At 57.8% G+C, this 55560-nt stretch carries 43 protein-coding genes, 1 tRNA gene, 3 pseudogenes and 2 riboswitches; of the genes and pseudogenes, 27 read left to right on the forward strand and 20 right to left on the reverse strand.

The features are described 5' to 3' along the window. A pseudogene (locus Q363_RS17035) lies at positions 1–144 on the reverse strand (transposase); the annotation flags it as partial. Positions 145–743: 599 nt separating this feature from the next. Here Q363_RS17035 and Q363_RS17040 point away from each other — a divergent pair. The 14 genes and pseudogenes from Q363_RS17040 (at position 744) to Q363_RS36220 (ending at position 23690) form a co-directional block, all read left to right on the forward strand. Then, entirely contained in the window at positions 744–1988 is a 1245-nt protein-coding gene (locus Q363_RS17040) for a hydantoinase/carbamoylase family amidase (RefSeq protein ID WP_035352417.1), read from the forward strand. Between the two features lie 214 nt (positions 1989–2202). Further along, a complete protein-coding gene (locus tag Q363_RS17045; RefSeq protein ID WP_035352419.1) occupies positions 2203–3558 on the forward strand; it encodes an NAD(P)-dependent oxidoreductase in 1356 nt (451 codons plus the stop codon). Further along, entirely contained in the window at positions 3545–4972 is a 1428-nt protein-coding gene (preA, locus tag Q363_RS17050; protein ID WP_035352421.1) for an NAD-dependent dihydropyrimidine dehydrogenase subunit PreA, read from the forward strand. The genes Q363_RS17045 and preA overlap by 14 nt, the downstream gene beginning before the upstream one ends. Before the next feature lie 37 nt (positions 4973–5009). Continuing rightward, complete coding sequence (hydA, locus tag Q363_RS17055) at positions 5010–6413, forward strand: dihydropyrimidinase (RefSeq protein ID WP_035352423.1); 1404 nt, start codon at positions 5010–5012, stop codon at positions 6411–6413. Beyond that, positions 6410–7834 (forward strand): NCS1 family nucleobase:cation symporter-1, encoded by a 1425-nt coding sequence (locus Q363_RS17060; protein WP_035352426.1) that lies wholly within the window; start codon positions 6410–6412, stop codon positions 7832–7834. Before hydA ends, Q363_RS17060 begins: the two co-directional genes overlap by 4 nt. A 155-nt stretch (positions 7835–7989) precedes the next feature. After that, positions 7990–9534, forward strand: coding sequence for a CoA-acylating methylmalonate-semialdehyde dehydrogenase (locus tag Q363_RS17065; RefSeq protein ID WP_051978898.1), 1545 nt, complete (start codon positions 7990–7992; stop codon positions 9532–9534). Positions 9535–9948: 414 nt separating this feature from the next. Next, positions 9949–10227: pseudogene (locus Q363_RS47480) on the forward strand (carboxypeptidase-like regulatory domain-containing protein); the annotation flags it as partial. A gap of 41 nt (positions 10228–10268) precedes the next feature. Then, positions 10269–11732 (forward strand): outer membrane beta-barrel protein, encoded by a 1464-nt coding sequence (locus Q363_RS17070; RefSeq protein ID WP_483782896.1) that lies wholly within the window; start codon positions 10269–10271, stop codon positions 11730–11732. Positions 11733–12371: 639 nt separating this feature from the next. Further along, on the forward strand, positions 12372–13547 hold the full coding sequence (locus Q363_RS17075; protein WP_211256217.1) for a hypothetical protein: 1176 nt from the start codon (positions 12372–12374) through the stop codon (positions 13545–13547). Between the two features lie 313 nt (positions 13548–13860). Further along, complete coding sequence (locus Q363_RS17080; RefSeq protein WP_035352430.1) at positions 13861–15177, forward strand: hypothetical protein; 1317 nt, start codon at positions 13861–13863, stop codon at positions 15175–15177. 346 nt (positions 15178–15523) lie between these two features. Further along, positions 15524–18856, forward strand: a complete 3333-nt coding sequence (locus Q363_RS17085; protein ID WP_035352433.1) for an outer membrane beta-barrel protein — start codon at positions 15524–15526, stop codon at positions 18854–18856. A gap of 127 nt (positions 18857–18983) precedes the next feature. After that, positions 18984–20558 carry a hypothetical protein gene (locus Q363_RS17090; RefSeq protein WP_035352434.1) on the forward strand — a complete coding sequence of 525 codons (1575 nt, stop codon included), beginning with the start codon at positions 18984–18986 and terminating at the stop codon, positions 20556–20558. A 452-nt stretch (positions 20559–21010) separates the two neighbouring features. Then, complete coding sequence (locus Q363_RS45505; protein WP_051978899.1) at positions 21011–21583, forward strand: serine/threonine-protein kinase; 573 nt, start codon at positions 21011–21013, stop codon at positions 21581–21583. Between the two features lie 13 nt (positions 21584–21596). Beyond that, positions 21597–23690 carry a protein kinase domain-containing protein gene (locus Q363_RS36220; protein WP_281176013.1) on the forward strand — a complete coding sequence of 698 codons (2094 nt, stop codon included), beginning with the start codon at positions 21597–21599 and terminating at the stop codon, positions 23688–23690. A 93-nt stretch (positions 23691–23783) separates the two neighbouring features. Here the strand turns inward: Q363_RS36220 and Q363_RS17100 are convergent, their stop codons facing one another. The 18 genes from Q363_RS17100 to Q363_RS38320 form a co-directional block, all read right to left on the reverse strand. Beyond that, the gene (locus Q363_RS17100) at positions 23784–24581 is read right to left on the reverse strand and encodes a HugZ family pyridoxamine 5'-phosphate oxidase (RefSeq protein WP_035352436.1); all 798 of its coding nucleotides are present in this window, start codon (positions 24579–24581) and stop codon (positions 23784–23786) included. Positions 24582–25182: 601 nt separating this feature from the next. After that, on the reverse strand, positions 25183–25845 hold the full coding sequence (locus Q363_RS17105; RefSeq protein ID WP_084080458.1) for a tyrosine-type recombinase/integrase: 663 nt from the start codon (positions 25843–25845) through the stop codon (positions 25183–25185). Positions 25846–25978: 133 nt separating this feature from the next. Next, positions 25979–26068, reverse strand: a tRNA-Ser gene (locus Q363_RS17110). A gap of 361 nt (positions 26069–26429) precedes the next feature. Next, the gene (locus Q363_RS17115) at positions 26430–27533 is read right to left on the reverse strand and encodes a pyridoxal phosphate-dependent aminotransferase (RefSeq protein WP_035352438.1); all 1104 of its coding nucleotides are present in this window, start codon (positions 27531–27533) and stop codon (positions 26430–26432) included. After that, positions 27530–28513, reverse strand: coding sequence for an adenosylcobinamide-phosphate synthase CbiB (cbiB, locus tag Q363_RS17120; protein ID WP_035352439.1), 984 nt, complete (start codon positions 28511–28513; stop codon positions 27530–27532). Before cbiB ends, Q363_RS17115 begins: the two co-directional genes overlap by 4 nt. Next, entirely contained in the window at positions 28510–30078 is a 1569-nt protein-coding gene (locus tag Q363_RS17125) for a cobyric acid synthase (protein ID WP_035352440.1), read from the reverse strand. The genes cbiB and Q363_RS17125 overlap by 4 nt, the downstream gene beginning before the upstream one ends. After that, entirely contained in the window at positions 30075–30752 is a 678-nt protein-coding gene (gene bluB / locus Q363_RS17130) for a 5,6-dimethylbenzimidazole synthase (RefSeq protein WP_035352441.1), read from the reverse strand. Before bluB ends, Q363_RS17125 begins: the two co-directional genes overlap by 4 nt. Next, the gene (locus tag Q363_RS17135) at positions 30752–31327 is read right to left on the reverse strand and encodes a cob(I)yrinic acid a,c-diamide adenosyltransferase (RefSeq protein WP_035352443.1); all 576 of its coding nucleotides are present in this window, start codon (positions 31325–31327) and stop codon (positions 30752–30754) included. The genes bluB and Q363_RS17135 overlap by 1 nt, the downstream gene beginning before the upstream one ends. After that, the gene (locus Q363_RS17140; RefSeq protein ID WP_035352445.1) at positions 31324–32163 is read right to left on the reverse strand and encodes a hypothetical protein; all 840 of its coding nucleotides are present in this window, start codon (positions 32161–32163) and stop codon (positions 31324–31326) included. Before Q363_RS17140 ends, Q363_RS17135 begins: the two co-directional genes overlap by 4 nt. Continuing rightward, on the reverse strand, positions 32160–32747 hold the full coding sequence (locus tag Q363_RS17145; RefSeq protein WP_051978901.1) for a histidine phosphatase family protein: 588 nt from the start codon (positions 32745–32747) through the stop codon (positions 32160–32162). The genes Q363_RS17140 and Q363_RS17145 overlap by 4 nt, the downstream gene beginning before the upstream one ends. Then, positions 32744–33523, reverse strand: a complete 780-nt coding sequence (gene cobS, locus Q363_RS17150; RefSeq protein ID WP_035352447.1) for an adenosylcobinamide-GDP ribazoletransferase — start codon at positions 33521–33523, stop codon at positions 32744–32746. Before cobS ends, Q363_RS17145 begins: the two co-directional genes overlap by 4 nt. Continuing rightward, positions 33520–34599 carry a nicotinate-nucleotide--dimethylbenzimidazole phosphoribosyltransferase gene (cobT, locus tag Q363_RS17155; protein WP_051978902.1) on the reverse strand — a complete coding sequence of 360 codons (1080 nt, stop codon included), beginning with the start codon at positions 34597–34599 and terminating at the stop codon, positions 33520–33522. The genes cobS and cobT overlap by 4 nt, the downstream gene beginning before the upstream one ends. After that, complete coding sequence (locus Q363_RS17160) at positions 34596–35987, reverse strand: cobyrinic acid a,c-diamide synthase CobB (RefSeq protein ID WP_035352449.1); 1392 nt, start codon at positions 35985–35987, stop codon at positions 34596–34598. Before Q363_RS17160 ends, cobT begins: the two co-directional genes overlap by 4 nt. Next, positions 35984–36544 carry a bifunctional adenosylcobinamide kinase/adenosylcobinamide-phosphate guanylyltransferase gene (gene cobU / locus Q363_RS17165; RefSeq protein ID WP_035352450.1) on the reverse strand — a complete coding sequence of 187 codons (561 nt, stop codon included), beginning with the start codon at positions 36542–36544 and terminating at the stop codon, positions 35984–35986. Before cobU ends, Q363_RS17160 begins: the two co-directional genes overlap by 4 nt. A gap of 1 nt (position 36545) precedes the next feature. Further along, entirely contained in the window at positions 36546–38285 is a 1740-nt protein-coding gene (locus Q363_RS17170; RefSeq protein WP_035352453.1) for an AAA family ATPase, read from the reverse strand. After that, positions 38282–42667, reverse strand: coding sequence for a cobaltochelatase subunit CobN (locus tag Q363_RS17175; RefSeq protein WP_035352454.1), 4386 nt, complete (start codon positions 42665–42667; stop codon positions 38282–38284). Before Q363_RS17175 ends, Q363_RS17170 begins: the two co-directional genes overlap by 4 nt. Before the next feature lie 100 nt (positions 42668–42767). Then, positions 42768–42964: riboswitch (cobalamin riboswitch) on the reverse strand. 36 nt (positions 42965–43000) lie between these two features. Continuing rightward, complete coding sequence (locus tag Q363_RS17180) at positions 43001–43783, reverse strand: CbtA family protein (RefSeq protein WP_084080459.1); 783 nt, start codon at positions 43781–43783, stop codon at positions 43001–43003. Continuing rightward, entirely contained in the window at positions 43734–43952 is a 219-nt protein-coding gene (locus Q363_RS38320) for a CbtB domain-containing protein (RefSeq protein WP_084080460.1), read from the reverse strand. The genes Q363_RS17180 and Q363_RS38320 overlap by 50 nt, the downstream gene beginning before the upstream one ends. 101 nt (positions 43953–44053) lie before the next feature. On the opposite strand from Q363_RS38320, the gene Q363_RS38325 reads away from it, so the two are divergent. The 13 genes and pseudogenes from Q363_RS38325 to Q363_RS17240 all read left to right on the forward strand — a co-directional run bounded on the left by Q363_RS38325 (position 44054) and on the right by Q363_RS17240 (position 54205). Further along, entirely contained in the window at positions 44054–44647 is a 594-nt protein-coding gene (locus Q363_RS38325) for a histidine phosphatase family protein (RefSeq protein ID WP_245632280.1), read from the forward strand. Between the two features lie 25 nt (positions 44648–44672). Continuing rightward, positions 44673–44869: riboswitch (cobalamin riboswitch) on the forward strand. Positions 44870–45005: 136 nt separating this feature from the next. Continuing rightward, a complete protein-coding gene (gene cobG, locus Q363_RS17195; protein WP_084080462.1) occupies positions 45006–46289 on the forward strand; it encodes a precorrin-3B synthase in 1284 nt (427 codons plus the stop codon). Next, complete coding sequence (locus tag Q363_RS17200; protein WP_035352466.1) at positions 46286–46921, forward strand: precorrin-8X methylmutase; 636 nt, start codon at positions 46286–46288, stop codon at positions 46919–46921. The genes cobG and Q363_RS17200 overlap by 4 nt, the downstream gene beginning before the upstream one ends. Then, the gene (locus tag Q363_RS17205; RefSeq protein WP_035352468.1) at positions 46918–48444 is read left to right on the forward strand and encodes a precorrin-2 C(20)-methyltransferase; all 1527 of its coding nucleotides are present in this window, start codon (positions 46918–46920) and stop codon (positions 48442–48444) included. The genes Q363_RS17200 and Q363_RS17205 overlap by 4 nt, the downstream gene beginning before the upstream one ends. Continuing rightward, positions 48441–49667 (forward strand): bifunctional cobalt-precorrin-7 (C(5))-methyltransferase/cobalt-precorrin-6B (C(15))-methyltransferase, encoded by a 1227-nt coding sequence (locus Q363_RS17210; protein WP_035352470.1) that lies wholly within the window; start codon positions 48441–48443, stop codon positions 49665–49667. The genes Q363_RS17205 and Q363_RS17210 overlap by 4 nt, the downstream gene beginning before the upstream one ends. After that, on the forward strand, positions 49619–50059 hold the full coding sequence (locus Q363_RS17215) for a cobalamin biosynthesis protein (RefSeq protein WP_084080463.1): 441 nt from the start codon (positions 49619–49621) through the stop codon (positions 50057–50059). Before Q363_RS17210 ends, Q363_RS17215 begins: the two co-directional genes overlap by 49 nt. After that, positions 50056–50814, forward strand: a complete 759-nt coding sequence (cobM, locus tag Q363_RS17220; RefSeq protein WP_035352473.1) for a precorrin-4 C(11)-methyltransferase — start codon at positions 50056–50058, stop codon at positions 50812–50814. Before Q363_RS17215 ends, cobM begins: the two co-directional genes overlap by 4 nt. 29 nt (positions 50815–50843) lie before the next feature. Then, complete coding sequence (locus Q363_RS17225; protein ID WP_051978905.1) at positions 50844–51662, forward strand: cobalt-precorrin-6A reductase; 819 nt, start codon at positions 50844–50846, stop codon at positions 51660–51662. Beyond that, a complete protein-coding gene (gene cobF, locus Q363_RS17230) occupies positions 51659–52471 on the forward strand; it encodes a precorrin-6A synthase (deacetylating) (RefSeq protein ID WP_051978904.1) in 813 nt (270 codons plus the stop codon). Before Q363_RS17225 ends, cobF begins: the two co-directional genes overlap by 4 nt. Positions 52472–52923: 452 nt before the next feature. Continuing rightward, positions 52924–53505, forward strand: coding sequence for a WD40 repeat domain-containing protein (locus tag Q363_RS17235; RefSeq protein WP_035352476.1), 582 nt, complete (start codon positions 52924–52926; stop codon positions 53503–53505). Continuing rightward, a complete protein-coding gene (locus tag Q363_RS46340; protein WP_425387698.1) occupies positions 53502–53579 on the forward strand; it encodes a hypothetical protein in 78 nt (25 codons plus the stop codon). Before Q363_RS17235 ends, Q363_RS46340 begins: the two co-directional genes overlap by 4 nt. A 53-nt stretch (positions 53580–53632) precedes the next feature. After that, a pseudogene (locus tag Q363_RS46345) lies at positions 53633–53716 on the forward strand (hypothetical protein); the annotation flags it as partial. A 27-nt stretch (positions 53717–53743) separates the two neighbouring features. Then, a complete protein-coding gene (locus Q363_RS17240) occupies positions 53744–54205 on the forward strand; it encodes a hypothetical protein (protein ID WP_245632282.1) in 462 nt (153 codons plus the stop codon). Between the two features lie 187 nt (positions 54206–54392). On the opposite strand, the gene Q363_RS38330 is transcribed toward Q363_RS17240, so the two are convergent. Next, entirely contained in the window at positions 54393–54560 is a 168-nt protein-coding gene (locus Q363_RS38330) for a phosphoribosylamine--glycine ligase N-terminal domain-containing protein (RefSeq protein WP_084080465.1), read from the reverse strand. Positions 54561–55560: the final 1000 nt, after the last annotated feature.

The raw sequence follows: 55560 nt of genomic DNA on the forward strand, positions 1-55560 counted from the left end.
AATGATGTGATGCAAAGACTGATGCATTTGACGTACGTTGCCGGGAGCCAGACGTGCTGCCATCGGCTCCACGCTCTTGCGCTCAATCGGCAGCATGAGCCCCTTGATGTAGTTCTCGATGGGAATCATGCGATCGGCATGTCCCGCAGATTCTGTCAGGCCGTCCAGATAAATCTGGAGCCGTTCCCCTTGACGCGAGAGATCCAGTTGGCGAACGCTCATTCCTTCAACGTACTGCCCAACAGTTTACGGTGCTTGAATAATAAAATCGAGGAATCTACTTTATAACACAGTAGTACTAGCTAGAGCAAGGAAATGGCGGTGGATGCAGTCTAGAGTGAACCGCTCTCTGTGATTGATTCCCCCACAGCCGGGAAATATACAGGGGTTTTGTTGATTTTGGCTTAGACCCGCCATTGGAGAATCCTTCTAACGCCATGAATTTATGCAGTTATCACGCTTGAACTCAATCAGGGGCTTGCATGAAACAGGGAATTATCACTCAGAGAACAGGGAATTCCCGCCCTGCAGCTTATCGATAGAGGGGGCAGGGCGGAGGTACTCCGCTGTGCCGGAATGCTCCGTCACCTAGGATTCGCCATTCTCGACCACAATTGCCGCGGGTCTGATTCCCTCCGGCGTCATCACGCGGCTTGAGCGAAAAAACTGTACCATGCCTGATATTCCGAACTTGCATGTTAGAAAGGTCAAGTAGGAGGAAACTCCTGAGCGAAGATGCACGCATGACGGTCAACCCACAGCAGGTCATCTCGAATCTGGAAGAGCTTCGCGCACTTACCGGTGACGCGAATGGAGCACAGCGTTTGGCCTGGAGTCCTAGCTGGCTCAAAGCACAGAGATGGTTTGAGACGAAAACGGATGATCTTCCCGTTGAGCGTCATTACGATTCCGCCGGAAACCTGTGGACGACGCTGCATGGCGAATCTCCTCGCGCGCTGTTGCTGGGGAGCCATCTGGACTCGGTGCCTAATGGCGGTTGGCTTGACGGTTGTCTTGGTACGCTGGCGGCGCTCGAAGTGCTGCGTGGAATTTCTGCGGAGTACAAGAACAAGCCGCCCGTCACGGTACGGCTCGTCGACTGGGCTGACGAGGAGGGAGCGCGGTTTGGGCGGAGTCTCTTCGGCTCTTCCGCCTTCGCTGGAACCTACACGATCGCTGCCGACCGCGGACGTATCGACCGTGATGGCACATGCCTTGAAGACGCCCTCAAACAGTGTGGTTTCGATATCGACCGCATTGGTGATGCCCAGAAGGAGCGGGCCAACGCCGCCGCCTATCTGGAACTGCATATCGAGCAGGGGCCCGTTCTCGAGAAGATGGGCCTGCCGCTTGGTGTCGTCCTCGGGACGAAGGGTGTCGAGCGCCACGCCATCACGTTTCTGGGGCAGGAGGCGCACTCGGGCTCAACCCCGATGGCCGTGCGCCGCGATGCGCTGGCAGCGGCCGCGAAGCTCGCGCTCGAAATACGCCCAATCGCCCGCAAGCATGCGGACTCTGTCGCCACGATGGGCAGCGTGAAGACTTTTCCGGGCATCGTCACTGCTGTGGTCGGTCGCTGCGAGGCGACGCTCGATATGCGTGATCTTGATGCGGTTGTGCTCGTGCAGATGTTCGAGGAGGCTGCCGCTGCCAGTGAGCGTTTTGCCGCCGAAGAAAACTGTTCCGTTGAGTGGTCGCGCATCTGGTCGATCGAGCCTATCCCCTTTCACCCGGAATTGATCGAGCTGTGCGACACGGCGATCCGTGAGACTGCCGGAGCCTCGCATCGTCTGCCCTCCGGCCCGCTGCACGACGCGGCCGAGGTGTCGCGTGCCGGTATCCCCACGGTGATGATGTTCACCCAGTCACTCAACGGCCTGAGCCACAACAAGGCCGAGGACACGAAGAAGGAACATCTTGCGCTCGCAGTCGAGGCCTTCGCTCGGCTTGCCGCCAAGACCATGCGTTGGATAGAAGACAGGCTATAGCAGGTGGTGATTCGAGGCGATGAAATCGCTTCACTTTCTACGCCAATGATGCATAATGATCTCTCCTGTAATCGCACAGAGCACTCTCAGGAGGGTTCATAGCGGCAATGTTCCTGGGTCGTACATTCGAGCCATCGCTTTCGCCCACCGCACGCTTATCTGTTGTAACGGTCGCTGTTCCGCCTTGTCGTAGGAGGAGGTTCTTTAGCTTCTGATGAGTGACTCAGCCGTATTTTCGAAACATCGTCCAACCCATCCCGAGATTGCTGCGCGTTTCCCGGACCTGCATCCTCCCTTCGACAAGCAATCTGCGACGGTCGAGTCTAACCGCTGCCTCTACTGCTTCGATGCGCCCTGCACGACCGCCTGTCCTACGCACATCGACGTTCCGGGCTTTATCAAGAAGATCGCGAGCGGCAACCTCGCTGGCTCGGCGAGAACCATTCTCGATGCGAATATTCTTGGCGCCAGCTGCTCGCGCGCCTGTCCCGTGCAGGTGCTTTGCGAGGGTGCTTGCGTGATGCATCGTTACAACAAGCAGCCCATTCAAATAGCGCGCCTGCAGCGCTTCGCGATGGATGCGCTCCACCAGAGCGGAGCAGCGTTGCCCTTCGCCCCAGGACCTGACACCGGGCGCAGCGTGGCGCTCATAGGCGCCGGTCCCGCATCGTTAGCCTGCGCTGCCGAGCTCCGCCGCCGCGGTATCCGCGCCATCATTTACGAAACTCGCCCTCTCCCCGGAGGGCTCAACACCTACGGGGTTGCCGAGTACAAACTGCCGCTCGTCGAGAGCCTCCGCGAGATTGAGATGCTCTCCGGGCTCGGCATCGACTTTCACTTCAACGAGCGCGTGGATCGAGAAATGCTTGTCCATCTTGAGCGCGAGCATGACGCGGTCTTTCTCGGCGTGGGGCTGGGTGCGATTCATCAGCTCGGCATCGCCGGCGACCAGCTCGCCGGAGTCACCAACGCTCTGGACTTTATCGCCGGCTATAAGTCCGGCGCAATCCTCACGGTTCCCCAACGCGTCGCGGTCATCGGAGCAGGGAACACCGCCATCGACGCCGCCAACGCCGCCAGGCGCCTGGGCGCGACAAGCGTCCACATGGTCTATCGCCGCGGCCCGGAGAAGATGTCCGCATTTGCTTTCGAGTACGAACACTCGAAGCAGGAGGGGGTGCAGTTCCTCTGGCATGTGCAACCAATCGGCATCCGCGGTTCGAAGACCGTCGAGGCGCTCAACCTCATCCAGCTCGCTGCCGCAGTCGACGACTCGCTCATCCCGCTGCCTGGCTCCGAGCTCGAGCTCCCCGTCGATCTCGTCATCCTCGCCATCGGGCAGGCGACGCACAGCGCGTTCCTCGCCGAGGCCGGTAGTGCCGCGAAGATCGCGTTCGACGGTGGCCGCATCGTCATCGACCGCGCTACCGGGCAGACGTCGCATCCGAAGTTCTTCGCAGGCGGCGACTGCACTAACGGCGGCCGCGAGGTCGTCGACGCCGTCGCCGACGGCAAGCGTGCGGGCATTGGAATTGCCGCCTGGCTGGAGGTGCAGCATGGCCGCCAATAATTCTGTCGCTAAGCCTAATCTCGAAACAACGTTCTGCGGCATCAAGTGTGCGAACCCCTTCTGGCTCGCCTCCGCGCCGCCGTCCAACTGCGGCGAGCAGGTGATGCGCGCCTTCGACGCAGGTTGGGGAGGAGCGGTCTGGAAGACCATCGGCGAGCCCATCACCAATGTCAGCTCGCGTTACTCCTCTATCGACTGGGATGGCCGCCGCATGATGGGGCTCAACAACATCGAGCTCATCTCCGATCGCCCCATCGAGGTCAACCTCGCCGAGATAGCCGAGGTCAAGCGCCGCTACCCGAACCACGTCGTCATCGCATCACTGATGGTCGAGAGCCGCCGCGAGGCCTGGCACGAGATCGTGCAACGCGCCGAAGACGCGGGCTCCGACGGCCTGGAGTTGAACTTCGGCTGCCCTCATGGCATGAGCGAACGCGGCATGGGCTCGGCCGTCGGCCAGGTGCCCGAATACACCGAGCGCATCACCGGCTGGGCGAAGGAGAAAGCCCGCACGCCCGTCATCGTCAAGCTCACGCCCAATATCACCGACATCCGCGCTGCAGCCCGTGCAGCAAAGCGTGGCGGCGCCGACGCGCTCTCGGCGATCAACACCATCAACTCCATTACAGGCATCGACCTCGACACGCTCCAGCCTCGCCCCAACGTCGACGGTCTTAGCTCGCACGGCGGCTACTGCGGTCCGGCAGTCAAGCCTATCGCGCTCAACATGGTCCACCAGGTCATGTCCGATCCGGGATCGGCGCTTCCACTCTCGGGCATCGGAGGCATCGGCTCCTGGCGTGATGCAGTTGAGTTCCTCCTCCTCGGTTGCGGCACTGTGCAGGTCTGCACCGCGGTGATGCACTACGGCTACCGCGTCGTCGAAGACATGGCCGACGGCATGCTGCAGTGGATGACAGAAAAGGGCTATCGCACCATCGAGGACTTCCGCGGCCTGTCGATCCCGAAGGTCCGGGATTGGAAGGACCTCAATCTCAATTTCAAGATCGTCGCGCGCATTCACGAGAATCTCTGCATCGGCTGCCAACTCTGCTACACCGCCTGCTGGGACGGCGCGCACCAGTGCATCCACCTCGACCGCACCTCGGAGGTGCCGGACACGACGCGTACGCCTGCGATGGTCGCGGCCGAGTCCGCGGGCCGCATCTCCATGACGCCCATCCCCAAGCTTGACCTCAGCGCCGGCGGAAGCAACGCGGTCACGCCGCTCGAGCGTATCCCGCGTGTCGATGAAGAGCACTGCGTCGGCTGCAACCTCTGCTCGCTGGTCTGCCCGGTCGATAACTGCATCACGATGGAGCGCGTCAACACCGGCCTTGCGCCAGAGACTTGGGCCGAGCGTACTGCCGCGGGACGCGCTCCGGCCGTAGAGGTGATGAACACCAACGGCTGACGCGCAACCTTCATCCACCGCAAACTCCGGGAGTCTTATGGGAACACTGATTCAGAACGGAACCGTCGTCAACGCCGATGACCGCAAAAGGGCCGATCTTCTCATCGAAGACGGCAAGATCAGCGAGGTTCGCGCCGGTATTGATCCAGCGAGCCACACTATCGTGGACGCGACTGGTCTGCTCCTGCTCCCCGGTGGTGTCGATGCACATACGCACATGGACATGCCCTTCGGTGGCACCATCTCCGCCGATGACTTCCTCACAGGTACCCGAGCCGCGGCCATTGGAGGTACGACGACCATCGTCGACTTCGCTATTCAGGCACGTGGCACGCGCATGCGTGATGCGTTTGACATCTGGCGCGGCAAGGCCGAGGGCAAGGCATGCATCGACTACGGCCTCCACATGATCGTCACCGACCTCGGCTCCGATGCAGGTAAGCAAGGGCTGCATGACATGGACGACATGGTTCGCGAGGGCGTTGCCAGCTTCAAGCTCTTCATGGCCTACCCCAACGTGCTGATGGTTGACGACGGCACGATCTTCAAGGCACTGCAGCAGACTGCAAAAAACGGGGCGCTGATCTGTATGCACGCCGAGAACGGCTCTGTGATCGACACCATCGTGCAGCAGACGCTAGCCGAAGGGAAGACCGCTCCGATCTACCACGCGCTCACCCGTCCCACGATCGCTGAAGCCGAGGCGGTCAATCGCTGCATTGCTATGGCGGAGATTGCAGGAACGCCGGTCTACATCGTGCATCTTTCAAGCGAAGATGCGCTCAACCAGGTGCGAGAGGCGCGCGACCGCGGCTTACCTGCCTTCGCGGAGACTTGTCCGCAGTACCTTCTGCTCTCGCTGGAGGACCACATGCCCGGCAAGAGTTTTGAGGAGGCCAAGTACGTCTTCACCCCTCCACTGCGCGAGAAGAAGAACCAGCCGAAGCTCTGGGACGGCCTCGTTCACGATCACCTGCAGGTCGTCTCTACCGACCACTGCCCCTTCTGCTTCGCGGATCAAAAGGTGCTCGGCAAAGACGACTTCACCAAGATCCCCAACGGCGGCCCCGGCGTCGAGAACCGCATGCAGGTCATCTATCACCACGGTGTCAACGCCGGAAAGATCACGCTCGAGCGCTTCGTCGAGATCACCTCTACTGCACCGGCGCGCATCTTCGGGATGTATCCGAAGAAGGGCCTGCTAGCGAAGGGATCCGATGCGGACGTCATTCTGTGGGACCCAAACGCCGAACACGTCATCTCCGCCGCGACGCACAATATGCGTGTTGACTACTCCATGTTTGAGGGGTGGAGGGTGAATGGCAACGCGCGCATGGTCTTTTCGCGCGGCGAGCTCATCGTCGACGGCGGCAGGTACATTGGCGTCGAAGGGCGGGGCCAGTATCTGCGCCGGGAGGCCAGAGGAGGAGCATGGCAATGAGCGGCATTGTCCGCGACGTTCCGCGCGATCCTCGCCTCTACAACGAAGATCTCGCTCCCACGCCTCCGGAGCGACGCACTTGGTCTACCTATAACTACATCGCGCTTTGGTTTTCGATGTCGATGGAGGTCACCACCTACATGCTCGCCTCCTCGCTGATCGCCGGCGGCATGAACTGGAAGCAGGCGGTCGGCACCATCCTACTCGGCAACCTCATCGTGCTGCTGCCTATGATTCTCAACGCGCATGCCGGCGCCAAGTACGGTATCCCGTTCCCGGTCTTCGTGCGCGCCTCGTTCGGCACGCGTGGGGCCAACATCCCTGCGATTCTTCGCGCGCTGGTCGCCTGCGGATGGTTCGGCATCCAATCCTGGCTCGGAGGCCAGGCCATCTTCGCGATGCTAAACGTTCTCTGGCCGCAGACGGCAAATCAGCCAGGCGTGCTGTGGGCGTGCTTTCTCGGTTTCTGGCTGCTGAACATGGTCATCGTCTGGCGGGGCGTCGAATCCATCCGCTTCCTGCAGAGTTTTTCGGCGCCTTTCATGCTGATCATGTCGCTCACATTGCTCTTCTGGATGCTGCACAAAGCGGGCGGCTTCGGCCCCATGCTCTCGACATCAAGCCAGTTCCACTCGACCGGAGCCTTCCTGAAGTTCTTCTTTCCGTCATTGACGGCGATGGTCGGGTACTGGGCCACGCTCTCACTTAACATCCCGGACTTCACCCGCTACGCTAAAAATCAGGATGCGCAGATCGTTGGCCAGGCGTTTGGCCTACCGGTGGCGATGACGCTTTACTCGTTCATCGGCATCGCCTGCACGTCGGCCTCGGTGACCATCTTCGGCGAGCCCATCTGGTCGCCCATCACGCTGCTCGGCCGCTTTCATCAGCCCTTCGTCGCGTTCCATGCCTTGATCGCGCTGCTGGTTGCGACGCTGAACGTCAATATCGGCGCCAACGTCGTCTCGCCCTCGAACGATTTCGCCAATCTTGCTCCGCGCTACATCAGCTTCCGGACAGGTGGCCTCATCACCGGCTTTCTCGGATTCGCCATGATGCCATGGAAGCTAATGAGCACCTTTGGCAGCTATATCTTCGGCTGGCTTATCGGCTACTCCGGTCTGCTCGGTCCGGTGGCCGGCATCATGATCGCCGACTACTTCATGCTGCGCCGCACTCGACTTGATACTGACTCGCTCTACCGCCCCGATGGCGTATACAAATACTCAAGTGGCATCAACTTTCGCGCGATCGTTGCCCTTATTGTAGGCGTATTCGTCGCCCTCGTCGGTCTGGCTGTGCCTTCCGTGCGCTTCCTGTATGACTACGCCTGGTTTGTTGGTTTCTTCATCGCGGGGGCCGTCTACCTGGCCCTGATGAAGGTTGCGGCTCCTGTTGTCCTGGCTGAACCGGTCGAATAGCCTCTTCGGCTGACCTTCGGCCAGCGGCAAGTTCGCCGAACAAGGCAGCGCGTGGATATAATCCGCAGTTGCCTGAGAAGCATATCGTCCTCCGCTTTGGGCATAGCGCACGATGCGCTGCGGAGAGTGTGAGGATCAAAGAATTGAGGTTCCCTATGTCATCTACAGCTCTTGCTCCTGAGGTGAAGGTCGCGGACCAGCCGAAGCTTCGTGAGATTACGCACTGGATCGCTGGTGAGAAAGTTTCTGGCACATCCGGCCGGTTTGGCGATGTGTATGATCCGGCGACGGGGAAAGTGCAGGCTCGGGTTCCGCTGGCGAACCGCGAGGAGCTGGAGCGAGCTGTAGCTGCGGCGCAGGCTGCGTTTCCTGGCTGGGCGGCGCAGCCTCCGCTACGGCGGGCGCGGGTCCTGTTCCGGTTCCGCGAGCTGTTTGAGCAGAACATTGAGAGAGTTGCGCAGATACTTACGTCAGAGCACGGCAAGGTCTTCTCGGACGCCAAGGGCGAGGCGATGCGCGGGCTTGAGGTGATCGAGTTCGCCACTGGAATCCCGCAGCTGCTGAAGGGCGAGTTCTCCGAGCAGGTTGGCTCCGATATCGATAGCTGGTCGATGCGGCAGCCGCTGGGAGTGGTGGCGGGCATCACGCCGTTCAACTTTCCGGCGATGGTTCCGACGTGGATGTTCCCAATTGCGCTGGCCTGCGGGAATACATTTGTGCTGAAGCCGAGCGAGCGGGACCCGAGCGCTTCGATTCTGCTGGCTGAGTTGTTGAAGGAGGCCGGGCTTCCAGACGGCGTCTTCAACGTGGTGCACGGCGACAAAGAAGCAGTAGATGGAATTCTCGAGCATCCCGTGATCCAGGCCGTCAGCTTTGTGGGCTCGACGCCGATTGCAGAGTATGTGTACAGCAAGGGCACCTCGCACGGAAAGCGAGTGCAGGCGCTGGGCGGCGCGAAGAATCACATGATCGTGATGCCGGACGCCGATCTGGATCAGGCGGCGGACGCGCTGGTGGGGGCGGCGTATGGCTCGGCGGGCGAGCGCTGCATGGCGATCTCGGTTGCGGTGGCGGTGACGAATGCCACGGCGGACGCCCTGCGCGCGAAGGTGGTTGAGCGCATCGGCAAGCTGTCGGTGGCGCCGGGGATGGAAGAGGGCTCGGAGATGGGGCCGCTGGTAACGAAGGCGCATCTGGAGCGGGTGAGCGGGTATCTCGCGACTGGGACGAGCGAGGGCGCGGAGCTGGTGGTCGATGGCCGTAAGAGCGTGCTGCCAAAGGGAGAGGGGTTCTTCCTGGGGGCCTCGCTGTTCGACCATGTGAAGCCGGAGATGCGTATCTATCAGGAAGAGATCTTCGGGCCGGTGCTGGGACTGGTGCGGGCGCGCGACTTCGAGACGGCGCTGGAGCTGGTGAATGTGCACGAGTACGGTAACGGCACGGCGATCTTTACGCGCGACGGCGATACGGCGCGGGAGTTTGCCCATTCGGTGCAGGCTGGCATGGTTGGCGTGAACGTCCCGATCCCTGTGCCGATGGCCTTCCACAGCTTCGGCGGGTGGAAACGGTCGCTGTTCGGCGATCATGCGATATATGGGCCGGAGGGCGTGCGGTTCTATACACGAGTCAAGACGATCACTGCGCGCTGGCCTACAGGGATTCGGGCTGGGGTTGATATCACGATGCCTACGCTCGGATAGGTGGACTTGATTTTGAACGGAAAGCCCAAAATCTCCAGGGTTTTATTCCTGTGGATCAGCTAGACGTCTTACGTTTTGCGGCCGAATGAGGACGACGAGGTGGACCGCGTCGAGGACTCGTTGAGCCACGATGCTTCTCTGAAGAAGGCCGGGTTTTCCCGATACTCTTCATTTTTTTCTCGTTTTTTATAACAGACGTGATAATGTCTTCGCACAGTAAAGCAACTACATCAGATTTCCCGATTTTTTAGCAGCCGCTCTCTTTCTGTTCCAGTTCTGAAAGCGTCGCCGCTTATCTCGGTAGCCGTCATTAGGTTGGCAAGCATCTTGCTGCCTGGGCCGCGACGTGATCTTATCCGTATCCGCTTTCCCCGCTGCATTTGTTTTGCCTCCGAGATTCGCTAGAGGAGCAACATGACAGCTTTCACCAGAAAACTCTCTTTCCTTGTGATCCTCATTCTTGGGATCGATTTTGCCACCGTCCATGGGCAAGTCCAGGCTACCAATGGAAGTATTCGGGGCGATGTGGTGGACGCGAGTGGAGCAGTCGTTCCCGACACTTCCGTCGAGGCGACGGAGATCGATATCGGTATCGTTCATTTAGCGGTCACTGATGGCTACGGTCACTTCGACTTCCCCTCTCTCCCTCCCGGACGGTACGTAGTGAAGATCTCGAAAACTGGCTTTACGACAACCGTCCAGGAGAACCTCAACCTGACGGTAGGTCGTACGATATCTCTCAAGCTGATCCTGCAGGTGGAACGACGGGGAGCAGTCCCCTCGCACTCTATCTTCAGGATGCACCCACCCAGTCAGGCCAGACGGTTCAACAGGCTGGCTACTCCAATATCAGTAATCATGAACCTGCCGTCTACGCGCAGGATACATGGCAGGTCCTCTCTCGGCTCACTCTGAACTACGGTCTTCGTTGGGAGGCGCAGTTCTTCCCCAACCCTGTTATCCCGCCGGCGAAGACTCTCTACGGCCCCTATCTCTCCAACCCAGCCTTCCCGTCGACCGGCTATCTTCCCAACCAGACCACGCAGTTCCAACCTCGCTTCGGCTTTGCCTATGATGTCTTCGGCAACGGCAAGTCGCTTCTGCGCGGAAGCGCCGGCATCTTTAACGCGAGGCAGAATATGCTGACGCAGGTGGGCCCTATCACGACGAACGGAGTGCAGCAACAGACCATCACGCAGTTCTCGGGATTAGGCAACCCGACCTACCCCAATATTCTTCCTGCCTCCAACTGCCCAACCACAGGCTGCCCCGGTGCGGGTGTCACAGTTTTTGACAAGAACTACCACAACCCCCGCATCTACGGGTTTGACATCGCCTATGAGCAGCAGCTCGCTCAGGACTATGTTGCGTTCGTGGATTTTGCAGATTCGAAGGGCGTGTACCTGACCCGCTTTCTTGACCCAAACATCGGCCCTGCCGTTCTTCCAGGCCAGGTCGTTCCTGAAACCGGCAAAGTTTACTCACCTAACGCCGATACCGTTTGCTACCGCGGCGGTAGTACCAATTCATGTCCCAACGTCTTTGCGCCTGGGCCATTTGCGAACCTTGGCGCCATCACCAATACCAACAGTGGTGCGAAGTCGCTCTACCGCGGCATTACGTTTGGTGTTCGCAAGCGCTTCTCTCATCATTTCCAGTTCGAGGCGCAGTACACCTACTCGCAGGATCGCGACAACGATTCCAACGAGCGCGATCCCTTCACCTTCCGCTACGGCAACTTGTACAACCTCGCAGCGGAGTATTCGCTTTCGGATCGCGATGAGGCCCACAAGTTCAACGCATTCGGACTCGGCGATCTGCCCTTCGGCTTCAAGGGCAACTTCCGCATACAGCAGCACTCTGCACAGCCCCAGACCGACAACGTTCTAGGCACCGGCATCGGGGCGCCCTGCAGCTTCAACAACTCGCGCACACGCTTTGTCAACGGTGTCGATTGCGGCCGCAACCATCTTCGCAAAAACAACGCCTTCTTCGTTCTGGACTTCGGTATTGCCCGGCCCTTCCAGTTCCACGACAGGTACGAGCTCATCCCACGCGTCGAAGTCTTCAACACCTTCAACAACACCAACCGTATCAACCCACTCAGCTCGCCGCCCCTCTTTGACTTCAGCGGCTTTCTCCGTGTTGGAGTCGGCGATCCTCTGCAAGCTCAACTCTCACTTCGTTTCGTTTTCTAGGTTGCACCCAGAATTACTAATACCTGTCGCGAAGTCGCCGAGTCACTCAGTAAAAATCGCAATCCATCCCAGTGTCTCCGCTGCATCCGCTGTTGTAAGTAGCGTTAGGATCTCCGAGCAGTGAGGCATAGATTGGCGGAAGTAGGGTTGTTTGCCAGTATTGCCAGAGACGCTTGGTTACGAAGTAGGCTCGCTGTTCAACGGAGATGTGTGGTCGAGACTTGAAGTGATCATTGCCGATTGGGCTGTTCCAAGAGCAGCCGGGCCAATAAATGAACCGTTCCAGTACACCGCGATGCTACATTAGACTCCGCAGCGTTGTTCTGCCAGGGCGCAGATAAAGTGTCGAAACTCTTAAAAAGATTACTGTTTACTGCGACACTGTTTGCCGGTGCTATGGCAGAAGCACAGCCGGCATCTCACCCAAGGCAGCTCGAATTTCATTCATCCAACTCTTCCCTTGATGAGATATTTCGATGGGCCCGCGGCCAGGCACTTGCTTACGTGGCTCCGTCGTCGAGTTCCATCGGTCCGTGGTACGAGGCTGCTCTGCCAAGCCGCAATGCATTCTGCATGCGAGATGTCTCTCACCAGACAGAGGGCGCTGCTGTGCTAGGGCTCGCGGCGGCAAACCGCAATATGCTTGGACGCTTCGCGGCATCCGTCGATGAAAAACGGGACTGGGCCAGTTATTGGGAGATCGACGGCGAAGGGCACCCCTCCTCTGCGGACTACGTCTCTGATGCCGATTTCTGGTTCAATCTGCCGGCAAACTTCGATGTGTTGGACGCTATTGTCCGTATGTGGCGCTGGACTGGCGATGATATCTATCGCGACGATCCCCGGTTTCGCGAGTTCTTCCGCAGAACGGTCACCGATTATGTCACCGGCTGGCAGCTTCAGCCTGAGAAGATTCTTCATCGTCCACGTATCGCCAACCAGCGCCTGGAGACTGGGCGATTTGTCGATTCGCGGGGCATACCAGGCTATACAGAAGGTCCGAAGGACTTCATATTTGGTGCCGATCTTCTAGCGGCCGAGTACCGTGCCCTTCGTTCATTTCAGGAGATTGCAGTTACACCCCAAGACAAAGCTCTCGCAGCTTCCGCACAGTCGGTGGCGAACAAGATACAGCAGTTGCTTGAGCGCGTCGCGTGGTCGCAAAGCCAACAGCATTATCTTGGCGTTATTCGACAGGATGAGAGCGGCTTTGAGTCCGGAGACGTCATGACACTGTATTTTGGCGCCGCAAAAGATCCCGATCACCTGCGTGGCGCGCTTGACTATATCTCTTCACCGAAGTACTGGCAGAAGATCAATATCGAAGAAGAGAGTTATGCCCCGCTCTTGCTCTTCCGTTATGGGCGGACCGAACCTGCCTACCATATCCTGTTTGATCTTAGCAGACCGGAAAAACCGCGCCGCGAATACCCCGAGGTCTCTTACGCGGTAATCGCGGCTCTTGTTGGCGGAACGATGGGGGTTGCGCCGTCGCGATCTGGCGAGCCCTTTGACGTTCAAACGTTGGCTCAGCTTCCCAGTGCTGGTGATGATGCGTCACTCCAATCGCTTCCTTTCCGCAACAACCTGCTCGACATCAAGCACACGGGATCCTTGAGCAGCAGTCTCAGCAACCTTTCAGGACCGGCATTACGCTGGCAAGCAGTGTTCCGGGGAACAGTGCGCCAGCTCAAGGTGGATGGGAAGGCAGCGCTTGCCAAGCAGGACACCTTGCCGGGCGGAATGGCAGTGAGCCGGGTTACGGCCACTGTACCCCCTGGCGCTACTGTCATCGTCAGCAGGATGGAGGAGTAGGAGAGATGCACCGGTACGCTCGCGCAAACGGATATTGGCGGCGCCTTATGATCCAGCTGTTCGCTTGTTCGGCGACTCTTCAGACTGCTATGATGGCCCCTCGGTGAAAGACAGGACCATCTTGGAACGTACTGATTCTTCAACGAGTATCCAGGGAAACGCTCCCGGTGTCGAGCAATGTGAGGACCAGGTACGCCGGGTGCTCCGGTCCACTACTTTCCGTAATGCTACGACTCTGCAACAGCTCTTAAGTTTTCTTGCCTCCCGTTCGATTGCGGGAACCGCGGAAAACCTTAAGGAATACACGATTGGAGTGGAAGCGCTCGGCCGTAAGAGCGATTTCGATCCCAAGATCGATCCTATCGTCAGGGTGCAAAGCCATCGCTTGAGAGTAAAGCTCAGGGAGTACTACGAAGTCGAAGGAAAGCATGATCCCATCCTGATCCAGATCCCCAAAGGGCATTATCTCCCGACCTTTGAGGTAGTCTCATCGACTCAAACGCGCACGGGGTCAACAGCCTCCGAGATCGTCGCGTCTGATCCGCTGGCAGACGGAGAGGGCGGCGGTCAGCACCAGACGACGAGTCTTCGCTCTTTTGAGAGGGACCGAGGCGCGGCAAAACGATGGACCCGGACGCAAACGATATTGCTTGCAGCCATGTTGGCGGCATTCGCGGTCGCCGGGTTCTGGTTGGGACGCCTGCGCTCGAACAGTCCTTCGGAATCAGCGTTCCCCACCGTGTCCGCTTCGCCTTCGGGTGTTGGGAAGCCCCGTGATTCAGCCGAGTTGTTCTGGTGGAAATTTCTCGATAACGACATATCTCCAGTGATTGGATACCCCGATGCGGTGTTCCTGCTCGACGATTCAAATGATCTGTTCCGCTTCCGACGCGGAGCCAGCGATAACCGCGGCGCAGTCGTCGATCCACATCTCGCGCGTCAGTTTGCATCGAACTCCAAGCTCGTGGGAATGGCTGGCCCCCTCTATTACGAGAATGGCTACACCGGAACAGGAGAGCTGGAATCCGTCGCGATGCTATCCGGGCTTCTGAATCGCATCGGTGCCAAGCCAATCATCAAAGCATCGCGCGATATCACACCCGACGATCTGGACAGGCATAATGTGATTCTTCTAGGGTCGCCCTTTCAAAACATTGCGGTGGCTCAGCTGCTGACGGTGGGAGATTTCTATTTCAGGAACCCCGATGAGCGGCACGAACAGTGGAGAGCTCAGATTATCGATACCCATCCCGCAGCTGGAAATAAGGCCGTCTATACCACCGAGCGAGATGTCTCCACACGCATGCTGACCACTGACTATAGCCTCATCACGATCACCACCGGAGTAACGCAGGGGCGGCACATCGCATTTCTTGGGGGCCTGGACACCAAAGGGACTCAGGGAGCGACCATGTTTGCCACTTCAGTGTCCGGAATCGAGCAGATCGAAAAGGCACTGGCTGCACCTGCCTCAACCAATCACGAAAATCCCACTGCTTTTCAAGCACTGGTGCGAGTCAAATTGGCCAAAGGCTATCAGGTTTTAGGTGCAGAGTTGGTCGCGGTGCGACCTCTCGTGCCAGCAAACGCTTCGCAGGTCAAAGACAACTCCGCACCATCAAGTCACTGAGCTCGCAAGTTCCGGCGAATCGGGTAACCGGCCCTTCATTCGTTGTTCTGGACTCAGAGCTCATTCTTACGATCCCCTTTTGCCGTCTCTGTTTCAGCCCAAATGCCCTCAAAACGTGATGTTACACCAGTTGTAACGTGGCTGAAACACTCCTTCAATCGAGGGAGAAACATATACGTGTCAGCAATTTGTATCCCTTGCGTAACTAGGCATCCGTTGATGCTCTTCAGTAGGGTTGCGAGCGCTGAAGGAACCACGAAGGCTACCCACCTGTATGTCGATCGTTCGGAGAAGACAGGTTGCATAGGGTGCCCAATAGGAAACCATTACCGGAGGAGGCTGATTTATGCGCAACACATTTCAAGGCAATGGAACCACTGTCCCCGAGTGGTCGACCACTTTGATACAGACGACAAAGGCTGTTCTTTTCATCTGTCTGCTCATTGCGATTCCCGTTGCGATGGCTCAAGGTGTCAGCGGGCGCATTGTCGGTACGGTTGTGGACGCAACGGGTGCGGTTATCCCCAATGCCAGCGTGACGATCTCGAATCAGGACACAGGCGCCATCATCAAAGTGGCGACCAACGGCAGCGGCCAGTACCGAGCCGACACCCTTCGTCCAGGCAACTACCAGCTCAAAATCGCTTCTCCCGGCCTGCAGACGATCGTCTCAAACGGCAATGTGGTCACGGTGGACAATGCGACGGTCGTGGATATAACGATGAGGGTCGGCTCCACCAGCGATACCGTGGTCGTCTCTTCCGCAAGTCCGCTGATTGATACAACGAGCTCCTCGCTGGGCGAGGCTCTGTATGCCCAAGAGATCACCAGCCTTCCGCTAAACGGACGTGTCTTCTCGCAACTGGTTCAAACCGTTCCTGGATCGGTGGCGGCAGGATTTGGCAGCGCGCCGGAGGCGGCTGCCGGAGCCGGAAGCTCGGGTTCGATCACAGCCAGCGTCAACGGAATGCCATGGGGAGGAACCACCTACACGTTGGACGGCGTGAACAATATGGAGCTGCTGAACGCCTTTATCAATGTCACTCCGCCGCTCGATGCCATCCAGGAGATGAAGATCTCAACCAACAACGCCGACATCACCGTAGGAACCTATGGAGGAGCGCAGGTAAACGCCTTTATCAAATCTGGTACCAACGCATTCCACGGCTCGGCGTATGAGTTCTTCCGCGACGATGCCTTAAGCGCATATAAGTGGAGGGCCACCTCAAAGGCACCCTATCGAGCCAATCAGTTCGGCGGCTCGATTGGTGGTCCCATCATTCGCAACAAGGCATTCTTCTTTGCTGACTACCAGGGACTCCTGCTGCGCAATGGTATTAGCTACATTCTGACGGTTCCCACGGACCTGATGAAACAGGGAACCTTCCTCAAGAGCCAGTTCCCAGCCGCGATCTATGACCCAACAACCAGAGCTCCCTTCGCCACAGTCACCACACCGCAGGGTGATGCCTGGCTGATCCCCCGGTCGCGGTTCGACAAGGTATCGGCCAACATGGTCAATGGCACCACGATCTGGCCGACGGCGACCAACCAGAACGCAATCAGCAACAATTACAACGCCAACACCGTTGAACCGGACAACAACCACCAATTTGACGTGAAGGGCGATTACCAGTTCGGCCCAAGCGATCGTATCTTCGTGCGCGAATCCTACCAGCGTCGCGATTTGACGGCGCCCTCACCCGGAACACCCTTCGTGCAGATCGGCGACGTGAATGCAACCACGCGCGACCACAATGCTGCCATCGGCTACAGCCACACTTTCTCGGCCAGCATGGTCAACGAGCTGCGGCTCGGCTTCAACCGCTTCTATACCCTGGACTTCGGCAATGACCACGGAACCAACCAGAACACCGCAGTCGGTATCCCGAACGGCAACGATGCCGCCTTCGGCGCTACCGGATTCGGCAACTTCTCCATCGGCAACATCGTCCAGACTGGCTCGCAGGGATGGACCAACTCCCACCGCATCAGCAACTCCTACCAGCTGACGGACAATCTCACCAAGGTGTGGGGTTCGCATACCTTTACCTTTGGGGAAGACTTTCGTCGGTTGCAGGCCTCGCTTACAAATTCCGATGCCAACAAAAACGGCGATTTCACTTATATCTCCGACTACACCAGCAGCTGCACCATGCAGCCCAACTGTTCCAATCCCGCAGGAGGCAATCAGTTCGCAAGCTTCCTGCTTGGAATGCCGTCAAGCACCGATCGCGGATATGTTGCCACAGAGCCAGCGACACGTGCGACCCTGCTCGGTGTCTATGTGCAGGATCAGTACCGTATCCGAAGAAATCTGACCTTGAATCTGGCGCTTCGCTGGGACCTGATCACTGCTGCCATCGACAAGAACAATAAACAGTCCAACTTCAACCTGACTACGGGCATGCTTGAGTTCGCGACCGACGGAAACCGCGCGCCGAACGTCAACAACTACTATGGCGGCTACTCTCCGCGAGTCGGTTTCGCGTACACGCCAAGCGGAAACAATACGACCGTCAGCGGCGCATTTGGTGTCACGCACTTTCCAGGAAATTTCGGCGCCATGGGCGGGTTCCTCGAGCGTAACTTTCCGTTCTTCGAGGTCTTCACCTCTCCCGCGCAGCAGCGGAACATTCCACTTCCGTCCATCAGCGCAACCGGCCTTCCTCAATATGTACCGACGCCGATCACCGCGCCTGTCCAGCCCGCGCCCGGCGTTGGCGTCTCTCTTATGGCCAAGAACATGCAGCCTGACGTGGCGTATGCGTGGAACCTCGGTGTGCAGCAGAGGCTCACTAACTCAGCCTCTTTCAGCATCACCTACGTGGGAACCCGCGGCGTTCACCTGTTCCGCCGGTACAACATCAACACGCCTCCGCCAGGAAACACGCCTTTCAACTCCCGGTTACCTTACAAGTATTTCAATAGCCAGGGCCAGCAGTACGCGACCAACATGGGATATGCAACGGCCGACGGCGGCTCCATTTACCACGGTCTCCAGACCGAATTCAAGATGAACCTTATGCACGGTCTGACTGGCCGGGTGAACTACACCTGGTCGAAGGAGATCGACGACATGAACGTGTGGTGGCCTCTTGATGACCGCTACAACCGAGGCGAAGGCACCAATCAGGCCCCGAACATCCCCCAGAACTTTATCGCCAGTCTTGTCTACAAGCTTCCCTTCGGCCGTGGCGAGCGCTGGATGGCGGGCGCATCGCGGCCTGCGCAAATCCTGGTAGGGGGATGGCAGCTGAGCACCTTCACCAGGCTGCAATCGGGCACGCCGCTAACGTTCAACGCCGCATTCGACAACCTGGGCAGCGGCGTAACCAACCGCGCCAATGTGACCTGTTCCTCGGTAAGGACCTTCGGCTCCGTGTCGAAGTGGTTCGATCCAAGTTGCTTCACAACGCCCGGACCCCTGCAGCTGGGCAACTCCGGGTCGGGGAAGGTGCATGGTCCGGGCTTCTACAACGCGGACGTATCGCTCTCGAAGACCGAGACGATTCATGAACAGGTGAAGATCACCGTCCAGGCCGATGCCTTCAACGTGTCTAACACCCCGCACTACTCCAATCCGGATACTAATCTCTCGCACGCAAACTTCGGACAGATCAGCGGAGCCAATGGCATCCCGAGGCAGTTCCAGCTGGGAGCCCATCTCACCTTCTAACTCCCGACCAGCAGCAAGCGCAACGCATCGTGACGAACGATGAGCAGAAGCGCTTGCTGCTCCATACTCTTAACCATTGCCTTCGCGATGCCGAAGCGACGTGCCCTACGGAAAGGAAACTCACACTATGGTGGACAGAAGGAGCTTTCTGACAGGAGCCGCGGCCACGTTGATGACGGGCCGCAACGCGCTCGGAGCACCTCAGCGCAGGTCAGAACGGAAAGACAACCTGATACCGACACAGCCAGGAAAGGCTCCGAACTACTGGTGCACGTGGGCTGCGCAGAACTATATGTACGGTCACCACCTGCCGGCGCTGGACCCTTCTATCCTCGAAGGAGACTCAGGCGCTGCACTGGCACGCGATGCAATCAGCGAGCATCAGTTGTTCGGCGCTGATGGATGGGCGAGATCCTTTTATCCGCAGGTTCGAAGCGACGTTTACCTGCTACTCGATGACGGATGGGAGACTGGCGGAACGTCCACTTTCGAACTGGATCCGAAGAAATTTCCATCTTTCTCCGGAACGCCTGTGGAGCGGCTGGCTACCTTAAACCGCAAGGCTCGCGAGGAGCAATGGCGCGGTATAGCCCTGTGGTGCCGCAATCCTCCCGGCGGAGAGGCGGACAGGCGCCTCGAAGACTGGAGCGCAAAGGCAGATATCGGCTATTGGAAGATCGACATTGGCGATCCATCCTTTCGTCTGACTGCGCTGCGTGACCAGATACGCCTTCCATTGACGTTGGAGCACGTACATGGCGAGTTGCCTGTGAACGGAGACTGGCGCAAGGATGGCAGGTTCGGCTCGCAGGCCTGGGGCTCGCGCCGTCTGGAGATTCTCGCTCACACCGACGTCTACCGCACCTATGACGTCACCTCGATCCTCTCGCTGCCCACAACTCTCGATCGAGTCGCAGAGATGCTAAAAGGGGCAGAGGGTCATCCTGAGGTATCTGGCCTGCTCAACGTGGAAGATGAAGTGTACGTCGCCGCCGTTCTTGGCTGCACGATGGGCATCCTTCGTCATCCGCTTGAGGGTCTGCGCCCCGGAGCGGACACAGACCTCTTCTTTAATGGTCCGCGGCGGGCAAAGCGGCGCATGGATGAAGTAGTTCGCGCCTTGAGATGGCAGCGACTGGCGCAACCCTTCTCGCCCGGGTCAGGAACAGTTAAGGCTAGCGAGGATGTTCTGACTGACAGCTGGCGCTTCGAGCGCGGGCAGACATGGCAGAACGACCTCATCGGACCAACCGTCCGGCAGGGCGCACCCGCATGCATCACGCGGAATCTTGATCTCCCTTACGTGCAGAGCGCGGGAGAAAAACCCTTCGTCTTTGCAGCACGTTTTCCTAATGGAGCGGTAGCAATCGGCGCGCAACAGCGCACTGCACCATCCCGAGCCTGGTACATGCCGGAAGCTCACATCACGCTACAGGTCGGCAATGCGCCAGGGCCGTTCGGCATCTTTGGCGATATCTCAAGCCTTACCCTCGTCTTCGACAGGCCGATAGGCAAACAGCGTGTCCAGGTCCAGGACCTCGCGGGAGATCGGGTCGAGGACATTACAACCCAGATCAGCCGAGGCGAAAGAAGGTTGCACCTCTCACGATCCCTGATACGAAAGGTTGGACTTTCCGCCGCGACGCCGGGAGACCTGTCGAGCCCTGGTTTGGTTCTTGCGCTCGAAGATAGCAACTTTTGATGGTAACGTTGCGGACGTGACGGAGCAGGCTTCACATGATTCTATCCATCTTATGACACATTTTCGCGAATCGGCCGGAGGAAGGACCGAACCGCCGATGCATGCCAAATTGCCGGGAGAGGGATTCATATCGCTTCGTAACCGACTGTTTCACAACGAGATATAAAATAGAGCGATAACAATACCCCTGAAAATACCCCCTGCGGTGATATGTTGTCTCGACCAAGGCCGCCCCGCTCTCCGCAGTGCGCTCGTTGTTGCCTTGATCACTTGGCCCGCGTGGTGGTTGCTCGGGTTCCGGTAACTCATGAAGATCTTCCCGCTGGCCTTCGGTAGTTCGCGCCAAGTACATTGTGCATAGGAAACCAGAGGAGGGCCGCTGGCTCTGGGACAAAGACATCTGGAACATGAACTGAGCCGTTGAGTCTAGCGATATAATCCACACCCATACTATGCCGCTGACCCCAGGCACCAGACTCGGCCCGTACGAGATCCTCGCACCGGTCGGTACTGGTGGGATGGGAGAGGTGTATCGCGCGCGGGACACGCGCCTCGGCCGCGATGTTGCTGTCAAAATTCTTTCCACTCATCTTTCGTCCGATCCTGATCTGAAATGGCGCTTTGAGCGCGAAGCGCGAGCCGTCTCTTTGCTCACACATCCGAATATTTGCTGCCTGTACGACATCGGTTCCCATGACGGAATCGATTTCATCGTCATGGAGTATTTGGAGGGCGAAACCCTCGCTGACCGGCTGGCAACTGGTCTGCTCCCCTTGCAGCAGGTCCTGAAGATAGGCGTGGAGATTGCCGATGCTCTCGACAAAGCTCACCGTCAGGGCATCATCCATAGGGATTTTAAGTCTTCCAATATCATGCTCCCCAAATCTGGCGCGAAGCTGATGGACTTCGGATTGGCCAAGCTGGCCACCGCGACGATCAGTGCCGTCCCTGAGGCTTCCTCGCAGACTTCCTGTCTGGCAACGATGAGTGTGACAGCTGCCCGCGCCTGGCGTCCCAGTCACTGAGCGCGGCACAATCCTGGGAACGCTCCTCTATATGGCTCCGGAAACGATTCAAGGCCAGCCCGCCGACGTTCGCAGTGACATCTTCAGCTTTGGGTGCGTGCTGTACGAGATGGTATCGGGCAGGCTACCGTTTGTCGGTGAAACGAGGCTGAACATCGTGGCTGCCATTCTGGAGAAAGATCCGCAGCCTATGTCCAGTTTGCAACCTCTCACTCCAGCTGCGCTCGAACACCTAGTGCTTCGCTGTCTCATGAAAGACCCTGAGGAGCGCTGGCAAACCTCGCGAGATTTGTCGAGAGAGCTGAAGTGGATCTCTGAAGGAGTGCGCCTCACGCAAGCGTCTGAACCCGCGCCGCGTCCTCGGGGAAAACTGGGGCAAAGACTGGCGTGGGGAGTGGCGGCTCTGTGTATCGCCATGTTGGCGTGGCTCGGCGTTAGCCATTGGCGCAGCATACCGCTGGCGGAGAGCCGGCATCTTCACCTTTCATTACTTCCACCGCCCTCTACTTCGTTCGTTCCCTACAATTTCGCCATCTCGCCCGACGGCCGGCGACTCGCCTTCGTGGCTGCTGCACAGGATGGCGGCACCGCTTTGTGGATCCGGTCCCTTGCCGCTGGAACTGCGCAGCAATTGACTGGCACCGAGGGCGCCGCGTTCCCCTTCTGGTCACCGGATAGTTGTCAGGTGGGCTTCTTCCAGGCGTCCAAGCTGAAGAGCGTTGATTCAAGTAGCGGCGCCGTCCAGATTCTATGCGACGCACTCGGTGGCTTTGGCGGGGCATGGAACGATCGAGGCACGATCATCTTCGCTGGATCTACTTGGCCCAGCGTCGTCGTCTCGGTAATTTTTAAGGTATCAGCCTCGGGTGGTGAACCGAAGCTCGTCAGCAAGGGCAACGCGCCGAGTTCCTCGATGTTTTGGCCGTCCGCTCTTCCGGGTGGAGATCACTTTCTATATTTCCTTCTCGGGAGCTCGAAGCCCGCTCAGAAGCAGGGAATCTATGTTGGGTCTCTAAGTACGCAGGAAAGCAAATTGATCTCTTCCGAGATCGTCGGCAACACACAGTTCGCGTCCTCGCGGCTCTACTACGTGCGTGACCGCAGCCTTATGGCGCAGCCGTTCGATCTCAAACGGCTGCAGCTCACGGGTCAGCCGGAAGCTGTCTCGCGACAGGAACTGGAAGAGGCCTCGGCCTTTTCCCGCGCCGGATTCTCCGTCTCGGATAACGGCGTGGTGGTCTTCCAGTCGGCAACCGAAAGCGTTTCCCGGCTCTCCTGGTTTGACCGTTCCGGTAAGGAACTGGAAGAACTTCCCAGGACCGGCTATCGCGATCCTGCTCTCTCTCGCGATGGCGCTCTGCTCGCAGTCGCCTCCGACGAAAATCAAAACGGCAAGCACTACATCCATATTTACGATTTCGCCAGAGGTACAAGCACCCGTGTCTCAGATGAAGGAACAGAAGTATTTCCGGTCCTCTCGCCTGACGGCAAAAGGGTGGCTTATGTAGTCAATGATGCCAGGACGTCTCAGTACATCGACATTGCGGCTACCGATGGTTCCGGAAAATTGGAGCGAGTGGCGGCGTCCGATTTTCTGATTCCCAACCACTGGTCCGCGGATGGGCGTTTTCTCATTTACATGAATTTTCAGAACGGTGCGCCGGAGCTGGAGGTTCTTGACCTCCGTAACCATTCGCAGACAGCCTTCGGACCGGGTGCGGAAGCCCAGTTTTCTCCGGATGGGAAATGGATCGCTTTCATCGGCCCGGGTTCGACCAGTGATCAGGAGGTTGAGGTGTATGTGGCGCCTGTCCACGGCCCAGGCAGGCGAATCCAGATCTCCAACCACGGCGGCGCACAACCGCGCTGGAGCGCGGATGGAAAAGAACTTTTCTATATCACCAAGGACAAAAAGCTGATGGCTGTACCGGTGGACACGTCGCGTGACGAGCCGGTGGCGGGCGTTCCTCACCTCCTTTTCCAGACGCGAATTATCGCATCGCGTGCTGTCCTGTTCCAATATGCAGTCTCACCCGACGGCAAGCGCTTCCTGATCAACTCGACGCCATCTGTCGGAGCCGCCCCGCTGACGGTACTGATGAACTGATCTCAATCCCGATTCCGCGCTTCGGTTCTTCACGCTCGCGAATTTAGTCCTACCGAAGAAACTACGCACGCCGAAAACATAAATAAGGCGGCATCAGGCCGTTGCTTCGGCGGCCCGCACCATCTCGACAAGGACTTTGCGGGTCTCGTCGGCGCTTCGGACTTCGCGGAGGAAGTTGATGCGGGTACCCTTCATGCCATCCGTAGTCTTCAGACGGAGGTGAAATCCGAGGCGATCCACTGAGGTCATTGCGGCCTCAGTGGCTTCGAGGCCGTTATGCACTTTAGCCAGCAAAATCATCGCCGGAACGTGGTCCGCGTTCATGTGCTCGAGAATCCTGGGAGCCGCAGCCGCCAAGGGATCTACCTTAGCTGCTTTGTAATCCTCGGCAGCAACCCAACCCATCACACCAAAGCCGCCCACGTAATAGATATCGATAGGCTCGAGGCAATAGAAGCTAAAGTCGTCGAAATCGACCCAAGAACGGCTGTTCTCGTATCGGGCGACGTAGAGTTCGCGAACCTCGGAGGTCTGTGAGTCTGGCACTGGCAGCACATCGCCGACTAGTGTGGCGCGGGCCGAGCCGAGTGGGTCTCCATCGGCGGCTTGTCCGACAAAGAGACTTGCGCGAGGATCTCCTTGCAGGTTTTGAGTATGCATTGCCATGGAACTGATCAGGAAGATTGGCCGTCCTTGAGGATCGACCGCATAGGGCATCAGTGAGCCGAATGGATAGCCGGAGCGTTTGCGCGAAACAGTAGAGAGGGTGGCAATCGTGTTGGTGGCAACGAGGGTGCGGACTCGCTCGGCGTGGGTCGGTTCAGGAAGCTGTGGTGCGCCGGCCTCAGTATATGCATGCTTGCGGGTTGGATTGCTCTCGGATGTAGACATCGCCTGGACGCTCCTAAGACAATGTTAAGAGGAATGTTCCGCTGTCGCATTCTCCGAGGGCGGTAGGGCTGGTTGTGGGTGCGACATTGTAGTCCCACGGCGGTAGGGGGAAGTCATCGACCTGGCTGATGTGGAAGGCCTCGGGGATTTTCTGCTTATCGGAGCGTCGGTAGTAGCGGCCGCAGATCCCACACCTCCTGATACAAACCATACCAGCCTAAACTCTGTGGGCTGCACGAATGTCTATTCGGAAACAAGGCGAGGTGATGCCCACCAATCAAGGCCGAAGGGAGAGGCAGAGGTGCGCGGAACATTCGCCCAAATCTGGAGTTTCCCTCCCTCCTCCACGATCGACCAGATCACCCTAGGCGTAAATCCGTCTCCCGACACTTTGCCAGCCGTCAGATTACCGCGCGCCGTAGGTTGTTCGTCGATGAAGCATAGCGATTAGCAGGGGACCAGTGAACACTAGGCGTGGTTCTGATCAGCACCAATCAATAAAGTCCCGAAATTGCGTGATCGTTGCCGGCTAGCGATGCGAACGTTACCGTCTGAATGTGAACGCCATGCGTTGGCATGCGCCACAGACAAGACTATGACCTTAGGCCGCCGCTCCTTCGAAAGGGAGTATTTTTCCGCCCCGTTGTGCTAATTCAAGGAAGTCTGTCCAGTCCTGCATCATCTTGGCGCGGGCTTTCAAGTGGAGCGCGTGGTTGTATGCAGCGCTCACGGCATTTCGTGGAGCGTGTGCGAGCTGCAATTCAATGTGCTCGTGGGCATATCCCTGTTCGTGCAGGATCGTGGATGCTAAGCCTCGGAATCCGTGGCCGGTCATCTCACCTTTGTAGCCCATACGTTCCAGGCACTTGAGTATGGTGTTGTTGCTCATATGTTGTTTGGCGTTGCGGTCGCCGGGGAAGACCCATTCGCTGTTCCCGCTAAGCTCGCGCAGCATGCCAAGGACTTCCAGCGTCTGTGTCGCCAGCGGCACGATATGCGGGGTGCGCATCTTCATTCGTTCAGCGGGGATGTCCCAACGCGCGGCCGGCAGGTCGAACTCTTCCCATCTTGCCCCGATCAGCTCACCCGTTCGTACGAAAGTCAGCGCCATAAGCTTCATAGCGAGTCGCGTGACATGTGCCCCGGGATAGACCTCGATCTGGTTCAACAACCTCGGCAGGTCTTTGGCATCCACCCGTGCGTAGTTGGTTTTTCGCGTAGCCTTCAAGATGTCGCCGGGGCGGATGTCGGCCCACGCCAACATACCCCCCTAATGTACCCCCGCGCAACAGTAGCTTCTGCGAAATCTCTTTGGACGCTAAAACACGAAAACCCTAGCTATGGCTGGGGTTTTATGAGATAGTTTGGATTTTATTGGACGCTCTAGAGCAAGGAAATGGCGGAGGGAGAGGGATTCGAACCCCCGTTGGACTTTCGCCCAAAGCGGTTTTCAAGACCGCCTGTTTCAACCGCTCACACATCCCTCCGCGTGAGTGTTATCGATAGATTACCAGCTCCGACAACATCGCCAAACAGACGGTCTTTTTGTTCACCCGCTACATGGGGTGATGTGCATTGAGAATCAACTGTCTAGAGGCACTTAAAGAGGCTGCGTTATGGCTACTGTAGGGACTTTTGCAGCGACTACTTTTTTTCGACGTGAGGAAATAGCTTCAACCTCGCTTAGGTGTCCTGATCGAACGCGTTGGATGCAGGATGGGATGAAACACAACATCTGCCGTCTCCAGCAATCGCACAGCACGTACGTCAACAGTTCCGGATCACTCGGCCCTGAGCCAACCAAATAGACCTTGCCTTTCTCCGCCCGTCTCATATCCTCCTCTTCATTTACGCCCACGGGCTTCGCTGGCAAAACGGCAATAATTGAGCTACTGCTCCGATGAGTTTGTCGTTCTCCTCCGCCGTCCGGACCGCAATCCGTAAGTGTCTGGATGGCAGAGCTTCGTAGTTTGAGCAGTCTCGTAACACCATATGGTGTTCTACGATCATATGTCTCCAGAAACGATCTGCAGAGATACCCTCGGGAAGGTGAAGAAGCAGAAAGTTTGTGGCTGAAGGATAGGTGTAGAGGCCTAGTGCATCAAGTTCAGCTCTCAGATGAGCTCTTCGCCGGTCGTTGTACAGCCTGGTACGCTCAGCGAAAGGGTGGTCTGCTAACGCGGAAGCGACAGCGCATGAAGCCAGAGTTGTGATCGGCCAGGGCGGCAATGTTTCATTGAGGGCTCGCGCGATAGGCTCGTTGGCTACTGCATAGGCCACTCTGAGGCCGGGAATGCCGTGGAACTTTGTCACGGAGCGAAAGACGATCAGGTTTGCAAATTGTTCAACATTCAGCGTCAGTGAATCCAAGGGTGCGTAATCGATAAATGCTTCATCGAGGAGGACGGTGATATTTCGGTCCGCGCATTCTGAGACCAACTGGAGCAGAATATCCCTTGTTGTAAGGACGCCCGAGGGATTCTGGGGATTGGCAAGCAAAATAGCGTCGTGACCACCATGCACCAAGGCATGGATGTCATAACGGAAATTGGAATCCGGACTGAGGATATGCGGTTCGATCTCTACTCCAGCACGTGCAAGGCTGCGGCGATACTCCACGAAGGCGGGCACGGGGAGAAGGCAGCGTTTGACCCTTAGGCTGCGAAGCGCAGACTCCAGCAGTGGAATGAAGCCGTTAGCGACTACGAGTTGTTTTGGGTGAACTCCGACACAGTCAGCTATCGATTGCTTGAGGCCGACCTCTTCTAGATCGGGATATGCGGTCAGCATCGAGATGTCTTCAAGGCGCGTTCGCAAGGTGGACAAGACGTCGGGCGGAGGTCCGTCGGGATTGATATTGGCGCTGAAGTCGATCAGTTGCGACGAGGGGATTTTGAAGCGCTCGGAGATCTCTCGCAGCTGGCCGCCGTGCAAGGGGATGAGTTCGATCATCGGGACGACCCTGGGGCTGCACGTAACTGAGCGCAGGCCGAGAGAAGAACGCCACAGGCCACACCAAGTAGCGTAACGACTGACACCAGCCGGATGGCGCTTTTGGCCTTCGGCAGTGATGGGCGAGAAAACTCGTGTCCGATATATGCAGTTCGAATCAACTCGCCGCCGTAGGTGTTGTCGCCTCCAAGTCGAACGCGCAGGGCTCCCGCCATGGCACTTTCGGGTTGGCCCGCATTGGGGCTCTTGTGCTCGTCTCCGTCGCGACGCCACGTCTGCCACGCGGCCAGCGGGTCGGAATGTTCGTGGAGGTTCGAGACTGCGACGATGGCAGCCGCGGTGAGGCGCGCAGGCAAGTAGTTGGCAGCGTCGTCCAGTCGAGCGGCAGCCTTGCCGAAGTAGAAGTAACGCTCGTCGGCGTGTCCGATCATGGAGTCCAGTGTATTGATGGCCTTATAGGCCATAGCCAGAGGCACGCCGCCCAGCGCCATGTAGAAGAGCGGCGCAAGAATGCCGTCGGATGCGCTTTCAGCTAGCGTCTCAATCAAGGCACGACAGATTTCGTGCGTGCCTAGATGTCGGGTGTCGCGTCCGACGATGCGTGCGAGGCGGTGACGAGCGAGCGGCAGGTCTCCAGAATCGAGCGCCTCAACAACGGAGATTGCCTCCTGTTCAAGATTGCGAGCTGCCAGGCAGGTCCATGCGAGCAGGACTTCCACGGTATTACCCAGTGCGGGTGATAGGCGGTTCGCTAAGCGGATCAACTGGCGCGTTGCATAGTAACTGGTGGCAACGACAGCGAGGCTCAAGGCTCCGCCTGCGACAAGTTCCGACAGTTCGCTCTGGTTGGGCCGATGGAGGGCAACCTCGCCACGCGCCGTGGCGAAACCGATTAGTCGCACCGGATGCGGGAGCCACTCGGGGTCGCCGGCGAGTTGGTCGAGGAGCCACGCAGTAGGAATGAGGGAGCAGCGATTCAACGGATTTGCTCCACGGACTCAATCTGGCCTTGAGATTTGTACGGAAGGTCGACCCAATCGAAGATACGGGGCAGGTCCAACGATTCGCGAACGGTATTGGCTAACTGATTGAAAGAGTCTTCGCGCTTCTGCCTCCAGTTCTCGAAGCGGGCCACAGGAGCAAGTTGATGGAAGCTCCGAGCCGCGGCAAGGAAGGCGTGGCGGAATCTGTCGTCATCGAAGATGCCGTGAAGATACGATCCGAAGATCCGAGTATCCGCGGAGATGCATCCGTCGAGCTCGTGCCCATTCAAGATTGAGAATGCCTGAGCGCCATCTGCATACATCGTTTCGCCAATATGGATCTCATAACCGTTGATATCCATCGCGGACATAGGCTGACCGAAGAGGATCGATCGAGACAGTCGACCAGTTATCGCGCGCGTCACCTTGTCCGAGTTCATGCGAGTGGAAAACGGCAGCAATCCCAGCGCATCGGCTTGATCGCCATGCTCCATGGCACGTGGATCGACAATCGCAGTGCCCAGCATCTGCATCCCTCCGCAGATGCCGACGACGAGGCCTTGGGCGGCATGCGCAACAACGCTGGAATCCAGATTTTGCCGGCGCATCCAGAGAAGGTCTTCGACCGTCTGTTTGCTGCCAGGCAAGATTACTAAGTCGGCCAGCGCAAGCTGCGATGGCTCCCGGCAGAAACGCAAGGAGACGGATGGCTCGTAGCGCAGCGCATCGAAGTCGGTGAAGTTCGAAAAGGATGGCAGGGCAACGACAGCGATACGCAATGCTCTCTCACGCACATTCTCCGGCAACCATGGCTTCGTTTCGCCAGTTATATCGGCAAGACCGAGACTGTCTTCCTCTTCGAGCGCAAGATGGTGAATGTACGGGACGACACCCAGGCATGGCTTCTGGAGGCGATCTTCCATCATGCGGATACCGGGATCGAGGAGCGCGACATCCCCGCGGAACTTGTTGATGAGGAAGCCCTGGATGCGGGTTTGTTCCGTCGAATCGAGCAACTGAACAGTGCCGAAGAGCGAGGCAAAGACGCCTCCGCGGTCGATGTCGCCGATGAGAATGCAGACTGCATCGGCGATCTCGGCCATCCGCATGTTGACGATGTCGTGCTGTTTCAGATTAATCTCCGCGGGCGAGCCGGCGCCTTCGAGGATGATGACTTCATGTTTCGCGGCAAGAATCTCGTAGCTCTCGCGAACGATGGGCAGTAGTTCTTCGACACGCCGCTGGTGATAATCGGAGGCAGAGAGCCTGCCCCATATTTTGCCGCGAACAACCACTTGCGATGTCATGTTTCCAGCAGGTTTCAGAAGGAGGGGATTCATGTGGACCGAAGCTGGGATGCGGGCAGCCTCCGCCTGTAGAGCCTGCGCGCGGCCGATTTCAAGACCTTCCATAGTCGCAGACGAGTTGAGAGACATATTCTGCGACTTAAACGGTGCGACGCTCACTCCCTGATCCGCAAAAATTCGACAGAGCGCAGCCGTGAGAAGTGATTTCCCTACATGGGAACTCGTGCCGAGCACCATGATTGCGCGTGCCCTCATGGCTTTTCTGCCTCTGGGTCTGCGCAGTATCTGTCATAGGACACAACCCTTTCGAGCGGTATCCGACTCTCCCACCCAAAGCGCTCGAGGTCCGGCTCTGTGGCGAAGCGGTCGACGTAGCCAAAGCAAAGATAGCCGACCGGCACGATGTTTGCTGGAATGTGCAGTATCTCGCGGAGACGATCCGGATCGAGGATGCTGACCCATCCTACGCCTACGCCTTCGGCCCGGGCGGCGAGCCAAAGATTCTGTATCGCACAGACGGTCGAGTAGATCGCAGTCTCGGGCATCGTATGGCGGCCAAGTTGATGGCCGCGCTCACTCTGCGGATCGCTTAGAACGCACAGGTTTTGTGGAGCTTCCAGGATGCCTTCGAGCTTCAGACTTGCGTATTGCTGGCGTCGCTCGCCGGTGTAGGTTGCCAGGGCCTGTTCGTTTGCCTGCAGAAATGCTTCATGGACGGCCTGGCGGACGTCGTAGTCGCGGACCAAAACGAACCGCGACGGCTGCATAAGACCGACGGAAGGGGCGCAATGAGCCGCGGACAGCAATCGCAAAATCAGCTCGTCAGGCAGAGGCTTCTCAAGAAATCCTCTGCGCACATCGCGTCGAGTGGCGATAGCGCGGTAGACAGCGGCACGCTCCGGCATCTCAAACTCTGCGTGTTCGTTCATTACCATGCCCTCGACCACTTGGGTTCTGTCTTCGTCTCATCGCGGAGGCGGGCGTCGACACCCGCGTTGAATTCGATGAGCCGGCCAAAGAGCCAGATTGCGTCGGAGAGCCGGTTGAGGTAGGCGATGATCTCGGGTTTGACCACTCCGCCGCTTTCAATAAATCGAATCGCATTTCGCTCTGCGCGCCGGCAGACGGTGCGCGCCACCTCGTAGGCTGCGGACTCCGTGTGTGCGCCGGGCAGCGACCAGTCCGACAATATGCCTTCGATCGCTTCAATCTTGTGGACGAGTTCGGTGAGCATGGCAACGTCTTCGGCAGAGATGACAGGCGGCTGCTTCTTGCTCTCGGGAGGGGTAGCCAGAGCGGAGCCGAGCCGGAAAAGTGTTCGCTGGATCGTTTCAGTCCACGCCTTGATCTCGGGGTTTTGGCAGATGCTGCGGGCGAAGCCGAGGACGGTGTTGAGTTCGTCGACGGTGCCGTAGGACTCGACCCGTAGATCCGCCTTGGAGACGCGGATCCCGCCCGCGAGACCCGTCTGGCCGCCGTCGCCGCGTGTGGTTGAAATGCTCATAGTTGCTCTCCTGAAATTGCTATTGGAAGTGGGAATGCAATGCTCTCTTCCATCGTGATACGCAACGTCTTGATGATTGGATGGCGCTCGTATTCGATGGTCAACGCATCATTGAGGAAGTCGCTGACAAACGGGGGGCGCTCCGAAAGAAGGATTGCCTCTGAGAAGAACTGTGGTTGAACGGCTCCGAGTTCTTCGAGAGTTCTGGCGCGTACAATTACCGCCGGAATGTGAAAAATACCCTCCCGAAGCAGCTTGTAGGCGCGGTGATAGCCATCGCGCAGGAACCAGCGCCCTGCGTATTGAGCAACCTCAAAGAAGGGACTGCCCGCGCACACGGCGACGGGCGCTGCGGGGTCTTGCGTCACCCGTAACTGCACGTTGGGGTTGCTGGATTGCAGAATGACCGTTTTCTTGTCGGTATCGTGGACGACGTCGCAGATGACTGGATTTGGAGAAGCGAAAGCGATCTCGATGAGGCGGTCCCAATCGCACTGCGGAGGGACGGTCATGGCGGGAAGTGTTGAATTGAAAGACAGCCTACGCTGAAAGGCGAGAAGCCGACGCAGGTCGACGACACCGAGAGACCAATCGAGGCCCATCATCTCCGCGTGGAGGTCGAGGCGGGATTGTTGTAGGACTAAGGTATCGCGAAGCAGTCGAGTCTCCTCTTCGCATAGCGCGCTGGAGGAATGATCCGACTGCCGACGAACAACAAGCTCTCGCGCTTTGACGGGCCTTTCGAGGTCAATCGTCTCCGGACGGGATTTGTACTCGTCGAAGTCCCAAGCGATAAGCTCTATGGTACGAAGCCGGTTGAGGATAGGGGGCATCATCTGAGCACCTCCTGCAAGCGCCTATCGGGATGAGCATGATGCGCGTATCGAAAAGTGCAGCAGTGGGGTCTTGTCAGGGTCCATGTTGTCTTCTCGTCAAGACCGCAGAGAGTACGAAGGATCGCACGCATGACTCCGGCGTGTGTGACGACGGCGATCAAGCTGCTTTCGGATTGGCTAAGGAGATAGCTTGTCTCGGCCATCACTCTTGCTTCGAATATCTCGAAGGATTCGCCATCTGGTGGCGTCAGGTGCGGAAAGGCTTCGAGCCACTGCGTAGCGAAGATCAAGTCAAGCTTCTCGATCTGCTCCCAGGTCAGCCCCTCCCACTTTCCAAAGTCGATCTCGCGCAAGGCTGGGCGGGTGATGCATGGAATGGCGAAGGACTCAGCGAGTGCGCGTGCGGTCGTCAACGAGCGTTGTAGATCGCTCGTGAAGACGGTCACAATTGGTTCGGTGCGCAGGCGCTCAGCGAGTTTCTGGATTTGCCGATGGCCTGCGGCGTTCACGGACGGGTCGGATTGACCGCAAAAGGTGCCGACCATGTGAGTCTCGGCGTGGCGGATGAAAAGTAGATCGTTCATGCGAGCCACGCTCCGCTGAGGTAAACGGCTATTTCCGCGAGTTGATTGGTGGCGCCAAAACAATCTCCGGTTACGCCGCCGATTCTCCGTTGATAGTAGAGACCACTCAAAAGCGTGACCAAAATTGTTGTGGCAATGGCAGCAGCCGCGTGGGTTCGCAATGCAAACGTACAGATCGCCAGGCTGAAGATGGAGCCAACAATGAGTGTTCCGCGTGTGGTGAGCTTGGCGATTCGTGCTCCCTGACCGGCTCTAGCCAGATCTTGCTGACTGCGGGCCGAAGCGAGGTAGTAACTCAACGGGAGAGTGGTCCAGCGGCAAAGAACGTGAGCTGCGATGAGGTACTGCGGGATCTGCGTCAAAGGCAGCGAGGCAAGCAAAAGGACGCGGGCAAAGAGACTGAGCATCAGGGCTGCGCCGCCATAGCTGCCGATGCGGCTATCTTTAAGGATGATGAGAATCTGTTCCCGGCTCGAACCACCTCCGAAGCCGTCGGCAGCGTCGGCCAGACCGTCCTCGTGCAAACTTCCAGTGATCGAAACCAGAAAGGCAATGACGAGAAGAGCGGTGACGGGCCTGGGAAGGTGTGGCGTAAGAAGCTGATGAAGCAGAGCAGCAGCGCTCCCGATGACCAAACCCACGACTGGAAAGAACTTGACCGCCCGCGAGAGCGAGTCTGGGTCGTAAGGCAGGTAGGGCATAGGGATCCGGGTGAGAAACTGCACAGCAGCAAGAGAGTCTGAGCCTGCTCCTTTTACGAACTTCCAGCCGCTCATAGAGAGGCCCCGCTGATGCTGGCAGAGGTGAAGGTGGCCATCTCCGAGTAGAGGCCGATGGCCGACTTAATGATGGACATGGCAAGAACGGCTCCGCTGCCTTCGCCAAGGCGCATCTCTAGGTTCAGGATGGGAGCTAGTTTGAGGTAGTCGAGCAGCAATCTGTGACCAGGCTCCTCGGAGCGGTGGCCGGCGATCAGATATCCCCCCACTTTCGGTTCGAGGGCTACGGCAACGGCCGCTGCTGCTGTGGAGATAAACCCATCGGCAATGATAGCGACACGGTTGCGTGCTGCCGCCAGGATCATACCGGTCATGGCAGCAATCTCCAGGCCACCAACACAGCGCAGTACTTCGAGCGGATGGGGTGAAGTATGGTTTGCGAAGTGCCTTTTCAGAATCGCTTCGACTATTGCAATCTTGCGCGCATGAGCCGCATCGTCCAGGCCCGTCCCGCGCCCGGTTGCGAGTGACTCAGCAGAGCCCGTGATGGCGCAGGTAATTGCACTGGCGGCAGTGGTATTGCCGATGCCCATTTCACCCACGGCCAGCACGGTACGCCCGGCGACCGCAGCTTCATCCGCGAGTTGTGCGCCAACGAGCAGCGCCCGCGAGAGCTCTTCGTCGGTCATTGCCGCATCGCGCAGCATGTTTTTTGTGCCGTTCGAAACTTTGTGGTGGAGTAGGCCCTCAATGTTGTTGAAGTCCGCGTCGACCCCCACATCGACCACATGCAGCGCCACGCCATGCAAACGCGCAAGGGCATTGACAGCGGCTCCTCCAGCCAGGAAATTGAGCACCATTTGGTGCGTGACTGCGCTCGGGTATGCGCTCACGCCTTCGGCGGTGATGCCATGATCCGCGGCGAAGACATAGACAGCTTTGTTGAGAGGCAACGCAAGATGTTCGTGCCGGATCGCTACCAACTGAGCGGCGAGGTCTTCGAGCCTGCCAAGGCTGCCCAAGGGTTTGGTGAGCGTTTCCAGACGTGCGCGTGCACGAGTTCTCCAGATCTCGTTCGGAGGCTCAATTCCGCGAATCGATTCTGTTACTACCGTTGAGCTTATCGACGTCATCGGGGCACCACATTCGCAGTTCGACTGGCGAGGGCCACCTCAACGAAACTGCGAGCGATGCTTTGCTCTGAGCGAAAGTGCAGGTGCACGTAACTCGCGAGCATATTGCCCAGTTGATAACCTTCGCTCTCCTTACGGCCCGAGAGTGAGTAATGGACGTGGTAATTCGTCGCGACTTGAAATTCATTCGAGATGCGAGAGTAATGGAAGCTGTGTCCACGGAGCACCGTGCCTGCCTTACCGAGCAGGCAATCATTAGTCAAATCCACATTGACGTATCCGAAGTCAACGAGTCTGCCGGTCATCTCGATTTCGAAGGGCAGTACACCGGCCATCGGATATGTGGTTCCATCGCGCATCATGAGTTGCTGCGAGAGGAAGATCATGCCTCCACATTCGGCATACACCGGACGAGCGGATGCGACAAACCCGCGAATGGTCGAGAGCATCGCAGAGTTATCGCTAATTTGGGCCGCATAAAGCTCTGGGTAACCTCCGACGAGATAAAGAGCATCCAGGTCCGGTGGCAGGCACCGGTCATGCATCGGGCTGAACGGCACGAGGGTGGCACCGTGCTGCTGGAGCAGGTCTAGGTTGTCTTCGTAGTAAAAGGAAAATGCCTGATCACGAGCTATTCCTATGCGAATCTGTTCTCGCGTTTGGCGAAGCGCTGGAAGAGCTTTAGGCTTTAAGTCCAGTCCACATTCCAAATCCATTAAATTGGGTATATCCAGGTGTTTATTCGCAAGGTCTGCGAGAGTATCGATCAGGTTTTCAAGAGCTCCGCCTGTCTCGCCTTCTTCCGCTGTCTGGAGCCCAAGATGTCTCTCTGGGATGGCGACTGCAGGCTCTCGTGGCAGCCAACCCAGAACCGGCGTCTCGCAAGCTGATTCGATCGCAGCTTCCAACATGCGGAAATGGCGATCGCTTGCAACACGATTCAGGATGACTCCGGCTAGCGGGAGTTCAGGATCAAAGAGTTCAAATCCAAGCACCACGGCGGCGATGCTCCGAGCGGTCTTTCCTGCGTCTAGTACAAGCACGACGGGTAGCTTTAGAAGCTTTGCAATCTCCGCGCTGCTACCCATCTCGGTAGAGCCGTCTTTGCCGTCGAACAGTCCCATCATGCCTTCGACAAGGAAGGCATCAGCGCCACGCGAGGCGTGACGAAGAACGTCGCGGTTGGCCTCGGCGCTGAGCATCCATGTGTCGAGGTTACGTCCCGTGCGGCCGGAGATGCGGGCATGATGGCCGGTGTCGAGGAAGTCCGGACCTCCCTTGAATGGCTGCACCTTATAGCCGCGACGGCGGAGCGCCGCGATGATTGCGAGAGTGACAGTGGTCTTACCCACTCCGCTGGCCGTGCCGGCAACGAGGAACCCTTTCATCGATGACCTCCTTCGAGCGAACCTTTGAGGGTAAGCGGAAGTCCGGCGACCATTAGGAGTACGGTATCGGCTACAGTCGCAACGCGCTGGTTGATCTCGCCCACAACGTCGCGGAAGCGGCGACCGAGCGCATAGGCCGGGACGACACCGCTGCCGACCTCGTTCGAGACCAGGATCACCTTGCGGGAAGTCGCCTTCAAAGCGACGCAGAGGTCTTCGATGCATGCTTCGAGGCCCGCTTTATTGCTGCCGTATGCTTCCATAAGATTGGCGCCGAAGAGCGTGAGGCAGTCGATAAGAATGGCGTCGCAGTTGTCTTCGCTGGTTTGAATGACGCGGACCAATGCGATAGGTTCTTCCACGGTAGTCCAGTGTGCGGGCCGGTCTGCGCGGTGGCGTTCGATCTTTCGGTGCATCTCCTCATCATCGCGACGCTCGGCGGTCGCGACGAACGTAACCCGGCTGGAGTGTTCGGCTAACTGCTGCGCGTAGCGGCTCTTTCCACTTCGGACGCCTCCCAAGACGAGTATGACCGAATTGCCTTGGTTCTTCTGCACGCTATGCCCCCTGCCTTCGTGGCGTGCGCGGTTCGACCACTATCGAAAAATTCTCATTCTGCGTAAGCTCCTCCAGCGAGAGGTAGCGCGCGCCGAGGATCTTCGCTAATTCCTCGCATTGGCCCAGTCGTTGTGCGGCAGTCTCCGTATCGACGACGATTGCATTGCAACTCATCAGCTGCGCCGCATCAAGAGCCTCTTGCCAGGGGTCTCCTCCATGCAGCGGGATATTTGCCCTACCGTCCGTGAGTAGGATGAGAAGCGTCGCGGGCGTCAGGTAACCACGCGCTTGATCGAGAGCGCCAGCCAACGGCGTTCGACCACCCGTGGGAAGGTATTCGAGCGCAGCTAAAGCGTCGGGAAGTACCTGAGTTGGCTCTAGAACGACCTGCGCGGAAGTTCCGCGGAAGACGATCATTGCCACTTCGTCCTCTCGTTTGAAAGAGCGGGTCAGCAGGTTTAAAATAGCGCCTTTGACTATACGCATTCTCTGCTGGACAGCGTGCGAGCCGCTGGAATCGACGACGAAGAGATAGCGAGTTCCGGTCCTCGGCTTGCGCACTCGTTCGTGCAAATCCTCGACACGAGGTTGCAGACCGCCGGTTTCACGCAGGGTGTGGCTGAGTGTGGCACGCAAATCAAGTTCGACAGGGAAATCTGCCTGGCGATTGCCTATGATTGGACCGCAATCACAGCTATCTGCAGGCGCGGTGCCCCCTCGCGTCGCTGCTTCATTGAACCGGACGTCGAGGGCAGGGGCCTTGGCTTCTGATGGAGTGAAGATACGTTCGTGGACACGCTGCGGGGCATGTCGTCCGCCAGCCTCAGATTGTGATTCGGGCTTAATCTGTTGCGGCGGAATTGGAGGTGGAGGCGGAGGGAGTGAGGAACGTCTGCCCTCTCGCGTTCGGTGAGCGAGGACAAGGGGTAAGACAGCGTCAACATGCTGTACTTCGACGCACGCATCGCCGGTGAGAGCTGCATATGCGATTGCAGCCCGTACGACTGCTAGATCGGCTCGCAAGGATCGAACGTGGTTTTCGCAGATGGTGAAGCTAATCTGCCCCATCATGTCGCAGGAACAGGTGATGCCGCCGAGAGACGCTCTAGCGGAAACAATCTGTGACTGCAAAGCCTGTTGGGCTTGTGACCACTCACTGGCAAATCGAATCGTGTCGCGCTCGAACGCAATTCTTCGCGCCATCACGAGTTGGCGTTCGGCTGGGTCGAGTGGAGCACAGACCGTCACTGATAATGCGAAACGGTCCCGCAACTGCGGGCGCAGCGAACCCTCTTCCGGGTTCATGCTGCCAAGCAGAACAAACTCGGCTGGATGGGCGGCGGTTAAGCCTTCACGCTCCACCACGTGAACCCCGCTGGCAGCAGCGTCTAACAAGGCGTCGCCCAGGTGTGCAGGAAGAAGATTCACCTCATCCACGTAAAGCACGCCGCCATGTGCCTCGGCGAGCAGTCCCGGCTTCAGGACGGGATCACCCTTCAGCGTGCGCTCCAGATGAAGCCCCCCAAGCAGACGGTCTTCCGTGGCGCCGAGCGGCAGATTGATAAAACGTGCGGGTGCCGGCAACAGGGCAGCCAGGCCGCGCGCGGTGGTTGTCTTCCCCGAGCCCTTGTCGCCGCACAGCAAAACTCCAAGCCGCCAATCGACAGCAGCCAGTAGCAGCGCGAGCTTCATCTCGTTTTGGCCGACGATTGCGGAGAAGGGATAGGCGGCCGGTCTCACGAAACAGCCCCCCGCTTCTGCTCGCCCTGCGCTTCCAGCAGCATTTCAGCTTCAAGCAGAACGCCGCGCAGTGCGTTGAGAGTCTCTGGTGCGGGATCCTCCCAGAGCTCGCGTTTTGCCGCCTCAAGCAATCGTTCGGCGATCGTATTCAATGCCCATGGGTTTGAAGCACCGAGGAAATCACGCATGTTTCGGTCTAACGCATAGTGCTCCGCAAGACCCTCGTAGATGAAGTCCGGAGCGATCTGCGCCGTGGCATCGAAACCGAAGATGTAGTCGACCGTTGCGGCAAGTTCCAAACCACCTTTGTAGCCGTGGCGTTTTATCGATTCGATCCACTTCGGATTCACCACGCGCGAGCGATAGACCCGCAGTGCTTCTTCGCGCAGATCCCGAACCTGCGCCGATTCCGGACGGGAGCTATCGCCGAAATAGGCTTTCGGCTGTGCGCCCGTAAGCGCGCGAATGGAGGCAATCATGCCTCCGTGAAACTGGAAGTAGTCGTCCGAATCGAAAATGTCGTGCTCGCGGTTATCTTGGTTGTGCAACGCAACCTCGATCGATTTGAGCCGCTCGGCGAAGATGGGCTGTGCGTCGACTCCATCGGTACCCTTGCCGTACGCGTAGCCGCCCCAAGTGAGGAACGCGTGGGCAAAGTCATCATCTCTCTGCCAGTTTCCGGTCTCGATGAGCGGCAGAATACCCGCGCCATAAGAACCTGGCTTCGAACCGAAGATGCGATAGCGCGCCTGAGCCTCTGCCTCGTGCGTCGGTAGGTCCTTTTTGGCCTGGATATCCGCGAGATAGTGTTTGCGCGGGAAGTTCTGATCGAGCGGTTCATCCAGTTCGATCAACATCGAGATGGCCTGGTCGTACGTATCGATCAGGTGTGGAAACGCATCGCGGAAGAAGCCGCTGATGCGCAGCGTCACGTCCACCCGCGGTCGGCCGAGTTGGTCCAGAGGAATCACTTCGACGCCTTCGAGTCGGCGCGACTGCGCGTTCCACAAGGGTTTGACGCCGAGTAGCGCAAACGCCTGAGCGATATCGTCGCCGTGCGTCCGCATTTGCGAAGTCCCCCAGACGCTTAGTCCCATCATCTCCGGATACTTGCCCTCTTCCTTGTAAAAGCGAGCGACAGCTTCGCGGGCAAGCTGCTGGCCTACTCGCCACGCTGCCTGTGAGGGCAGGGCACGAGGATCGACCGCATAGAAGTTGCGGCCGGTCGGCAGAATGTGTGCCATACCGCGGGTAGGTGCTCCGGCTGGCCCTGCGGGGACATATTTGCCTTCAAGTGCATCGAGCAGGTGCTCGATCTCATCGCCGGACTGTTCAAGTTTCGGCACAAGTTCATCACAGGCGAAGGTGAGTGCAGCTGCTATCTCCGCCGATTCAAGGCCGAGCACCGCGCGCTGCACTTCGCCGATGACGGTGCTTCGAAAGCCGAGCGTGTCGAGCATCGTGTAAAGGTCGAGTGAAGCGCGGTCGAAAATCTCCAGAGCATCGGCGCGGGTATGGCACGGCTGGCCCAGCAGATCTAGCGAAGGCTCAAGGCGTTCGCCCGGCTTGTTAAGCAGTTCAATCAATTCGAAGCCGAACGCCGTTGCAAGGCTCGCCTGCAGACTCGGTGCGCTGGCGTTTGCCAACCGCGTCAGGGAGCGCAGCATCTCTGGTAGCGGAGGCATCTGCCCGATGATGTGCAGGCCATCGCGAATCTGTGCCATGCCTAATTCGCAGAGATAGCCGTCAAGGTCTTCGATCAGGTGGGCCACCTCGTTGCCGTTCATGGAGGCGAGTTGTGTTGGTATGCCTTCTGGCGTTAGCGTGTCGTCCCACTCGTGGCTGTGATCGCCGCGCTCGCGGGTCATCATCGTCTTCAGGTCCAGGTCGGCCTTCAGGTTTGTGCTCTCAACCAATTGCCATATCTGCTGCTGCAGGTAGGGCAGCTTTACCGGGTCGAGCTTTTCGACGGCATAGTATTCGTTGACCAGCTGATTCAATTCGGCGAGCGGGCCATAGGTCTCCGCCGAGGTCATCGGCGGCGTCAGGTGGTCGACAATCACAGCGTGCGCGCGTCGCTTCGATTGGCTTCCCTCGCCGGGATCGTTGATGATGAACGGATAGACGAGTGGCATGTCGCCGAGTAGAAGGTCCGGAAAACACTCGCCGGAAAGCCCGACGCCCTTGCCAGGTAGCCATTCGAGCGTGCCATGCTTGCCCATGTGGACGATCGCATCTGCGCCCCAGCCGCCTTCCGCTTGCGGAGTTCCGAGCCAGCGATAGAAGGCTGCGTAGTGGTGCGTTGGGGGCAAGTCGGGTGTGTGGTAGATCGCATCAGGGTCGATGCCGTAGCCGCGGGGTGGCTGCAATGCGATCATTGCATTGCCAAGATCCATCGCGGCAAACAGATAATCGCGCTGGTCGGCCCAGGGCTCGTTCTCTTCAATCGCGACGACCTTTCCTGCGATCGTCGGGAGGAGTTTCTTATCGGTTTTTTGGGCAGGCTTTACGCTGGGGCCGTGGTCCTGTGGCTGGCCCCAGAAATCCTGCATCCGACGCGCCGGACGGGCAGGGAAGACCGAATAAATCTTCCGATAGGCCGCTCGCGAAAACCGCATAGCCCGCGCCGGATCGAGCGGGTAGTTGCTATCGTAAGTTCCGCGCCCAAGCAATTCCTGCATCAGTTCATCGGAGGTCTCAGGTAGCTCGGCGATGGCATAGCGACGTGCCCGCATCGCATGCAACGTCGCGAGCAGGCTGGCGGGAGCATCGAGGCCAACCGCTCCGCCGACCTGTGATGCTTTGGTGGCGGAGTTCGTCAGTACAAAAGCTATGCGGCGGTTGCAGTTCGCCTTGCCGCGAAGCCCGGCAAGACGGCTCGCTATTCCAGCGACGCGAGCAGCCCGGTCATCATTCACAACATACAGACTCTCCGCACTATTTTTACTGCGTTCCTTAAACGACACCGGCACGGAAATAATGCGTCCATCGAACTCCGGAATCGCGACGTTGACCGCAGTGTCGACCGCATTCAGGCCGCGGCGCGAACCCTCCCAGGCGCCTTGCGGCATCTGGCACGCAATTGCCTGAACAACCGGAATGCCAAGTCTTTCGAACGACAACATCGCTTCTCCGGGCTGCGTGACGGAGCCCGTATTGACCTCGCCGAGCGCAAACGACAGCGTCGTAATCAGCACGTTGGCACGGCCTTCAATCAGTCTGAATACCGCCGGACGTCCATCTTCCTTCGCCTTCAGGCTTGAGGTAAAGATGCAGAGGGGATTCACCCCCTTCGCCTCCAGCGCATGTGCAATCGTGTCGATGAAAGCCGTATTAGCGCTCATTCGGTGTGCGCGGTAAAACAGCACGGCGACGGTTGGACGCAGAGGATTGGCCTGCCGCTCCCAGTCCTCTGCTGTGGCAACGTCCGCGCTTTCTCCGGATGCGTTCGGCAGATAAATGCCGTGCTCCGGCATAGGGGTGGGCGGCGCATAGCCATAGCCCGTCAGCATCAGGCGATCGGACAGGAATCGGAACAACTCGGCGAAGTTCTGCACCCCGCCGAGCGCGAGATAACCGCCCGCACTCTGCATAACGTCGGCAGGTACATTAATGGTCTCCGAGAACTCAGAACTGTTCTCTCCGCAACCGCTAACGAGCACCAAGGATTGTTCACGCTTGATGCAGGCTGCGCGCAGCCGGTCGAAGCCTGGAATGCAACTAAGTGGCCCGTGGCAGCGCACAATAATTACCCGAGCCTTAGTCATTTCACCGTTGATCAGCACGTCCAACTGATCTTCGTTGCGCAGTGCATTCAGCGAGAATGCGCTCACACGAAGCTCCGCCGGGATTAGGTCCGAAGCATTTATGAGCGTGAGCAGATCGGTATCGGCATGCGAGAGCAGCATGATGGCGCCGGTTGCATCTGGTGCGGTCTTGACGAGCGTAGATGCAGCAACGATCTCACTCGGCTTGCGGACGTCCCAGTCATAGTAGTTGAAGACGAATTCACTCAATTCGGCTGGAGGCTGTAGAAAGCGATCGGCAGCCAGCATCGCGTCAATGTAGTCAAAGATCTGACGAACCTGCCAGGGACTATTCACCGAATGGAACCAGATCGATCTACCATCGAAGACGAGGCTCACTACATTAGCGAGCGCGCACGGGCCAAGGCAACCGCCCTTCGTTAGATGAACATGATTGCGAATTTTGCGCCCGAGCCACTCCTGCGTGTAGACGTCAGCCGGGACGGCGGCGTATCCGCGCTCGGTAATACCGCAGCAACAGCCGGTGTAGCAATAGGTCAAATGCGCCCGGTGCTGGACTATGTTGAAGGCACGGCCGTCGGCGCGGATTACGCGTTGTCGAAAGGAATCGGCCACGGCTACACCTCATTCTCTGGCGCGTGGTCGGAACTGGTGACGGAAATAGTACGGATTGATGGTGCCGGGGTCAGGCGCATGGTTTCTGTTCTCCGCAGAAAATCGCTATATACCCCGGGCAGGTCTCCTGGCTGCGAAGTGGCAACTTGTTCCCTTTGCCGAGCCTCCTCCTTCCCCGGCCTGAAGGCCGAGTGGATATTTGGCGACTCATCTTCGTTTACAGTGGCGGGACCGCACCGGGATTGCACCGGACTTCCCTTTTCAGCCCTTGCGGGCACCTTGGGTCTGAACATAGTTGTACCACGTTCTTCAGTTACTCAGCCGCAGGCCGCTTTAACGGACCAGTGTGTGCACGCTCCGGTCGCGTTCGGTCAACCAGCCGAACAGGACACCAAGCATGCCCCAAAGCAGTAACTGCATCTCCAAGGACGCGATCCGGAACTTCCAGAGCAAACTGGCGGGGAAGGCTGGTGGTACTTCATCGATCGCTGGCAGAAAGCTCGAAAACGTGACCGTTAGCAAGACGAAAAGGAACACAGCCAGCAAAGACCCATTCCAAACTCCGAATCGGCGAATAAAACGACGGGCCAGTTGCAGCGAAAAAATCATGGACGCCAAGGACAGAGCAATCGCGAGAAAATATGCCGTCGTCCGTATGCCTATTGTCTCTGGATTGCCGACAGATGGAGGACTCGCCGGGTATTTGAGAGAAGGGACCAATGCTACAGAGACAAATCCCAGTCCCGCAATCCATAACGCCAGAGAACGCGGACTGCTGAAACCGAAGCGGCCCTGAGAAAAGGCGAAGACCAGCCCGAAGATGCCTCCTAGAGCAGAGCTGTAAACTACCGAGCCGGTTAGGAGTCCAATGCCTCGTTGAATCCCGCGACTGACCATCTCCGGCTCAGTAGCCTCGCCCTTTTCCTGTTCCGATACGTTTTCAATTGCGATTGCACTTTCAACCTGTGGTTCACCGACCCATCGTGCGAACGCAAATACGATAAGGCCGGCCATAAGGCCGACCAACATTCCTCGAAGAAGCAGCGTGCGGGTCACGAGCGACTGGTTAGTGGCAGGGGAAGCCAAGAAGATGGCGGCCGTCGTGAACAAACTCATGAACGACACGCCCATGAATAAAGGAAGTGGCGCCCTGTTCTACACCGACGAAATAGATCAGAAGCATCATGAGCAAACCGCCGAACAAAGCCCAGGGCAGGAACTCGCGCAATGGAATAACCGGTATGGATAAAGGCTGAGGGATCGAGCCGGCGTAGGGCTGAGTCATTACAGGTCTCCTAAACATTACTTGACTCCGAGCGTATTGAACCACCCAAAGGGTGTCAAGGCTTCACCATCACACGATGGTAGGCTCTCTGAGGTGACACCTTGAAAGATTCTGATATGCCGGGACGGATCACGCTTCTCAGTCATGCGCCGACCTTGGCTGTGCGGAAAGCCATCTTTCCTCTCGATGAACCTATTGACGCGCGCGAACTTGAAAAACTTGGGTCGATCAGTTGGATACGACCACGAGTGCATCAAGTTTATGCCGGACCCGAACAGAGGGTAGTACAGACTGCCGAAGCTCTCGGGTTCGAGCCCACGCACTGCGAAGAATTGAAAGATTTGGATTGCCATGCGTGGCGTGGCAAATCTCTGGAGAAGGTTCAATCTGCTGATCCAGAAGGCGTGCGTCGATGGCTCACCGATGTGGATGCCGCTCCGCATGGAGGAGAATCCATCGCTCGCCTCCTTGAGCGCATCGAGCATTGGGTAGCGGGGCAGCGTAGCTCCGGGCACACTCTTGCTGTCACTCATCCCGCAGTGATTCGCGCGGCTGTAGTTCTCGCGTTGCAGGCTCCCGCGCAATCATTCTGGCGTATCGACGTCTCTCCCTTGTCGATCACGGATTTTAGATGGAACGGCAGATTCTGGAGCCTGCGGAACAGCAGCAGCCCGCTTTTTCGACACGAAAATTAGAGCGCGGCGAGAATGAGTCTGGTAGATTAGGTAAAGATTCTGGGGTGCCCGCGAGGGCATAACAGGGAAGCCGGTGTGAGTCCGGCATGGTCCCGCCACTGTGTTCAGGAGACGGACTCTTCGTAAGCCACTCGATCATACCGAGGAAGGCGAAGACTCCAGAGCGTTAGAATAAACGCTCAGCCTGTCAATCAGGAGACCTACCTCAGACATAATGCTGGTTCTTCTCTGCGTGGAAACGGGGAGCAATCGCTCATAGGTCTTTGAGCTTTGTGCCTCTTTTTCTCGCAGCTGGTGAGGTGCAATTGTTCAGACCGAGTTCAATATCTCCCGCTATCGCTGAGGAAGCAGGTGTTCCATGAGAGTGGGAGAGCACTTCTGTCCAGGCGTCCTTCATGCAGTCCAGGCAAAAGACGGTCTACTCATTCGAATCAGGGTGCCTGGAGGTTTGATCAAAGCAAATCAACTCCGGACTATCGCAGATCTGTCCAGTGGCTTTGCCGACGGCACCATTGAAATCACCGCGCGCGCGAACCTTCAGTTACGCGGAATTCGGACCGAAGACCTCAGCCAGATTGTTGACAGCATTTCTTCTGCCGGCCTACTGCCCTCCCAGCAGCATGATCGCGTCCGCAATATCGTCACGAGCCCGATCGCGGGGCTCGACCCCGGCGAACTCATCGATCCGCGATCCCTCATCCGTCAGCTCGATCGGCGTTTGCAGTCCGACACAGCCTTTGTAAACCTCCACCCCAAGTTCAGCTTCGCGATTCACGGCGGACCCAGACGGTTCAGTCGTGATCACGACGATATCTCGCTTGAGTCAGTGGACCTCAACTCAGCATCTCATTTCCACCTTTCCATCGGCGGAGTCTCTTCGGGATTTGTCGTAAAACGATCGGATGCCGTCGACTGTACGTTGGCAGCGGCAAAGATGTGTATCCGACTGGCGAAGGAGTCCAGCCTGCCCGTTCGCGGGAAAGCAGTAGTGACGATTCCGGGAGCAATGAAACGTATTATTGATGCTCTTTCGCACTTGCTAACGCCGTCCCCTCTTTCGCCTTCCTCATGCTTAGTCAACGAGGCGCTTATTGGCATCTATCCCACGACTCAAAATGACCGAGTGAGCATCATTCCATCTGTTTCTCTCGGACGGCTTACCGCAGAGCAGGCAATTTATCTTGCCGCCTCCGCGAACGAGTGGGAGGGTGATCTTCGACTTGCTCCATGGCGTGGTGTTGTCCTTGGTTCTATTCCAAAGAGTGCAGTAGACAATATCGTTGGCTGGCTCCATTCAATGGGCTTGTCCTGTGATGGACGAGACGGCTTTCGTGGGATCGCGGCTTGCGCCGGCAACAATGAGTGCGAGGCGTCGTTAGCCGATGTGCGCGGCGACGCAGCGTCGCTCGCGCAGCGGCTTTTCGGTCACTCTGTGCCTTCCGGATGGACGGTGAACCTTTCCGGATGCGAGAAGCAATGCGCCCGACGGCACGGCGCGACCGCCGAACTTGTCGCCGGCCCGTTGGGCTACACGCTCAATATCGAGGGACGTCGTGTGGCGTCCGACTGTTCGCGTGAATTCGCACTCGATGTGGTCGCCGCTCTGCATGAAAATTTGCTGTCCGAGGCCGCTGCCCGATGAACTATGTTAAGGATGGCGCGGCCATCTATCGCGAGTCTTTTTCCATCATCAGAAGAGAGGCCGATCTATCTGCTTTTCAGACCGATCTTGCTCGCGTCGTCGTCCGCATGATCCATGCGTGCGGCATGACGGACCTGCCGCAGGATGTCCAGGCGTCGCCGGATGCCGCCTCGGCGGGCGTCAATGCGCTGCTCGCGGGTGCGCCATTGTGTTGCGATGCGACGATGGTGGCGAATGGAATCACGCGTTCCAGGCTCCCACGGAATAACGAGGTCATCTGCACATTGAGCGATGCGCGAACCCCGGAACTGGCAGCGAAACTCCACACAACCCGAAGTGCCGCAGCGGTCGAGTTATGGCGGGATAGACTCGCTGGCTCGGTTGTTGTGGTCGGGAACGCTCCGACAGCGTTGTTTCACCTCCTCGATATGCTTGAGGCGGAAACCCCGGATCATGCGCTCAACCCTGCGCTCATAATCGGGATGCCTGTCGGATTTGTAGGTGCCGCCGAATCCAAGGCAACACTTGCCGCCAATCGGCTTGGAATACCCTTCCTGACGGTTCGAGGACGCCGAGGCGGGAGCGCCATTGCCGCGGCAGCAGTCAATGCGCTCGCAAGTGAGAAGGAATGAGCGCAGACACACGAAGTGGATGTCTCTTCGGGGTCGGTGTAGGTCCCGGCGATCCAGAGCTGATTACGGTCAAAGCGCAGCGCGTACTCAGGCAGGTGCAGGTCATTGCCTATCCCTGCGCCAGACATGGACAGAGCAATGCTCGTTCGATCGTTTGCTCGGAACTGATTCATGGCCAGATCGAGCTCCCGATGATGTACCCAGTTACGACAGAGCAGACTGACCATCCCGGAGGATACGAGGTGGCGCTGTCGCAGTTCTATGACGAGATGGCCGAACAGATCAAGGACCACCTTGCAGGCGGTCGGGATGTGGCCATTCTGTGCGAAGGCGACCCTTTCTTTTACGGGTCGTACATGTATCTTCATGACCGTCTCGCTCATCGCTTTTCCACGCAGGTAATTCCTGGAGTTGCCTCAATCTTGGGCGCAGCCGCACAGCTTGGAACGCCGCTCGTCCGCAGAGATACCGAATTTACGGTCTTACCTGGAACTATCTCTGAAGACGTACTGGTCGCAAAGCTACGCCAGCAGGGCGCCTTTGCCATCATGAAGCTCGGCCGAAACTTCGCAAAGGTAAAGCGGGCTATCGATACGGCAGGCCTGGCGGACAGAGCACTCTTCATCGAACGAGCGACGATGGCTGCCGAACGCATCATCTCGCTCCGCGAAGTAGACCCGATCCATGTCCCCTACTTTTCGCTCATCCTGATTCCCGATGCAAGTCAGTCCCAGCGGGAAGAAACCATTCGGAGTGCCGGTTGGATCTCCGTCCTTGGTCTTGGCCCGGGTGCTGCTGGCTGGATCACGCCCGAAGCTCAGCAAGCGCTGACCGAGGCGACCGACCTCGTGGGTTATCACACCTATCTCGATCGAATCCCCGTGAGATCCGGTCAGCGCCGCTTCGGCTCCGACAACAAGGTTGAGGCGGACCGCGCACGACACGCTCTTTCGCTTGCCGAATCAGGCCGTCGCGTTTGCGTCGTCTCATCTGGAGACCCGGGCATCTTCGCCATGGCATCGGCTGTTCTGGAATGTGTGGACCAGGGACCGCCAGCCTGGCGCTCGCTGGACATTCGCATCATTCCCGGATTGTCGGCTATGCAGGCAGCTGCTTCGAGAGTTGGAGCTCCTCTAGGGCATGACTTCTGCGTCATCTCGCTTTCCGACCGGCTCAAGCCCTGGGAAATCGTGGTGAAGCGACTGGAAGCGGCGGCATCCGCCGACTTCGCGATCGCAATCTACAACCCGATCTCATCGGAACGGCTATGGCAGCTCGCCGAGGCGCGGACGATCATCGCCAAACACCGAGGCCCTGAGACACCTGTTGTCCTTGCACGCGGCATCGGCAGGCCCGACGAACGAACTATTATTACCGATCTTGAGCACTTCGATCCTTCGCTGGCCGATATGCAAACCATCGTCCTCATTGGCTCCTCAACAACTCGGGCGATTGCATTGTCGGACGCCAGGAAGCTCATCTACACTCCCCGGATCTATGGCAACAGGAGTTATGGCGCATGACTGCCGCTGAGCATTGGTTGTCTATCGTAGGCATCGGCGAAGATGGCTACGATGGATTGAGCAGTGAGGCCAAGCGAGCAATCGCGTCCTCTGAGTTGCTATACGGAGGCGCTCGCCACCTTGCCCTCGTACCAACTGCCGGTTCTTCAGCAACCCGTATTCCCTGGCCCTCTCCGATGACGCCAGCTGTGCAGGAAATCCTCACGGGGGATCGCGGAAAGAAGAGAGTGACCGTGCTCGCCAGTGGCGATCCGATGCTCCACGGTGTGGGGGTTACTCTCACTCGCGACCTTGTCACAACTGAGTTTCGTGTTATTCCGCAGGTCTCCGCTTTCTCTCTCGCCTGTGCCCGACTTGGTTGGCCGATGGCGGAGACGACCCTGATTACGCTGGTCAACCGACCGGTAGAGCAGTTGCTTCGCCATCTCTATCCTGATCAACGCCTTGTAATCTTCTCCGAAGACGGCAGCACGCCGGCGATCGTCGCTCGACTCCTGACGGAATCTGGATACGGATCAAGCAAGATTGATGTCTTCGAGAATCTGGGCGGTACCTCAGAGCGCAACATCAGAGAACTGGCGGCATGTTGGCTGAACAAGCAGTGCGGCAAGCTGAATCTCATGGCAGTACTCTGCGCTCCCGACACGACCGCTAGGCCGCTGTCTCTGGCTCCGGGGTTGCAGGACGATGCCTTCGATACGGACGGGCGGTTAACCAAGCGGGAGGTTCGCGCGGTGACGCTCGCCCGGCTCGCCCCGCTACCAAACCAAATTCTCTGGGACGTCGGAGCCGGCACCGGATCGATCGGTATCGAGTGGATGCGTGTTCATCCATCGTGCTCCTGCATTGCCTTCGAAGCGCGAGAGGACCGGGCAGTTCGAATCCGGGAGAATGCCGTGCGGCTCTGTGTACCAAACTTGAAGGTCATCCAAGGGACTGCGCCCGCCACGTTTGCAAGCCTACGCTCGCCGGATGCGATCTTCATCGGAGGAAGCGTCGGCAACGATGAGCTGTTCGACGCTTGCTGGGCGAGGCTTTCCTCCGGTGGTCGTCTAGTTGCAAACGCAGTCACGCTCCAGAGCGAAGCGAGCCTTGTCGCGCGCCATACACTTTATGGAGGCGATCTGATGCGAATGACGGTTTCCCGAGCTGATCTGATCGGCGGCTTGTATGGATGGCGACCGATGATGCCGATTACTCAGTGGACGGTGACCAAACCGTGACCGATATGATCCAGCACGAGCGTTTCTCCATCGGAATCGGCTGCTCCTCTCGTGCCAGCAGCGACGATGTCATCCTACTGATCGAAGCATCCGTCGGTCAGATACCTTCCGGCACCATGATCGCGACGCTCGACCGTCGCGCTTCGATAGGCGAGATCGTAGCTTCGATACTGGGGCTTCGTCTTGTGCTGTTCCCGGCAAGCATCCTTGCAAGCGTCGCGGGAGTCACCGCACACTCGTCATTGGCTTTCTCGAAAACACGAACCGCCAATGTCGCGGAAGCGTCCGCGCTGGCGTTGCTTGGCCCGTCTGCGCGTCTCATCGTACCGCAAATGAAAGGCCGCTTCTGTACCTGTGCCGTCGCGGCGCTTCCCATAACGGTGCATCGATGATCGTCCACTTCATCGGCGCAGGCCCAGGATCCGCCGACCTCCTTACCCTGCGGGGCCGAGATCACATCCACAACTCACCGGTTTGCCTCTATGCCGGATCGCTTGTGCCCAAGGAAATACTTGCCCATGCACCACTTGGCGCACGCATTGTCGATACGTCCGAGATGAACCTTGATGAAATCATTGCGGAGATCGCCGAGGCCCACGCAAAAGGACTTGATGTCGCTCGCATCCACTCCGGCGATCTTTCCATCTGGAGCACGATGGCAGAACAGATTCGCCGCCTGAAGCTGCTTGGTATTCCTTGCGATGTCACTCCGGGAGTTCCTGCATTCGCCGCCGCCGCCGCTGCTCTCCACCAGGAACTCACGCTGCCGAACGTGGCTCAGACACTAATTCTCACTCGCACCTCGACAAGATCCACACCGATGCCTGCCGGAGAAGATCTCGCAACGCTGGGACGCACCGGCGCGACGCTCGCCATTCACCTCTCCATCATGAACCTCGACCAGGTGTCCTCGCAGTTGTTACCCCTCTACGGCGAAGACTGTCCCGTCATCGTCGTCTTCCGGGCCAGTTGGCCCGATGAACGCATCCTGCGCGGCACACTGTCGACCATCCATGGGATGGTCAAGGCATCGGGTATAGATCGCAATGCCCTCATTTTGGTTGGGAGATCTCTCGGCCAGTCTCCCTTCGGTGAGAGCTACCTCTATTCGACGACGAGGGATCGTACGGATACATCCAAGGAATAGCTTCTATGGACGCAGACAAGTCATCGAGGATGCAATCCGTTACAAATCCAACTCGAAGTCACTCGCCACGAGTTCTGATTCTGGGTGGGACAAGCGAGGCCTCGGAGCTTGCCACGCAATTGGCAGCCAGAGCTGATTTGACGGTGATCTCATCCTTCGCCGGCCGAGTGAGCCAGCCCAGACTACCCGTTGGGATTGTTCGAGTTGGAGGATTCGGTGGGGTTACCGGATTGATCTCTTATTTGATCGATGAAAATATCGAGGTGGTCATCGATGCGACTCATCCCTTCGCCTCGAAGATAAGTAGCAACGCCGAGTTGGCCTGCAAAACCTTAAGCGTTCCGCTCATCGCATTGGAGCGCCCACCGTGGGAGCCAAAGGAGCACGATTGCTGGTGCGCTGTACCCGATGTACAAGCCGCTGCCTCAATGGTGAACCATAAACGCAACCGAGTGTTTCTCTCGATCGGACGGCAGGAGCTTGGTGCATTTTCCAACTGCGAAGACGCATGGTTTCTGGTGCGTGCCATCGATGAGCCGAACGAAAAGTTGCCGGCCAACTCGAAACTGATCCTGAAACGTGGCCCTTTTCATCTCAACGATGAATTCCAGATGCTTCGCGATGAGTTCATTAGCCTGATAGTGTCCAAAAATAGCGGTGGCACAGCAACATATTCAAAAATCGAGGCTGCGAGAGCCCTCCGGATTCCAGTTGTCATGATCGATCGCCCACGGAAATACAACTTACCGACCTTAGCCCGACCGGATGACGTGCTTCAAAAACTCGGAGAATTCCTGCAGATGACCCCTGACTGCGCTGTTTATCCCACGGAGAAGCGGTACCTATGAGAAAGCTTTATCTGATCGGCATTGGTGCCGGCAATCCGGAATACATCACGGTGCAGGCGATTAAAGCACTGAACATCGCAGATGTGTTCTTTTTCATGGACAAGGGCGAAGCGAAGCAGGACCTCGTAAACCTTAGAAAAGAGATATGTGAACGATATATCGAGAATAGGTCATATCGGGTGGTGGAGGTAGATGATCCTGTCCGCGACCCAACCATATCGGATTACACAACTCGCGTTGAACTCTGGCATCGGCAGCGGGCCTTGGTCTATGAAGAGATGGTCGCAAAGGAACTTGAAGAGGATCAGTGCGGTGCTTTCCTGGTGTGGGGAGATCCATCGCTGTACGACAGTACGCTCAGAATCATCGAACATATAACGGCTCGTGGAAGGCTTTGTTTTGAGTTCGAGGTCATTCCAGGCATTACCAGCATTCAAGCTTTGGCCGCCCGCCACAAGATCACTCTGAATGGGATAGGTGAATCAATCGTCATTACGACAGGTCGCCAACTCTCTGCTGGCCTGAGTGGCGCTGCGGAAAGAACGATTGTGATGTTGGATGGGCAATGCTCTTTCAACAACGTACTCGATGAAGAGCTTGATATTTTCTGGGGCGCTTATCTGGGAATGGGAGATGAGATCCTCCTATCTGGAAAGCTCAGTGAGATCGCGGGCAGGATTGAAGAAGTTCGCCACGAAAGGCGACAGAGGAACGGATGGATCATGGATACCTATTTGCTCAGCAGACCAAGCAAGGCAACGCAGGCTGAATCAGCTCGTGCCCATACTTCCTGCGATCAAAACGATTGATAGCTACAGCCCACTTCAACTTGTAACGACCTCCCTAGGCGATTCGTCCGAAGGAAAAACAATAAGCGGATTGAAAGACTCGTGATGTTGTATCGCTCGACGGACCGCCTCCGTCGTAGTGACGCCCCGGTGTAGAACTTACCCCACAGTGCCTCCTTCCAGTCTCTGGTATGACTCATCCGTCACTTCTGCACTACAACCAGGTTGGCTGCCTCCGCGAAGGCCCATTTCAACATACGATTGACGTTGCCTCCTACCTGGCCCATTCGTGTCCTGCCCCCCGCCGGAGTTCAGAGGCGGCACCAAACCTACATAGCTTGCTAAATGCTCCGCGAAGGAAAACGCGAGACGTCTCCAATTTCGAGCGAAACGATTAGCATTGGGAGACGCGGCCCAAGACCTATCGTTTGCAAGCCTCCGGGGTCTGCTCCGGGAATCAGCGGCGGCTGACCATGCGGATCCTTGTCCACATCCAGAAATTCCACACCGCGCGGCTGTGGGATGCACGCACAGGCTCGCAACTCACCCCGCCTCTTCAGCATGACGATGCAGTCATCTCCGCTGCCTTCAGTCCCGACGGCAAACATGTCGTAACCGGGAGCTCGGAAAGTGAGGTAAGGGTATGGGACACTGTCAGCGGAAAGCCGATCACGGACTCCCTGGAAGTACACGGATCAGTGCTCTGCGTCAGCTTTAGCCATGACGGCAAGATGATCGCGGCCGGGACCGACGACGGCAAACTGCGTACGTGGAATGCGGCCACCGGCCAACCCCTGTCCCCCGTTGTTCTTTATCATGAGGAAGTTTACGGTGTTAGCTTCAACCGTGACGGTTCCCAGTTATTGGTCGCAACAGGCGACAATAAAGCCGATCTCCTGGACCCTCGCACGGGCTCGCATCTGCTGAAACCTCTAAGGCATAAAAATATCGTCTTGAGCGCTCGTTTTAGCCCGACGGTAAGAACATCCTTACGGCGTCCGGTGACGAGACTGGGCAGATATGGGATGCAGAAACCGGCGCACCCACAGGCGTGATTCTCCGTCACGGATTCGCTGTAGAGTCGGCAGCCTTCAGTCCCGACGGCTCACATGTTGTCACTGCGTCTTAGACCACACAGCACGAGTATGGGACGCAAAGACTGGTCAGCCAATCACGCCTCCGTTGCAACATCCTGCCCCGGTCGAAAGAGCATCGTTCAGCCCGGACGGTCGGCTCGTCGCAACGGTGGCTGCAGATGGAGCGATACGAGTGTGGGATGCGCGCACGGGAGACATGCTTCACCTTCCGATTCGCGGCGATGGGAATGAGCATTTTGCTGTATTCAGCCCAGATGGGCTTTCCCTGCTTGCGGTAGATGGATCGTCACTTGAGATTCTGGATATGCCTCCGCACGGAGTGCCTCCCTCCTGGGTGCTTGAACTGGCCGATTTTGCTGCAACTCAAAACAACTATAACCAGAGCCGTTTGCCCGATCTTCCGAAGATCCATGCTCTCCGCTCGCAGCTTCTCAGTTCGAGTGGCAGTGATCCATGGAAGCTTTTTGGCAAGTGGTACTTCGCAGACAGCGGACGGCGGACGCTTTCGCCGTGGAGTCAGATTAGCCTGGAAAGCTACGTCAGCCTCTTGATTGAAAGAGGAGATAGAGAATCCCTGGAGTCTGCAAGATCCTTATCTCACGATCATCCTTCGTGGATCGCAAAGATCGCTCCGCTTCTGGCAAAGCTACCCTCTTGATCAACTACATCGCACGAAAAGAAATAAGTATGATCAAGAGCGAGGCGTCGGATGGAGTTACCCGATTGTGTCGCAAGTGGAGTGGCCGGCTTGATTTGTACCAGTGACTAAGAGACACACTGGAACGAGGAGAGCATATGGCACGAGGCAAGCGGTATCAGCCAGAGCAGGTAGTGAACCTGCTCCGTCAGATCGAAGTGGCAGTGGCGAACGGAAAGACGGGAGAGCAGCGGGCGAGGGCGGCGATGCCTCCGTTGCCGGGTGCGGCGACGATCTCGGTGACTTCGGGGGATTGTTTGAGCGCCCAGATGATGGCGTGCTCGCGGCCGCCTCCTCCGATGACGAGAGCCTTCATGTGCCTTGCTCCCCCCTCCCCCCCCTGTTTTGCGCAAAATATTGATTTTGCATGGTTTAGTCTGGGACTAAGGATGCAAAATATTCGAAACGAAGGGGTTAGGTGTCAAAATCTAGATTCGAAAAGGGTTAGCCTGCGCTCTGGGGCGGGCGATCTCGTTTTCTTGTCTACTCTTTCAGATTAACAAAGTGGAGGGGGTAAATCGGCGCGTTTGGGAAGAATGTTTTTGGGGTGTAAGTGGTTGTGGGGGTTTGGGTTACTGGTTTGGAGGCGGTTTTGAGGGTATTGACATGGGATTTTGCTGTTTTTTTGGGGTATCCCGGTCGCTTCGCTCCGGTCTTTGGACACCAGAGAGCAGGCTCGCTGGGAAAAGCTCGCCTTCGGCAGAGCTGTACGCCCGCTTCGCGGGCGGTCATTTCTTCTTTGGGTTGTTAGAGGGCCAAGCCTGAAGGCTTGGCGTCCCCAGAGGCGGTTCGCGCTTGCGCGCGAATCCCACACATATGCTGCCATCCCGTGCGACGGAATGCTGCGCAAAGTCTCATCCACGACGGAGGCGTGCGGTGCCGCGGCTGCGGTTCGGTCAAGGCGATGTCCGGCTCGAGCTCAGGGGAATAAGGTGCGGTTTGCCGACCAACCGCCGAGCGCCGGGATAAACCGGCATGTTGTAGGGGGTGAAAGTCCCCTACAGGAAAGGAAGTAGCGAATCCATCCTGGCCTCGAGTCTTGCAGGCGGCATCGCGAGGTGTCGGTTGAAGCGTAGACAGAGGGACCAGTGGGCCCGGCTATTGAGCTTCGAAAAGTCGGTTGATCAGGATGCTGACTCCATGGTGTGTAGGGGGAAGGCAATACGGCAGCCACGTTATACGCGAGTGGCTGTCCGGTCCTGCGTAGTCGGAGAACCCGGGCACGCTGACAAAACAACATGCACGAGAACCGGGAGATCTCCAACACGCCTTCGTTTGTCGAGGAAGGCCGGTCCGCGAAGGCCATAAACCACAAT

The sequence above is a fragment of the Edaphobacter aggregans DSM 19364 genome, from assembly GCF_000745965.1.
Taxonomy (GTDB): Bacteria; Acidobacteriota; Terriglobia; order Terriglobales; family Acidobacteriaceae; genus Edaphobacter; species Edaphobacter aggregans.

Coding starts and splice junctions, on each gene's coding strand:
- Q363_RS17040 (WP_035352417.1), top strand. CDS start 744: ATGACGGTCAACCCACAGCAGGTCATCTCGAATCTGGAAGAGCTTCGC.
- Q363_RS17045 (WP_035352419.1), top strand. CDS start 2,203: ATGAGTGACTCAGCCGTATTTTCGAAACATCGTCCAACCCATCCCGAG.
- preA (WP_035352421.1), top strand. CDS start 3,545: ATGGCCGCCAATAATTCTGTCGCTAAGCCTAATCTCGAAACAACGTTC.
- hydA (WP_035352423.1), top strand. CDS start 5,010: ATGGGAACACTGATTCAGAACGGAACCGTCGTCAACGCCGATGACCGC.
- Q363_RS17060 (WP_035352426.1), top strand. CDS start 6,410: ATGAGCGGCATTGTCCGCGACGTTCCGCGCGATCCTCGCCTCTACAAC.
- Q363_RS17065 (WP_051978898.1), top strand. CDS start 7,990: ATGTCATCTACAGCTCTTGCTCCTGAGGTGAAGGTCGCGGACCAGCCG.
- Q363_RS17075 (WP_211256217.1), top strand. CDS start 12,372: ATGCTTGGACGCTTCGCGGCATCCGTCGATGAAAAACGGGACTGGGCC.
- Q363_RS17085 (WP_035352433.1), top strand. CDS start 15,524: ATGCGCAACACATTTCAAGGCAATGGAACCACTGTCCCCGAGTGGTCG.
- Q363_RS17090 (WP_035352434.1), top strand. CDS start 18,984: ATGGTGGACAGAAGGAGCTTTCTGACAGGAGCCGCGGCCACGTTGATG.
- Q363_RS45505 (WP_051978899.1), top strand. CDS start 21,011: ATGCCGCTGACCCCAGGCACCAGACTCGGCCCGTACGAGATCCTCGCA.
- Q363_RS17100 (WP_035352436.1), bottom strand. CDS start 24,581: ATGTCTACATCCGAGAGCAATCCAACCCGCAAGCATGCATATACTGAG.
- Q363_RS17105 (WP_084080458.1), bottom strand. CDS start 25,845: ATGTTGGCGTGGGCCGACATCCGCCCCGGCGACATCTTGAAGGCTACG.
- Q363_RS17115 (WP_035352438.1), bottom strand. CDS start 27,533: ATGATCGAACTCATCCCCTTGCACGGCGGCCAGCTGCGAGAGATCTCC.
- Q363_RS17125 (WP_035352440.1), bottom strand. CDS start 30,078: ATGAGGGCACGCGCAATCATGGTGCTCGGCACGAGTTCCCATGTAGGG.
- bluB (WP_035352441.1), bottom strand. CDS start 30,752: ATGAACGAACACGCAGAGTTTGAGATGCCGGAGCGTGCCGCTGTCTAC.
- Q363_RS17135 (WP_035352443.1), bottom strand. CDS start 31,327: ATGAGCATTTCAACCACACGCGGCGACGGCGGCCAGACGGGTCTCGCG.
- Q363_RS17140 (WP_035352445.1), bottom strand. CDS start 32,163: ATGATGCCCCCTATCCTCAACCGGCTTCGTACCATAGAGCTTATCGCT.
- Q363_RS17145 (WP_051978901.1), bottom strand. CDS start 32,747: ATGAACGATCTACTTTTCATCCGCCACGCCGAGACTCACATGGTCGGC.
- cobS (WP_035352447.1), bottom strand. CDS start 33,523: ATGAGCGGCTGGAAGTTCGTAAAAGGAGCAGGCTCAGACTCTCTTGCT.
- cobT (WP_051978902.1), bottom strand. CDS start 34,599: ATGACGTCGATAAGCTCAACGGTAGTAACAGAATCGATTCGCGGAATT.
- Q363_RS17160 (WP_035352449.1), bottom strand. CDS start 35,987: ATGAAAGGGTTCCTCGTTGCCGGCACGGCCAGCGGAGTGGGTAAGACC.
- Q363_RS17180 (WP_084080459.1), bottom strand. CDS start 43,783: ATGAGTTTGTTCACGACGGCCGCCATCTTCTTGGCTTCCCCTGCCACT.
- Q363_RS38320 (WP_084080460.1), bottom strand. CDS start 43,952: ATGACTCAGCCCTACGCCGGCTCGATCCCTCAGCCTTTATCCATACCG.
- cobG (WP_084080462.1), top strand. CDS start 45,006: ATGAGAGTGGGAGAGCACTTCTGTCCAGGCGTCCTTCATGCAGTCCAG.
- Q363_RS17200 (WP_035352466.1), top strand. CDS start 46,286: ATGAACTATGTTAAGGATGGCGCGGCCATCTATCGCGAGTCTTTTTCC.
- Q363_RS17205 (WP_035352468.1), top strand. CDS start 46,918: ATGAGCGCAGACACACGAAGTGGATGTCTCTTCGGGGTCGGTGTAGGT.
- Q363_RS17210 (WP_035352470.1), top strand. CDS start 48,441: ATGACTGCCGCTGAGCATTGGTTGTCTATCGTAGGCATCGGCGAAGAT.
- Q363_RS17215 (WP_084080463.1), top strand. CDS start 49,619: ATGGCGACCGATGATGCCGATTACTCAGTGGACGGTGACCAAACCGTG.
- cobM (WP_035352473.1), top strand. CDS start 50,056: ATGATCGTCCACTTCATCGGCGCAGGCCCAGGATCCGCCGACCTCCTT.
- Q363_RS17225 (WP_051978905.1), top strand. CDS start 50,844: ATGCAATCCGTTACAAATCCAACTCGAAGTCACTCGCCACGAGTTCTG.
- cobF (WP_051978904.1), top strand. CDS start 51,659: ATGAGAAAGCTTTATCTGATCGGCATTGGTGCCGGCAATCCGGAATAC.
- Q363_RS17235 (WP_035352476.1), top strand. CDS start 52,924: ATGCGGATCCTTGTCCACATCCAGAAATTCCACACCGCGCGGCTGTGG.
- Q363_RS17240 (WP_245632282.1), top strand. CDS start 53,744: ATGCTTCACCTTCCGATTCGCGGCGATGGGAATGAGCATTTTGCTGTA.
- Q363_RS38330 (WP_084080465.1), bottom strand. CDS start 54,560: ATGAAGGCTCTCGTCATCGGAGGAGGCGGCCGCGAGCACGCCATCATC.